The organism is Streptomyces sp. TSRI0281 (assembly GCF_001905125.1).
In the GTDB taxonomy this organism is placed as follows: Bacteria; Actinomycetota; Actinomycetes; order Streptomycetales; family Streptomycetaceae; genus Streptomyces.
In genome coordinates, this window is sequence record NZ_LWLE01000001.1 from 168,355 (window position 1) to 226,025 (window position 57,671).

Sequence of the window (57,671 nt, forward strand, 5' to 3'; positions counted from 1 at the left end):
TGGCGCAGCCAGTACTCGGCGCCGGGCTCGTCGCCGCGCTCGCGGAAGTGGCGGCCGAGCGCGTGCGCGGCGGCCGCGGAGCCGGCGACGGCGGCGATGCGCCACCATCCGGCGGCCTCGTCGGGGTAGCCGCGCTGGTGGAGGAGGACACCCAGATTGTTGGCGGCGGCCCGGTCGCCCTCGGCGGTGGCCGCACGCAGATAGGTCTCGGCGCTGTCCAGCTCTCCGCGGCGCAGCAGCAGTGCGCCCAGCACGCTCATCGACGCCGTCTCCCCGGCGTCGGCGGCACGGCGGTGACGCGCCTCGCTCTCGGCGCTGTCCGCCGCGTCCATCGCGTCCGTGGTGCCGGCGTTGTCCACGTCGTCGCCGACGGCTTCGAAGGTGCCCGCGGTACCGGCGGCGCTGCCGGTGTTCGTCCTGCTCACATGTGCGGCCGGACCGTTCACGGCGGCAGCAAATGCCGCATCTTCCGCTTTTTCGGTCTCATGGCCGCGACGCTGCACAAACCGCCCTGTCTCCAACAGAGTTGCCCTGTCCCCCATAAATACCATCGTCGCACCACCTACAACCCGCGTACACCTGGAATATCGCGGCCAGTTAGGTCACTTCAGCGTTTTGTCGACATGCCCACAGGGAGACAAGTCAAACACGTCCAAGTCCAACTCGTGCCCAGCGAACCGCACTTCACGCCCATCACACGAGAAAGTCCTGATGCGGGATCTGATGACATGACGAAGGCCCGGATCCCATGGATCCGGGCCTTCGTTTTTCAGTAGCGGGGACAGGATTTGAACCTGCGACCTCTGGGTTATGAGCCCAGCGAGCTACCGAGCTGCTCCACCCCGCGTCGTTGTGTTCAAACAGTACCACGACGCGGGGTGGGTCTTTCTCAGCTGCCCTGGTCGCTGACCTGGTCGCTGCCCTTCTCATCGGCCTTGTCGGCCTTGTCGCCCGCCTTGTCGGCGTCACTGCCCGGCTTGTCGGAACCGGCCGCGGGCTTGTCGGCCTGACTGCCGGCCTTGGGCTGGGCCGCCGCCGCCCGCTGGAGGGCTTCCTCCAGGGCCGCCTGAGCCTTGCCGTAGGCGGTCCAGTCCTGTTCCTTCAGGGCCGTCTCGCCCTCGGTGTACGCCTTCTGGGCATCCGCGATGGCCTGCTTCAGAGCGGCGCTCCCGGTGACCGGGGGCTTGGTGGTGTCACCCGGTGGCTCGGTGGGCTCGGTCGGCGGAGTCGTCGTATCGCCCTCGACCCCGAAGACCGCGTTGAGCGCCTCCCCGAGACTGTTCTCGAAGACGATCTTCGATCCGTACGAGGCGGCGACCTTGCGCAGCAGCGGGTAGTTCTGCGTGCCACCGCGCGTGTAGACCGGCTCGATGTAGAGGAAGCCCCCTTCGAGCGGCACGGTGAGCAGATTGCCGTACTCGATGTCGGAGTCGGTGCCCTTGAGGTTTCTCACGAACTCGGCGACGTCGTCGTTACCGTTGAGCTCACTCTGTACCTGACCCGGGCCCTTCACCGTGGTGGTGACCCGCAGCAGTCTGATGGTGCCGTAGTCCTTGCTGGCCGCGTCCGCGTCCACCGCCATGAACGCTCCCAGGTCGGGACGTCCCTTCGGAGTGAACGTGGTGGTCAGCGAGAACTTCTGCGAGTCCTGCCCCGGCATCTTCATGCTCAGGTAGTACGGCGGAACGGCTCCCGGCTCCTTGTTGGTCGGGTCGTCCGGCACCTGCCACGCGTCACTGCCGCTGTAGAACTGGGCGGGGTTCTCGACGTGGTAGCGGGTGAGCAGCTCGCGCTGGACCTTGAACAGGTCCTGCGGGTACCGCAGGTGGTCCATCAGTTGCTGGGGGATGTCCGCCCGGGACTTCACGGTCCCGGGGAACGCCTTGCGCCAGGTCTTGAGCACCGGGTCCTTGGTGTCCCACTCGTAGAGCTTGACCTTGCCGTCGTACGCGTCGACGGTCGCCTTCACCGAGTTGCGGATGTAGTTGACCTGGTTCTGCTGGGCGACGACCGCGCGCTGGTTGGTGGTCAGCGAGTCGGCCGTGGTGTCACCGAGCGTCGTACGCGAGGCGTAGGGGTAGCCGTTCGTCGTGGTGTACGCGTCGACGACCCACTGAATGCGTCCGTCGACGACCGCCGGATAGGCGTCACCGTCGATGGTCAGCCATGGGGCGACCGCCTCGACCCGCTCCTTGGGCGTGCGGTTGTACAGAATCCGCGAGCCCTCGCCGATCGCTCCCGAGTACAGGATCTGCGGCTCGCTGAAGGAGACCGCGTAGGCGGCGCGGTTGAACGCGCTGGAGAGACTGACCCCGCTGTTGCCCTTGTAGCTGGTGGTCTTCTCGCCGTCCTCCTCGTAGTCGAGCTCCTTCTGGGGCCCGCCGACGATGGAGTACTGCTCGGTTTTCTCGCCGTAGTAGATCCGCTGCTCGTACTTGCCCAGCTCGCCGGTGGCGGGCAGACCCGACTCGGTGAAGTCCGGGGAGCCCGCCGGGTTCGTACCCGTGGTGGTGCCCCGGGCCGCGATGGCGCCGTAGCCGTGGGTGTACGTGAAGTGGTCGTTGATCCAGTTCCGCTTGGGCAGGCCCTGGAGGTTGAGCTCGCGCAGGCCGATGACGGTGTCCTGCTCCTTGCCGTCCTTGCCCTTGTAGCGGTCGACGTCCAGGGTCTTGGGGAACTGGTAGTAGTTCCTCTTCTGCTGGAGCTGCTGGAAGGCCGGGGAGACGACGTTGGGGTCCATCACCCGGTAACTGGCCGCCGCGTCCGCGCCGGCACGCAGCTTGGTGTCATCGGTCGTGGTGGCCTTGCCCGCGTAATCGTCGACCTGGGCATCGTCGATGTCGTACGCGTCGCGGGTCGCCTCGATGTTCTTGCGGATGAACGGTGCTTCCTTGGCCTGCTCGTTCGGCTGGACCTGGAACTTCTGCACGATCGCCGGGTAGAGCCCGCCGATCAGGATCGCCGAGAGCACCATCAGGCCGAAGCCGATCACCGGCAGCTGCCAGGTGCGCCGCCACAGCGTCGCGAAGAACAGCACGGCGCAGATCGCGGCGATGCAGAACAGGATGGTCTTCGCCGGCAGGTAGGCGTTCGCGTCGACGTACCGCAGGCCCGTCCAGTTGTCCGTGGCCTTGAAGTCACTGGACTTCACTGCCAGGCCGTACCGGTCGAGCCAGTAGGCCACGGCCTTCAGGGAGACGAAGATACCGAGCAGCACCGAGAGATGACCGGTGGCCGCACCCGTCGCCCGCGCGCCGGGGCTGGTGATCCGCAGCCCGCCGTACAGGTAGTGGGTCAGGGCGGCGGCGATCAGCGAGAGCACCGTCGCCGCGAAGCCGAAGCCCAGCAGGAAGCGGTACCACGGCAGGTCGAAGGCGTAGAAGGACACGTCCAGCTTGAACTGGGGGTCCTTCTGCCCGAACGACACGCCGTTGACATACATCAGCCACGTACGCCACTGACCGGAAGCGGAGGCTCCGGCGATCAGTCCGACGAGCGCGGTGATCGCGAGCAGCACCCACTTCTTGTAGGGGGCGACGCTCATGCGATAGCGGTCCAGGCTCTGCTGCTCCAGCGACATCGCGCTCAGTGGCGGCCGGAGCCGGTGCGCGAGCCAGATGTTCACGCCGATGGCGAGGGCCATCAGCAGTCCGAACACGAGGAACAGCCCGATCTTGGTCCACAGGGTGGTGGTGAAGACGGATGAATACGCCACCGACCGGTACCAGAGCCAGTCCGTCCAGAACCCGGCGAACATGACGAACGCCATGGCGAGAACCGCCAGAACGCCCAGTGTCATGAGCAGGGTACGGACGCGCCGGGACGGGCGGCCCACTCTGATCCGTGGCCCGGTCGGGCCTCCGCCGCGGTCCGGCATCTGGAAAGCCAACGTGCGCACCTCGAAGTTATCGGTCGTGTGAAGCGGGCCCCGCGATCGTAGAGCCCACCTAAGCAACTTACTGAGGCTTTACCTAGTTCCCGTTCCCGGGGCGGAAGGAGGCAGGATATTCACCATGCCCAACGTTTCCCCCTCAGGCCCTCCGATGGCCGCGAGCCCCCTCACCGTCGCCGTCCTCGAAATCGACACCTATGCCTCCACCCTCGGCTGGGACCAGCCGGCCCGGCTGTTCGCCCTGGTCGACACCGCCCGGCTGCGGGTCCAGGAGCCCGGTCTCGCCGCCCAGCTCGGCCTTGACGACACCGGTTCGACGACCGCTTCCCTCACCCCCATCGAGCAGGAGGAGCTGCCCGCCGGCACGGCGCTGGACGACTTCCTCGGCACGATCGCCTGGCCCGACTCCGTGGTCGGGTGCGCCATGACGGTGGAGCGGCTGATGCTTCCGCCGTCCGCCGAGGCGTCCGTGCCGGAAGGACTCAGTGACAAGCAGTTGACCAAGTGGGTCGCCAAGCACCCGGACCGGCAGGAGGTGCGGATGACCGTGGCCGTACTGCGGGACGGGGCGCGGGAGTCGGCCGTACGGCTGCGCGAGAAGGACTCCCCCACCGAGGTCCTGACCGGCGCGGGGCTGGTCCCCGGGCTGGCCGAGGCGCTGGCGGCGACCTTCGAGTCCTGACCCCCGGATCCGGGGGCCACGGGTCCCTCCCTTCCGGTCCGGGGCCCACGGGTCCCGGACCGGCTCCGTTCCAGGGGTGGGGCGGCCGTCAGCCCGCCGAGCAGCTCGGCAGCGCGTCCGTCTTCCCCGCCCGGATCTTCTCCAGCGACTTCTTGGCGTCGTCGAGGGTCTTCACCCGGACCAGTGTGAGCCCGCTCGGGGTGTCGGACGCCGCGGCGGCGCAGTTGTCGTCCGGGGTCAGGAAGTAGCGCGCACCCGCGTCGCGCGCACCGACCAGCTTCATGTTGATGCCGCCGATCGGGCCGACCGTGCCCTTGTCGTCGATGGTTCCGGTACCGGCGATGAACTTGCCGCCCGTCAGCTTGTCCGGGGTCAGCTTGTCGATGATGCCCAGCGAGAACATGAGGCCGGCGCTCGGCCCGCCCACGTCGGCGAGCTTGATGTCGATCTCGAACGGGAACGTGTGGTCCGTTCCCGCCCTGATGCCGACGATCGCGCGGTTCTCCTTCGGAGCCTCCGGTGTGGGGGGCGCCTTCTCCGTCGTGACGGTGACCTTCTCGCTGCCCTCGGGGGCGCGGCCCGCCTTCTCGGCGGCGGCCGCCTCCTTGGCCGGGATGACGGTGAACGTGACGTCCTGGCCGGGCTTGTGCTTGGTGACGAGCTTGGCGACGTCGTCGGGCTCCTTGACCACGGTGCTGTCGACAGCCTTGATCACATCGCCCGCGTGCAGCCTGCCCTGGGCCGGGCTGCCCTTGACCACGGTGGAGACGACCACCCGCGAGGACACCGGAATGCCCAGCTCCTCCAGGGCCGCGACCTTCGCGCTCTCCTGGGACTGGCTGAACTCCTCGGCGTTCTCCTGGGTCGACTGCTCTTCGGTCTTGCCGTCGGGGTACAGGGTGTCGTGCGGCACGACCACACTGTCGTGGGCCAGCCAGCCGTAGACGGCCTCGACGATGTTCATGTTGTAGTCCGCGCCCGTGACCCGCACCGTCGTCATGTTGAGGTGGCCCGACGTCGGGTACGTCTTGCGGCCGGCGATGTGCAGTACGGGCTCGCCACGCGCGTCACCGAGCGTGTTCACGGTCGGCCCGGGGGACATCTCCGAGTACGGCACTTTGATCAGCACGCCTGCGCAGAGCAGCGCGATGAGGATGAGGGTGGAGGCGAGCATCGTCGCGGTGCGGCGTGGCATGGAACGACAGTACGGGAAGGGCTTGTCAGTGCACCGCGTGGGCCGGTCCGTACGGGGCCGGGGGCGCGGCGGCGGAAGGTGTCACGCGGCGAGCGGCCTCAGAGGACGTCGGAACCGGAGTGCGATTTCTCCATCGCGTCACGGAATTTGGCGTACCCGGCGAGTTCGGAGACGTCGCCGGTCGTACGGTTACGCGCGGCCCAGCTTCCCCATATCGCAGCGCCGACAGCAGCGAAAAGCGGAATCAGCAGCCAAGCGAGTGCCGCCATGACGACCTCCCTACCCCATGAGCGACCGCAAGTAACCGATCAGCAGATTAACGATCCGGAAGTCCAACGCTTACGGCAGGGGTGCGGTTACGCAAATCGGGGCTGATCCCACCCGGTCCGGTTTGCGCTCAGCAGGCGCCCACCCACTCCTCCGTACCGTCCGAGAACCGCTGGTGTTTCCAGATCGGAACCTCGTGCTTGAGGTCGTCGATCAGCTTGCGGCAGGCCTCGAAGGCTTCCGCGCGGTGCGGGCAGGAGACGGCGACGACCACCGCCAGATCGCCCACCACCAGTTCACCCACCCGGTGGACCGCGGCCAGCGCGCGCACCGGGAAGTCGGCGACGACCTTCTCCGCCACCCGGCGCAGCTCGTCCTGGGCCGATGGATGGCAGGAGTAGCCGAGCGCGCCGACGTCCTGACCGCTGTCGTGATTACGCACCGTGCCGACGAAGAGCGCGATGCCGCCCGCGGCGTCGTCCCCGACGGCGCGGAATACCTCGTCGACGGAGAGCGGGGTGTCCCGGATCGCCAGCAGCCGGATGGGGTCGTGGGCGGCCTGCTCGCCGGGGTGGTCGTGGGTGCGTGCCATGGCCCCATGGTGCCGCACGGCACCGACCTCGCGGAATTGCGTGTTCGACCGGTGGGCGGCCGGTCGCCTTGGAGCCTCCTACAGGCGCCGTGGATCGTCCCCGAAGGGGACGACGATCAGATGCGGCGGCGGGCCTTGCGTGCGCGGCGGACCAGGGCTGCCGTACCGAGCAGGGCGACCGTCGCACCGGCGGCACCCGCGGCGGTGGCGTCCTTGCGGCCCAGTCGGCGGCCGGCGAGCGTGTGGCGCCCTTCCACCTCTGCGAGGAGGGCTCCCAGGACCTCTTCGTTGGTCCACTTCGGGCGCCACCCGGCATCGTGCAGCCGGCTCACGCTGACCACCCAGGGGTGCATGGTGTACGCCAGGTCACCGGCCGGGGAGGGGGTGAGGCCGATCCTGTGCAGCCGGGCGGCGGCCCCGAGTGCGACGGCGGACGGCAGTTCCATCCGGCGTACGCCGCTGAGCTCCTCGACCTCCTCCTGCTCCAGCCATCCGTCGCAGCCGACCGCGAACTCGCCGTCGATCTTCTCCAGCGCGGCGTACTCCAGGGCGCTGACCAGGTCCTCGACATGACAGAACTGCCAGGTGGGACGCGATCCGGCGACGACCAGCAGCCGGGGTGACTCGAAGTAGCGGGTCAGCGCCGTGTCCGTGCCGCCGACCAGGACGGTGGGGCGCACGACGGTGACGTTGAGCCCGGGGTGGGCCCGGGGCGCACGGCGGCCGAGCCGTTCGATCTCCAGCAGGTCACCGACGCCGGTGGCCTCCGCCGTGGCGCGCAGCTCGGCGTCCTCGGCGAGCGGGATGTCGTTGTCGGGCAGTGCCCCGTAGACCATCGCCGAGGTGCACAGCACGACCCGGTGGACACCGACGGCCGCGGCGGCCGTCAGCACGGTCTGGGTGCCGCGCACGTTGTACGCCGTACGGGCGGCGGGGTCGGTCTCCAGGTCGAGATCGAGCGCCAGATGGACCACGACGTCCGCGCCGCGCAGTTTCTCGGCAATGGCGGGGTCCCGGACGTCCAGGATGTGCCAGGTCGCCCCGGAGACCTCCCCACGCCGTTCGTCGATGGCGATGACCTGCTTGATCTCGTCGGATGCGGCGAGGTGCGCGGTGAGCAGTTCACCGATACCGGTCGCGGCGCCGGTGACCGCGACGACGGGGCCCCGGCTCTTGGAACGATTTTTTCCGGGCTTGCTTTCGGGCGAGGGGTCGGTCAGGTTTCGCGCTCCGCGAACCTGTGGATCTGGGGAACTCACCGGGCGTCTCCAGCGGTTGTCTTCAGTACGTACACGAATGACGCGTACGTACCAGGTGGCGTCCATCCTGCCGCAGGCCGGGAGCAGGCGGAGCACTGAGGCCCCGAGCGGGCTTGGTGTCTACGCTGGATGGTGATGTCGGGCAGTCGCCGTCGGTTCGAGCCGGCGGCCCTACGAGCCGAGGAAACCCGTGAGTGACACCCCATTCGGATTCGGCCTTCCGCCGGAGGAGCCTGAGAACGGCGACGAGGGCAAGAAGAAGGACCCCACCGAAGGTGGGCAGGGCGCGGGCGGGCCAGGGAGCCCGTTCGGCTTCGGGCCGGGCGCGGGCGGGGACAACCCGTTCGCGGCGATGTTCGGCACGATGAACCCGAACGACCTGGGCGCCGCCTTCCAGCAGCTGGGCCAGATGCTGAGCTACGAGGGCGGTCCCGTCAACTGGGACATGGCCAAGCAGATCGCCCGCCAGACGGTCTCCCAGGGGACCCCGGACGGCACCAAGGACGCGAGCGTCGGGCCTTCGGAGCGCACCGCTGTCGACGAGGCCCTGCGGCTGGCCGACCTCTGGCTGGACGGCGTGACCTCGCTGCCCTCGGGTTCGGTCTCGACCGTGGCGTGGAGCCGCGCGGAGTGGGTCGAGGCGTCCCTCCCCGCGTGGAAGCAGCTGGTCGACCCGGTGGCCGAGCGTGTCGGCCTGGCCATGGGTGATGTGCTGCCCGAGGAGATGCAGGCCATGGCGGGCCCGCTGATCGGCATGATGCGGTCGATGGGCGGCGCCATGTTCGGCCAGCAGATCGGGCAGGCCGTGGGCGTTCTCGCAGGTGAGGTGGTCGGTTCCACGGACATCGGGCTGCCGCTCGGCCCGGCCGGCAAGGCCGCGCTCCTCCCGCTGAACGTGGAACAGTTCGGCAAGGACCTGAGCGTCCCGCAGGACGAGGTGCGGCTGTATCTGGCACTGCGCGAGGCCGCCCACCAGCGGCTCTTCGCCCATGTGCCGTGGCTGCGCTCGCACCTGTTCGGTGCGGTCGAGGCATACGCCCGGGGCATCAAGGTCGACACCAGCAAGCTGGAGGACGTCGTCGGCCAGTTCGACCCCTCGCAGCCGGAGCAGCTTCAGGACGCCCTTCAGCAGGGCATGTTCCAGCCGGAGGACACGCCCGAGCAGAAGGCGTCGCTGGCCCGCCTGGAAACGGCCCTGGCCCTGGTCGAGGGCTGGGTGGACGCCGTGGTCCACGAGGCCGCCAAGTCCCGGCTGACCTCGGCGGACGCGTTGCGCGAGACCCTGCGCAGGCGCCGCGCCTCCGGTGGCCCCGCCGAGCAGACCTTCGCCACCCTCATCGGCCTCCAGCTGCGTCCGCGCCGACTGCGGGACGCCTCGCGGCTGTGGGCCTCGCTCACGGACGCCCGGGGCCTGGAGGGCCGCGACGGCCTGTGGGAGCACCCCGACATGCTGCCGACCGCCCATGACCTGGACGACCCGGACGGCTTCGTGCACCACGAGCAGCTGGACTTCTCCGAGCTGGACAAGATGCTCGGCGAGGCCGCGAAGGGGTCGCACAGGCCGGCCGCCGATCCGGCGGACGCGCGGAAGAGCGAGGACACCGACGGCAAGAGCGAGCCGAAGGCGGACGGCGGCAAGGACGAGCCGAAGGCCGACGGCGGCAAGGACAGCAAGGACGACAGCGACCAGTGAGCCTGCACGACGACGCCGTTCTCGTACTGAAAAGCTTCGACGGGGACGAGGACGGGGGCCAGGCAGGGCTGCGTCAGACCTATCTGGACCATCTGGCGTGGCATCCGGACGGCATGTGGAAGGCGTGCGGTGCCGGTCATGTGACGGCCAGCGCCCTGGTGATCGATCCGGAGCGTGGCCGCGTCCTGCTGACGCTGCACAAGAAGCTGCGGATGTGGCTCCAGATGGGCGGCCACTGCGAACCGCAGGACGCCACGCTGAGCGCCGCGGCGCTCCGTGAGGCGACGGAGGAGTCCGGCATCACCGGGCTCACCCTGCTCCCGGGCGGGCCGGTGCGCCTGGACCGGCACCCGATCCCGTCGCCGTGCCACTGGCATCTCGATGTGCAGTACGCCGCGCTGGCTCCGGCCGGCGCGACGGAGCAGATCAGCGAGGAATCGCTGGACCTGCGCTGGTTCGCGTACGACGAGGTGGCGGCCGTGGCCGACGAGTCGGTCGTGCGGCTGCTGGAGCGGACACGCGTCGCGCTGGGACAGAACCGGTAGCTGTCCCGGCGTGCGCACCGGCCGCTGGGGCGAGCTGTCCGGCGGTACGCCCCGCCCGGACCGGCCGAGCCGTACGGCCGCCCGGAGTGGACACGCGTAAGGGGCGGCCCCCTTTTGAGAGGCCGCCCCTTACCGCTGCCCGGCTGTCGCGGACAGTGCCGGTCAGTTCCAGGCGTTGTTCTGGTTCTGGCTGTGGGCGCCCTGCTGACCCACACCGAACTGGGCGCGCGCGCCCTGGCCGATCTGGGCGTTCTGCGGGGGCATGACCTCACTCGGCTGGACCAGGGCGAACCCCTGGCCGAGGAAGCTGAGCTCCCAGCCCTCCCCCGTGTTGCCCCGCCGCCGGAAGACACCCGTGGAGTGCGTCTGGGCCTGCATCTGCACGCGCAGCGAGCTGGACCAGGCGACGATCGCATCGGCGTCGACGTTGACGTACTTCTCCGGGGTGACCTGCATCATCAGCGGCTGGCCGGAGGTCATGAGGGCGACCTTGCCGGAGCCGGAGATATTGAGCTGGTACTTGCCGGAGCCGGAGATTCCGTACTGGCTGTCCACCGCGATGACCTCGGTGTGCAGCGAGGAGTCGAGCGCGAGGACATAGGCGCTGTCCACGGTCATGCCCTCGCGGTCGACATCCACGACGTGGATGTACTGGGCGAGGTTGGCGAGGTAGACGGTGCCCTGGCCGGAGCAGCGCATCAGGTCGAGGCCCTCACCGGTGTTCGCGCGGGCGCGGCGCTGTCCCTGCGACTGGTACTCGCCGTCGAAATCCATCAGCCCCTGGTAGGCGACCATGGCGCCCTTGCGGGCGAGGACGTCGTCGTGGCCGGTCAGCGCGACCCGCAGGAGCTGCGGGTTCTGGATCGCGTACCGGTCCTGGGTCTGCTGCTCGGTGTGGCTGAAAAGCGGACTCTGCATGATGTGTTCTCCCTCCCGCTCAGTTCTGGATCCGCAGCCGGTCGGTACTGTCCTCGCTCGGCTGGACGACGACGATGCCCTGTCCCGAGAAGGCCATCTGGTACGCCTCTCCGCTGCCGCGCCCGATCAGCGAGCCGGCCTTGAAGCTGCGCTTGCCCTTCACCTTCAGGTTCGGGGACCAGGCGACGAGCGCGTCCGGGTCGACGTACGTCTCGTCCTCGCCGCGTCCGCAGTCGACGACGATCGGGGTGCCCCGAGAGGTGATGGCGACCCATCCGGTTCCCTGGATGACGACGTTCCACAGCCCCTGACCTGCGAATTTGGCGAGTCCCTTGACCTTCTCCACTCCCCAGGTGAGGTGGGCGTCGAAGGCAAGGAGGTTGGTGCCGTTGACCGAGAGGGAGTCGTTGTCGAGGTTGATGACGACCACATCGGCGCCGTAGTCGGCAAGGTAGAGCAGTCCGTCGCCGGAGCACTTCATGACGGGTGTGCCCTCGCCGGTGACCCACTGGGAGGCGGCCTGCCGGACGGCCGGCGGGTTGGGCTCGTACTGGATGAAGCCCTCGTAGGCCACCATCGAGCCGGTACGCGCGTAGAGGTCCTGCCCGGAGGCCATGGCGACCTTGAGCATGGTCTTGCCGTGGTTCTCCATGCGGGCCGTGACGGGGGTCGGGGCGTAGCCCGCGAGTTGCTGATTCATGACGGGCTCCCTCAGACCTCGTAGGGCTGGACGACGATGAAGTTGCCGGGGGCTCCCCGGAACTGGAGGTTCACGGTCTCTCCGCTGTGTCCCGGGTACGCGTTGCGGCGCAGCCGGACCTGACTGGAGATGATCACCTGGGACGCGGACGACCAGGCCACGACGGCGTTGCAGTCGGCGAAGGTGGTCGGGGTGACCGGCAGGACGACCGGTGTTCCGTGCGTCTTGACGATCACGGTGCCGGAGCCCTGGAACTGCATGGTGAACAGGGCGCCACCGGGAATGCCGTGGCCCTCGATCCGGCGGACCTCGTACTGCAGCGACTCGTCGAAGGCGAGGACGCTCTCCGCGGAGACGCAGATGCCGTCGCCCTGCAGCTCGATGGGGTGCAGGTGCGCACCCTCCTCGGCGAGGAAGACCTGGCCCTTGCCCGTACAGCGCATCAGCTGCATCTCCTGGCCCGTGGCGTTACCGACCACACGGCCCGCGAAACCCGCGCTCTTGTAGCCGAAGTCGACCTTGCCCTGGTACATCACCATGCTGCCCTGCCGGGCGAGCACACCGGCGCCGCCCATGGTCAGGTCGACCCGCATCAGCTGCTGGTTCTGCGGGGTCCAGCGCTGCCCGGTGGCCGTCTCCTTGTAGGGCTGGAGAGCCGCCTGCAGACCGGCACCACCCTGCGGGACTCCCTGCGGTACTCCGGGCGGCATTCCGCCGGGAGGCTGCTGCCCGAAGGGCGCCTGGCCCGGCTGCCCGAAGGGGGCGGGCACCTGCTGACCGTACGGTGCCTGAGCCGGCTGTCCGTACGGTGCGGGCGCCTGCTGTCCATAAGGAGCCGCGGGCGGTGCGCCCTGGCCCGGAACCTGCCCGAACTGCGGCGGCGGGGGCGGCTGCCCCGGCTGCCCGTACGGGGACGGCGCCTGTGGTGCCAGCGGCGCCGCCATGGTCGGCGCGGTGTGCATCGGCTGCTGCGGCGCGGGCGGGGCGCCGAAGGACGGTGCGGGCTGCGGTACCTGCGGGGCGGGCGGAGCTCCGAAGGCCGGTGGTGCGGTGGCCTGGGCGGGCGGGGCGAACGAGGGGGCCGCGGCCTGCGGTTGCGGAGCGGCCGGTTCCTCCTCGGCGACCTCGCCGCCGAAGTTCTTCAGCAGCGCGTCGAGACCGCCGTCGAAGCCCTGGCCGACGGCGGCGAACCGCCAGACGTCCTTGAGATAGAAGTCGCCCAGCATGACCGCGCGCTCGGTGGTGAACTCCGAGCCGGTGAAGGCGTATCTGACGACTTCCTCGCCGCCCGCGACGATCCGGATATATCCGGGGGCGACCTGCGACATCTGTCCGGCACCGTCGAGAGTCGCGGTGAAGGAGAGCTTGTGGATGTTCGCCGGAATGCGGTCGAGAGTGACGCGGAACGACTCGGTGTCACCGGCCTGGGCACCGAGCAGCTGAATGGACTCCTCGGGCGATTTCGGCTGATTGAAGAAGATGAAATACCGGTCGTCCGAGAGCTGTTCATTGGCGTCGAGGCCGAAGCAGCTGATGTCGAAGGTCAGTCCGGGGGCAGCGATCTGCACACCTACGTACAGATCCGTCCCTGGTGTGAGATCACTGATCTTGGCCTTGTGGCCGCGTTGGAATTCCCTGGCCATGCGTAACGACCGTCCCCCATCCCGAGGTGAATACGTCGCGTCAGGCTAACCGCAAACCACGACAATGAGCCAAGTCGGTACACACCCGGTACAGAATCACCGAACGTCACCTGTCACGTAACGTCGGCCGTCACTCTTCGCGCACGCCGACGTCCGCTCCCCGCGTACGCCGACCCTCACTTCTCGCCTACGGCGGGCGTCACTCCTCGCGTGCGGCGGGCAGGTGCGGCAGCTGATCGGCCGCCACCACTCCTTCGAGATAGCCACGGGCCCGTTCGGTACGCGGATACGTTTCCAGAAGGCGCCAGAACCGCGGGCCGTGCCCGGGAACCAGCAGGTGGGCCAGCTCGTGGACGAGTACGTAGTCGACCACGTACTCCGGCATCCCCTGCAGCCGGTGCGAGAGCCGGATACTGCCCTCGGCCGGGGTACAGGACCCCCACCGGGTGTTCTGGTTGGTCACCCAGCGCACCGACACGGGCCTGGCCCGACCGTCGAAATACTGGGCGGACAGCCGCTCGGCGCGCGCCGCCAGCTCGCTGTCCCCGAAGACGCGCTTGCTCTCCTGGGCCGCGAGCTTGTCGAGCATCAGGCCGACCCAGCGCTGCTCCTCCGCCTCCGACATCCGGGCGGGGATGAGCACGATCGTGCGGCCGCCCTCCCGGTACGCGGAGACCGTTCTTCTGCGCCGGGTGCTCCTGCGGACCTCGACCGCGCTCGTCGCCGAGGCGCGGGGCTGGGGGGCGGCCGCGCTGCGCTGAGGGGTTCCGGCGCTGCGCGCGGGGGTCTCCCCGGCAAAACCGGGTGACGGGTCGGCGGGCACGCCCCGACGTTACCCGCTGTCAGTGGGGGAAGTCCCGCCTCCGGGTCGGTTCGGCGCTGATCCGCTCCGTGGCATGCACCATTTGAACGACTAATACCCCATGCCTGTGGACAACTTTCCGCGCGCTTCGCCGTCGGCCTGCATTCTGAGAACGGATCCACGGAACCGCGGAACAACGGATCACCGCACCGTGGATCCGTGGATCCGTGCATCTGTTGATCTTGCGAGGCGGCCGGGCGCCGCCCGTGCGCGGAGTTCGTGAAACCGACCGGGGGAGAAGTCATGCATCCGATGTTGAAGCCCGCGCTGCGCCGGGCATGGCGTGGACGGAACACCGTGCAATTCGGTGTGACTCCCGCGCATGCGGTGACGCTGGGTCCGCTGGATATCGCCACCGCCAGTTTTCTGGAACTGCTCGACGGCACGCGCGGACTGCCGCTGCTTCGCGAAGAGGCTCGCGCGCTGGACCTGTCGGACCGTCACGTGGACACGCTGGTGAAGAGGTTGGCCGCGGCGGGGCTGCTCGACGATCCGCGGGCGGGTGGCCCGGGGGCGGACGCGCTGCGTCACCGTGCCGAAGCCATGGAGCGGCAGCGCCCGGACGTGGCCTCACTCTCCGTGGTCCATCCGGAGCCGGGCAGCGGCCTTCGGCGGCTTGCGGCCCGGCGGGCCATGCGGGTCCAGGTGAGGGGTGCCGGCCGGGTCGGTGCCGCCATCGCCGCGGTGCTGTCCGGCTCGGGGGTGGGCCGGGTCGACGTTCTGGACGGCGGGCACACCGAACCGTGGGACATCGCGCCCGGGGGGCTTCCGGCGGCGGCCGTCGGGGAGCGGCGGGACAGCGCCGCCCGCCAGCTGGTCCGCCGGTCGGCGGTCGGCGGGTCCCCTCGCGCGGCGGAGACGGACCGTCGCTCGGAGAGCGGCGAGCCCGGACTGTCCCTGATCGTCGTCGCCCCTCGGGACGGGCTCGCGGTGTACGCACCCGACCCGGCGGTGGCCGGGCCCTGGATCGCGTCGGGCACTCCTCATCTCTACGCGGGGGTGATCGAGGCCACCGGAGTGGTCGGCCCGCTCGTGCTGCCCGGGGGAACGGGATGCGCCGGTTGTCTGGCGCTGCGGCGCGCGGACCAGGACGAGCAGTGGCCGAGGATGCTGACGCAGTGGCGGTCCGGGCGTCGCGGCGCGGTACCTGCCTGTGACCTGGGGCTGGCCACGGCGGTGGCCGGTCTGGCGGCGGCGCACGCTCTGTCCTTCCTGGACGGTGAGCTGCCGGGGAGCACGGGTGCCCGGTGGGAGGCCGCGCTGCCGCTGTTGGACTGGCGCTCGGAACGGATCGGACCGCATCTCGACTGTTCCTGTGGTGCGGCTGGGCAGACTGAGGGGGAACTCACCTCCGAGGCCGGACCGGCTCACGACACAATGGCCGGGTGACCGCCGACGCAGCGATACCGGAGGCTCAAGCGGCACGGCACTCTGGGAACTGGAGGGGCACATGTCTGATCTACCCCGGAAGGCGGTCACCCGTACCGCCAAACTGGCCGCGCTCCCGCTCGGCTTCGCCGGCCGTGCCACCTGGGGCCTGGGCAAGCGGATCGGTGGCAAGTCCGCGGAGCTCGTCGCGCGCGAGGTGCAGCAGCGCACGGCGGACCAGCTGTTCAAGACCTTGGGTGAGTTGAAGGGCGGGGCCATGAAGCTCGGCCAGGCGCTCTCCGTCTTCGAGTCGGCCCTGCCCGAGGAGGTCGCGGGTCCCTACCGGGCGGCACTGACCAAACTGCAGGAAGCGGCGCCGCCCATGCCGACCCGCACCGTCCACGGGGTGCTCGCGGAACGGCTCGGTGAGGACTGGCGGGAGTTGTTCGACGAGTTCCAGGACAAGCCGTCGGCTGCCGCGTCGATCGGGCAGGTGCACCGGGCCGTGTGGCACGACGGCCGCGAGGTCGCCGTGAAGGTGCAGTATCCGGGCGCGGGCGAGGCGCTGCTCTCGGATCTCACGCAGCTCAGCCGCTTCGCCAGGCTGCTCGGCCCGCTGATCCCCGGGATGGACATCAAGCCCCTGATCAAGGAGCTGCGCGACCGGGTGTCCGAGGAGCTGGACTACGAACTGGAGGCGCGGGCCCAGCAGGAGCACGCCACGGAGTTCGAGGACGATCCCGATGTGGTGATCCCCGGGGTGGTGCACCAGTCCGATCAGGTGCTGGTGACCGAGTGGATCGACGGAATTCCGCTGTCCGAAGTGATCGCGGAGGGCACGACGGAGCAGCGGGACCGCGCGGGGCAGTTGCTGGCGCGCTTCCTCTTCTCGGGTCCGGCACGCACCGGCCTGCTGCACGCCGACCCCCATCCGGGCAACTTCCGGCTGCTGCCCGCGGTGGCCGAGGACGGTGACGACGGCGACGGCGGACAGTGGCGGCTCGGGGTGCTGGACTTCGGAACGGTGGACCGGCTGCCGGGCGGGCTGCCGCAGAACATCGGTGACTCGCTGCGGCTGACGCTGGAGGGCGACGCCGAGGCGGTGTACGGGCTGCTTAGGGAAGAGGGGTTCGTCAAGGACTCGATCGACCTCGTACCGGCCGCGGTGCTCGACTATCTGCTGCCGATCATCGAACCCGCGCAGGTGGAGGAGTTCACGTTCACCCGCGGCTGGCTGCGGACGCAGGCGGCCCGGATCGCGGATCCACGCTCCCCCGCCCATCAGCTGGGCAAGCAACTGAACCTTCCGCCGTCCTATCTGCTGATACACCGGGTGACACTGAGCACGATCGGGGTGCTGTGCCAGCTGGGGGCGACGGTCCGGCTGCGGGACGAACTCGAATCCTGGCTGCCGGGATTCCTCGCGGAGTACGACGAGGAGACCGGCGAGGTGGCCGACGAGCAGGGGACCGGAGCGGAGAGCGAGCAGGAGGACGCGGCCGTCGAGGTGTAGGTGCCAGTGCGGGCGGAGTGTCTGCGTGGGGCGGGATGAGCGGAGCGGCCGGAGGGCTGGGCCGGGCGGGGCGGGGCGGGGCTGGGCCAGCGGAGCCGCCCGAGGGGCGGCTCACCACCACGCGGAGTCGAGGCGGCTTTCGATGGACCTGATGTGGGTGCGGGCGCAGTCGTCGCAGAGGTAGTGGCGGCGTCCGTTCTCCACCGAGCAGATCCAGGTCGGCGGGGCCGTCTCACCGTCGGCGGCGGTGCCGCAGCGGGCGCACACCACACGTGCGGCGCCCGGCTGTTCAGGGGGGTGCGTTTCCTCGTCCATCCCGTGACGATAACTCCGGGGCACGAAGCGGGACAGCACAACGCACTGCGGGGCCGTCCCGTTCGGACGGCCCCGCGGTGGGGGTGGTGGCTGCTCACCGGGCAGAGCGGTTGCCCGAGCAGCCGGGTGGTTCCGGGCCGCGCCCCGTTCTCGCCGTGTACGGCGTTCTCGCCGTGTACGGCGTTCTCGCCTGTACCGCGTTCTCGCTGTACCGCGTGATCGCTGTACCGCGTTCTCGGCCGTACTGCGGCGGGGCGTGGCCCTCTTTGCCTGTTGGTACTAGTGCATGACCGCCATGGCCAGCGCACGGCGGGCGCGCATCGAGGCGCGCTCCGCACGGCGCTGCATCCGCCGAGCGGCCACCAGGCGCACAACCTGGCGGTCGGCCTCGGCTTCCCGCAGGCGGTCGTGCATATGCGCACGAGCCAGGGCTTCTGGGATGAGTTGCATCTCACGGGTCCTGTTCTGACGCGAGTCGTTCGCGCCGATGATGGTGACGTCCGGGGTGGCGGAGCCGACGGGCTCCTTCGTGGGGGTGATCATTGGTGCCTGATTCCGAGGGTCATGGGTCTGGGGACGGTCGATGGTTCCGAGGCGCTTCATTCGTGTGGGGGCCTTGACCCCCAGGCCGGCGGTCACGCTGCGACCGGGTTCTTGCGCGGACGGCCACGCGGCCGCTTGCGGGCAACGACGACGCCCTGCACGAAGAGTTCGCCACCCCAGACGCCCCACGGCTCGCGCCGCTCCTTGGCACCGGCGAGGCACGCCTCGACGAGCGGGCAGGTCCGGCAGAGGGACTTGGCGTACTCGACATCGGCCGGGGACTCGGCGAAGAAGACCTCCGGGTCGTACGAACGGCAGGGGACGGGCACGCCGAGGTTCTCGATGGCGTCGTCGAGCGCGGTGAGCGCGGTGAGCGGGATCAAGGTGGAGTCCTCCGTGAGGCCGGGCGGGGAGATCGTGTCGGAAAGCGGTACGGACGGGGCGTGCGCTTCGAGTTGCACGGTGGGTGGTGTCCTCGTCTGGTCGTGCCGGCCTGTTGGCCGGTTGGCGGCTGGTACCAGGTACTGCTTGTCCCGAGGCTCCTTCGTCACGTCTCGTCCGTTCGGACAAAACAAAAGGGCCGCGGATCCCGAGTGGGGTTCCGCGGCCCTGAAGGCGCCGGCCTGATTCTGGATCAGGCTGGATCGCTCCAGGGTTCAGGCCCACGGAAGGCCCACATCGTGTGGTGCTGCGTCGACTGCTTCTTGGCTCCTGCACCGGCTGCCGCAAAGGCATAGGCCCGAGCCTGTGTCGCCTTCACTACTGCTGCCGCCGGTGCCTGGATCGGTCGCTCATTGCGCTCCCGCGTCACGGGGAGGCCGGCCGGAGACAGCGGACCGGCGGCAGAGATGCCGGACAGACCGGTGCCACGAAGCACGGATTCCGAAGAGCAGGCGAGGCCGAGCGAGCAGGCGGAGACGACCGAGCGATCGGTCATTTTGACGGTCTTGATGATGCTGATCACAGAAATCGCCTCCTCTCGGCGTCTCGGGGGACCGGCCGGGACCGGTCCTGCGTATTCGGATAAGTACAGCACGGAATCAGGGCTTCAGAGAAGACGCTGTTCCCGTGGTTAAGAACCTATGGTGATGACTGGGGCAGGCGCAAACTATTTTCCCGACGAGTTTTTCTCACTCCTCGTCGGCACCCTCCGCGCGCTCCTCATCCAGGGCCTCACCTGCGCAGATGGCCAGTACATCGGCACCGAAGCGGGTCAACTTGCGGTTCCCGACCCCGGCGATGACGACCAGCTCGCCCTCGCTGCCCGGCACCGCCTCGGCGATCGCCATCAGCGTCTTGTCCGTGAACACGCAGTAGGCGGGCTGCCGCAGCCCCTCCGCCTGGCCCGCGCGCCAGTCGTGCAGCCGCTCGTACAGTGCCTCGTCCATGTCGGACGGGCAGTCCTCGCAGCGCATCAGCTTCATCTCACCGGCCTGGGTGAGGGTCTTGCCGCAGACCCGGCAGAGCACCGGCGCCCGGTGCTTCCGCTTGATCACCGGTGCCCGGTCCCCGCCGCCCGCCGTACCGGAGCCCCGGTCGATGCCGCCCGTGCCGCCGGTGCCGCCCCGGGCGCCGAGCGCCGCCGAGCCCGGCCGCAGCCCGTTCAGGAAGCGGGTCGGACGGCGGCTCGCACGGCCGCCGGGTGAGCGGGACACCGCCCAGGACAGCGAGAGGTGGAAGCGGGCCCGGGTGATCCCGACGTACAGCAGGCGCCGCTCCTCCTCGACCTGTTCATCGGTCTTGGCGTACGCGATCGGCATCATGCCCTCGGTGAGGCCGACCAGGAACACGGCGTCCCACTCCAGGCCCTTCGCCGAGTGGAGCGAGGCCAGGGTGACGCCCTGGACCGTGGGGGCGTGCTGGGCGGCGGCCCGTTCGTCCAGCTCCATGACCAGGTCGGAGAGGGTCGCCCCCGGCTTGGCCGTTTCGAAGTCCTCGGCGAGCCGCACCAGCGCTGCCAGGGACTCCCATTTGTCCCGCACCGCGCCGGAGCCGGCGGGCGGCCTGCTGGTCCAGCCCTTCGTGGAGAGCACCGCCCGCACCTGCGAGGGCAGGCCCTCCGCCTCGTCGAGCAGCGAGTCGTTGCCCCCGGCGCGGGCCGCACCGCGCAGCGCCACACCGGCTTCCCGTACCTCCGCGCGCTCGAAGAACCGCTCGGCGCCGCGCAGCTGGTACGGCACACCGGCGTCCGCCAGCGCCTGCTCATAGACCTCGGACTGGGAGTTGACCCGGTAGAGCACGGCGATCTCACCGGCCGGGACCCCCGCGGCGATCAGGTCGCGGATGCGGCGGGCGGTGCCTTCGGCCTCGGCGGGTTCGTCCGGGTACTCCGTGTAGGACGGTTCGGGGCCCTTGTCGCGCTGCGAGACCAGTTCGAGCCGGTGCTCGGCCGCCTTGCCGTGGGCCTGGCTCAGCAGTCCGTTGGCCAGGTGGACGACCTGGGGTGTGGAGCGGTAGTCCCGCACCAGCTTGACCACGGTCGCGTTCGGATGGCGGGTGCGGAAGTTCAGCAGGTGGTCGGGGGTGGCCCCGGTGAAGGAGTAGATGGTCTGGCTGGCGTCGCCGACGACGCACAGATTGTCCCGGTCGCCCACCCAGAGGTCGAGCAGCCGCTGCTGGAGCGGGCTGACGTCCTGGTACTCGTCGACGACGAAGTGCTGGTACTGGCCGCGCACGTGGTCGGCGATGTCGTGCCGGTCCTGGAGGATGCCGACGGTGAGAAGGAGCACGTCCTCGAAGTCGATCACCGAACGGTCGCGCTTCAGCTGCTCGTACATCGCGTAGATCTGGGAGAGCACCGCCGGATCGCGCGGCGCGTCCCGCTGGGTCTTGGCGACCGCGGCCGGATAGTCGGCGGGCACGGTCTGGGTGACCTTGGCCCACTCGATCTCGCTCGTGACGTCCCGCAGCTCATTGCGGTCGAGCCGGAGCTGGCAGCGGGCCGCCGCCTCGGCGACCAGCTGTACCTTGCGTTCCAGCAGGCGGGGCAGCTCGCCACCGACTGCTTTCGGCCAGAAGTACTGGAGCTGCCGCAGCGCCGCGGAGTGGAAGGTCCGGGCCTGCACCCCCGTGGCACCGAGCTGGCGGAGCCGGCCGCGCATCTCACCCGCGGCCCGGTTGGTGAACGTGACAGCGAGCACGGTCGTCGGCTGGATGATCCCCGCCCGCACCCCGTACGCGATGCGATGCGTGATCGCTCTCGTCTTGCCCGTACCGGCTCCGGCCAGCACGCACACAGGTCCGTGCAGCGCCAGGGCCACCTCGCGCTGCTCGGGGTCGAGCCCGTCGAGCACGGCATCCGGGGACTCGGGGACCTGTGGGAAGAGGGTGGAATGCGTTGCTGCTGTCACCCCGCCATGCTGCCAGGTCGCGAGGGGCTGGTGCGGAGGTTGTCCACAGGGGTGCCGCATCTGTCGTACAAACCGCGGACGGTGTCGTACACACCACAGCCACCCATCACGGCCGATGTCACGCCGGCCACGGACGATGCCGTCCCCACGACAGCCGATGCCGTCCCCACGACGGCCGATGTGGCGTCGGCCACGGACGGTGTCGTACGGCCACGGCCGGTCCCCGTCGCTCGCGCCGTGTATCCGCCCCGTTGCGGGAATGGTGGCCGGGTCCCGTACGTTCCTCTCCGTGCGGGAACGCGCATTTCAGCTTCCAGCTTTGCAGCGAGACGGACGAGACAGAGGAGCGCGAGCGACATGCCGGGCACTGTGACGATGTACAGCACCACGTGGTGCGGCTACTGCCGCCGGCTCAAGGGCCAGATGGACCGCGAAGGCATCCCGTACACCGAGGTCAACATCGAGCACGACCCGGATTCGGCGGCGTTCGTCGAGAAGGCGAATGGCGGAAACCAGACGGTGCCGACGCTTCTCGTCGTCGCGCCCTCCGGCACCGAGTCGGTCATGACGAATCCCTCGCTGGCCCAGGTGAAGCAGGCGCTGGCCGCCTGACGCACCGCTCCGCCCGCATCGACTGCCCCCTTCCGGCACTGGCCGGAAGGGGGCAGTCGTGTGCGTGGCGCCGCCGCGGTGCGCGGTCAGTTCGTCCGGGTCGCGCTGCCGGGCTTCGGCAGCGGCTTCCCGTACCAGAGCTCGATCAGACGGGCCGCGATCGAGATGCCGAACGGGGGCAGGATCTCACCCGATTCGAAGGCGGCCGTGAGGTCCTCGCGGGAGAACCAGCGGGCCTCCTCGATCTCCTCGCCGTCCACCTCGATCTCCGACGTGGTCGCCCGCGCCATGAAGCCGAGCATCAGGCTCGACGGGAACGGCCAGGGCTGGCTGGCGATGTACTCGACCTCGCCGACCGTGATGCCCGCCTCCTCGTACACCTCGCGCGCCACGGACTGTTCGATCGACTCCCCCGGCTCCACAAAACCGGCGAGCGTCGAGAAGCGGCCCTCCGGCCAGTGCACCTGGCGGCCCAGCAGGGCGCGGTCCTGGTCGTCCGTGACCAGCATGATCACGGCCGGGTCGGTACGCGGGTAGTGCTCGGCGCCGCACGCCTGGCAGCGGCGGATGTGTCCGGCCGCCGCGATGACGGTGCGCTCACCGCAGCGGGAGCAGAAGCGGTGCAGGCGCTGCCAGTTCTCCAGGGCCACCGCGTGCACCATCAGGCCCGCGTCGCGGGCGCCGAGGAGCAGTCCGGCCTCGCGCAGACCCGCCGGACGCGCCGACTGGTCCATGCGGCCGGGCAGGGAGTCCTTCTGGAGCGCGAAGTAGCTGACGCCGTTCTCATCGGTGCCGAGGAAGTAGCGGTGGGTCTCGGTGACCGGCGCCTCGAAGGCCGGGGTCATGACGATCTCGGAGCCGCCGTCGGCCGTGTCGTCGATCAGCACCTGCCCGCCCGAGACGACGAAGACCCTGGTCGTCGGGTGGCTCCAGGCGACGGACAGCCACGCCTCGTCGAGGCGGTGATGTGCGGCGCGGTCGATGCCGCTGGGCGCGGTGAGACCGATCGGGCGGTCTGCGGTGGCCTTGTCGAAGGTGCTCACAGGTGCTTCCTACTCCCCCGGGATGGATCGGGTGTTCAGAGGATTCAGCGGAGTGCCGCGGGCAGCGAGACCCTCAGCTCGTCCCACAGGTGGGCGGTTGTCTCCGCTCCCTTGAGCAGAAGGTCCAGTTCGACCTTCTCGTTGGGGGCGTGCCAGCCGTCGGACGGTACGGAGATGCCCAGGAAGAGAACGGGGGCGCCGAGGACGTCCTGAAGGTCCGCGGCGGGGCCCGAGCCCCCTTCGCGGGTGAAGAGGATCTTTTTGCCGAAGGCCCTGCCCATCGCGCGGGCCACCGCCTGGAGGGCGGGGTGGTCCAGCGGGGTCAGGCACGGGCGGGTGGCGGGCGAGAAGGTGATCCGGTGGCGGACACCGGCCGGGATCTGTGTCTCGGCCCAGGCCAGCACGGCCTGCTGGACGCGTTCGGGTTCCTGGCCGGCGACCAGCCGGAAGCTGATCTTCACCATGGCCGAGGCGGGGATGATCGTCTTGCTGCCCGCGCCCTGGTAGCCGCCGCCGATGCCGTTGACCTCGGCGGTGGGGCGGGCCCAGACACGCTCCAGGGTGGAGTACCCCGCCTCGCCGGACGCGGCGTGCGATCCGGCGGTACGCAGCCAGGTGGCCTCGTCGAAGGGCAGCTCGGCGAAGAGCGCGCGCTCGGTGTCGGTGAGCTCTGCCACACCGTCGTAGAAACCGGGGACCGCGATCCGGCCCCGGTCGTCGTGGAGGGCCGCGACGAGGCGGGCGACGGCGGTCGCGGGGTTGGGCACCGCACCGCCGAACGATCCGGAGTGAATGTCCTGCTCGGGGCCGTACAGCTCGATCTCGCACTCGGCCAGGCCACGCATTCCGGTGCAGACGGTCGGCGTCGTCTCGTCCCACATGCCGGTGTCGGAGACGATCACCGCATCGGCGGCGAGGCGGGCCGCCCGCTGTTCGGCCAGGGCGCGGAAGTGCGGGGAGCCCGACTCCTCCTCGCCCTCGATCAGCAGCTTGAGGTGCACGGCGGGGGTGGTGCGGCCGGTGACGGCGAGGTGCGCCCGGACGCCGAGCGTGTGGAAGAACACCTGGCCCTTGTCGTCGGCCGCGCCGCGCCCGTACATCCGGCCGTCGCGGATCACCGGCTCGAACGGGTCGGTGTCCCAGCCGTCCTCGCGGGCCGCGGGCTGCACGTCGTGGTGGCCGTAGACGAGGACGGTCGGTGCGTCCGGGTCGTCGGAGGGCCATTCGGCGAACACCGCCGGGGCACCGGGGGTCTCCCAGATCTCGGCGACCGGGAAGCCGGTCTCCTTGAGCTTCGCGGTCAGCCACTCGGCACTGCGCCGTACGTCCCCTTCGTGCTCCGGCTGCGCGGATACGGACGGGATGCGCAGCCACTCGGCGAGGTCGTCGAGGAAGGCTGTGCGGTGCTGTTCGGTGTACGTACGGACGGCGCTGTCCGGGGTGTCGCTCATGCTGTTGAGCCTATCGGCCCGGCGGAGGTGGCTCGTCCAGCAGGAGCCGCTCCAGCTCGGCCCGGCCCGGCAGCCCGGCGGGGTGAACGGTCTCCCCGCTGCGTACATAGAGGAACGTAGCGGTGACCGAGTCGAGCGGCAGGTCGTGCAGCTCGGCCCAGGCCAGCCGGTAGACGGCGAGCTGGAGGGGATCGGCCGAGCGGTGGCGGCCGGTCTTCCAGTCCACGATCTCGTACGTGTCACCCGTGCGGTACACCGCGTCGATCCGGCCCCGGATCACCCGGCCCGCCAGCGTGATCTGGAACGGCGTCTCGACGCGGTACGGGGTGCGGCGGGCGTACTCCGTGCGCTCGAAAGCCTCTTTGAGCGCGGCGAGGTCGCGCTCGTCGGCGATCTCCGCGTCGCTCTCGTCGCCGCCGGGCAGTTCGTCGGGGCCGAGCATGGGCAGCGGCACCTCCTCGAACCGGGACTCCACCCAGGCGTGGAAGCGGGTGCCCCGGCGGGCGGCGGGCTGGGGCGGACGCGGCATGGGCCGGGCCAGCTCCCGGGCGAACGCGTCGGGGTCCTCGGCCAGACGCAGCAACTGGGTGGCGGAGAGCGAGGCGGGTACGAGGACGTCGCGCACGGTGGCGCGGGAGCGACGCAGCTCCCCGGCGAGGGCGTCCAGATCGCGGTCCCAGGAGGCGAGGGTGCGCGCTTCCTCCGGGGTGAGCGAGGGGGGACGGGCGAGGTCCTCGTGGCCTGTGTGGTCTGCGGAGCCCTCGTGGTCCGCGAGGACCCCGTGGTCCGCGAGGACCCCGTGGCCTGCGAGGTCCCCGCTGCCCCCACCGTCCCCTTCGCCCCAGCTGCCCCCGTCGTCCCCTCGGCGCGCTGCGGGTACGTGCGGGGCTTCCCCGGGGCGTTCGGTCGGCAGATCGTCCCAGTCCAGCTCCTCCCCCGCGAACAGGTCGTCGAACGGCTCGTCGAACGGGTCGCCGAGGGAGTCGCCGAAGGAGTCGCCGAACGGCTCGTCGTGGGGGGGGCCGGGGCGGCCGTCGGCGTCCGCCGGGACGGGACCGGCGGCGGCCAGGGACTCCAGGTGGGCCAGCACCGTGTCCCGGGCGGCGCGGCGGCGGGCCAGCGCGGTGTCGTCCAGTGGGAGCGGCCAGGCCTGATCGGTGTCCCGCTCCGCCAGCGCCGGGTTCTCCTCGTCCTCGGCCGGTTCGTCGGCCCAGGACTCGATCTCGCCGTATCCGGCGGCGCAGTGCTCGTACAGCGCGTGGAGGAAGGCGGACGGACCGCGCGTCCTCTTCTGGGACGGTCCCCACCAGTGGCCGGAGCCGAGGAGCAGCGAGCGGGGGCGGGTGAAGGTGACATAGCCGAGGCGGAGCTCCTCGGTGTGCTGGTGCTCCTTCATCTCCTCCTTGAACGCCTTGAGCCCCTTGGCGTCGAAGGAGTCGATGACCGGGAGGGTGGCCGCGTCGCCGCGCAGGGTGTGCGGCAGGACCTTGGACTGCGAGGTCCAGGCGTCCCGTGACTGGGTGCTGGGGAACTGTCCGGTGACCAGTCCGGGCACGGCGACGACGTCCCACTCCAGGCCCTTGGACTTGTGCGCGGTGAGGACCTTGACGGTGTTCTCGCCGCCGGGCAGGGCGTTGTCCAGGCCCTTCTCGTACTGCGCGGCGGTGCGCAGGAAGCCGAGGAAGGCCAGCAGGGTGGCCTCGCCGTCGAGGGCCGCGAAGCCCGCCGCCGTATCGAGGAAGTTGGCGAGGGTCTCACGGCGGCGTGCGGCGAGGGCGTGCGGGGAGGCGGAGAGCTCGACTTCGAGACCGGTGGTGGCGAGGACCCGGTGCAGCACGTCCATGAGGGGGTCGGCCAGCGAGCGTCGCAGATCCCGCAGTTCACCGGCGAGACGGGCGAAGCGGACCCGGGCCTCCGCGGAGAACGGCAGCCCGTCGTCCTGGGCGTCGCCCGCGACCAGGAAGGTGTCCAGGGCGTCGGCGAGGGAGATCACCTCGGCCGGGTCGATGCCTTCGACGGCTTCCGCGAGGCGGCGGTCGGGGTCGACGTCCTCGTCGTCCGCATGCGAGGCGTGGTGGACGAGGAGGCGGGCGCGGCGGCCGAGCAGAGCGAGGTCACGGGGGCCGATCCGCCAGCGCGGTCCGGTGAGCAGCCGGACCAGGGAGGCGTTGGCCCCCGGGTCCTGGAGGACTTCGCAGACGGCGACGAGGTCGGCGACCTCCGGCAGGTGCAGCAGTCCGGACAGGCCGACGACCTCGACCGGGATGTCGCGGGCGACGAGCGCCGCCTGGATCTGCGGGAAGTCCCCGGCGGTGCGGCACAGCACGGCGATCTCACCGGGCGGGGTGCCTGTCGTGACGAGGTGGGCGAGCGAGTCGGCGAGCCAGTCGATCTCTTCGGTGTGCGTACGGAGCAGGGCGCAGCGAACGGTCCCGTCGCGCTCGGCGCCGGGCGCGGGGCGCAGGGCCTCGACGCCTTCGTGCATGGCGCGCAGCGGGTCGGCGAGGCCGTTGGCGAGGTGCAGGAGGCGGCCGCCGCTGCGCCGGTTCTCGCTGAGGCTGTAGCGGGTGGCGGGGGTGCCGTCGGGGTGCGGGAAGTGGAGCGGGAAGTCGTCGAGGTTGGCGACGGAGGCGCCGCGCCATCCGTAGATCGCCTGGCAGGGGTCGCCCACGGCGGTCACCGCGTGGCCGGTCGCCCCCTCGGGGCCGTTGCCGAAGAGGGCGGAGAGCAGCAGGCGCTGGGCGACGGAGGTGTCCTGGTACTCGTCGAGCAGGACGACCCGGAACTCCTCGCGGAGGATGGTGCCGGTCTCGGGCCTGGTGAGGGCCAGCTCGGCGGAGAGGGCGATCTGGTCGCCGAAGTCGAGGAGGTCCCGGCCGCGCTTGGCGGCGCGGTACCGCTCGGTCAGACCGAGGAGTTCGCGTCGGGCCCCGGCGGTCTCGGGGATCTTGCGCAGCTCCGCGTTGGTGAGCCTGGCCGTCTCCAGCGCATGGAGCAGGTCGGTGTCGTGGCGCGCGAGCTGTTCGGGGCGTACGAGGTGTTCGGCGAGCTCGGCGTCGAGCGCCAGCAGATCGCTGACCAGCGTGGGGAACGACCTGGTCAGGGCCGGATAGGGGCCGGGCGCCTCGCGCAGCACGCGGGCGGCGAGCTGGTAGCGGGTGGCGTCGGCGAGGAGCCGGGTGGTGGGTTCGAGCCCTATGCGCAGGCCGTGATCGGTGAGGAGCCGGCCGGCGAAGGCGTGATACGTGGAGATGCTGGGCTCGCCCGGCGGGTTGTCCGGGTCGATGGTGTCCGGGTCGGTGACCCCGGCGGCGACCAGCGCCCTGCGGACCCGCTCGGCCAGTTCCCCCGCCGCCTTGTTGGTGAAGGTCAGGCCGAGGACCTGCTCGGGGGCGACCTGCCCGGTCCCGACCAGCCAGACCACGCGGGCGGCCATCACCGTGGTCTTCCCCGACCCGGCTCCGGCCACGATCACCTGCGGGGCGGGCGGCGCGGTGATGCAGGCCGTCTGCTCCGGGGTGAAGGGGATCCCGAGGAGCTCCTTGAGCTGCTCGGGATCGGTGAGACGTGAGGACACCCAAGAACCGTAACCGGACGCACCGACAACCTGCCGCGTCCCGTGGCGCTCGTCGGCTACTCCACGACCTGGCGGCCCTCCGGCTGCGCGCTGCACGAGGCCCGGAAGGTGCAGTGGGTGCAGTGCTGACCGGTCGTGGGCGTGAACCGTTCGTCCAGGACCCGCCCCGCGGCCGTCGCCAGCAGGTCGGAGACCCACGCGCCGGACAGCGGTTCCTGGGCCTGGACCTTGGGATGGGCGTCGCCGCCCTCCTTCTTCGGGGCGGGCTGCCGCAACTGGACCAGTTCGGCGCCGCCGGAGTCCGGCCGCTGCCCGTCGAACACCTCGTCGAGGGCGCCTTCGCGGACGGCCAGCTGGTACACGGCGAGCTGGGGGTGGGCGGCCACCTCGTCCTTCGTGGGCGACTGTTTGCCGGTCTTGAAGTCGACGACGTACGCCCGGCCCTCGGCGTCCTGCTCGACCCGGTCCATCGACCCGCGGATGCGGACCGCGTACTCGCCCGCTTCGAGCGTCACGTCGAAGTCGTGCTCGCTGGCGGCGGGCGTGCGGCCGGCCCGGTCCATGACGTGCCAGCGCAGGAAGCGTTCGAGGGCGGCGCGGGCGTGGTCCTTCTCCTGCTCGGACTTCCAGGGCGCGTCGAAGACCAGGCCGTTCCAGACGGAGTCGAGGCGCTCCATGAGGACGGCCAGGTCGGCGGGGGTGCGGCCGGAGGCCACTTCGTCGGCCAGTACGTGGACGACGTTGCCGAATCCCTGCGCGGCCGTCGCCGGGGCGTCGGCCTTCACCTCGCGGCCCAGGAACCACTGGAGGGCGCAGGTGTTGGCGAGCTGGTCGAGCGCGCTGCCGGAGAGCGCGACGGGCTGGTCCCGGTCGCGCAGCGGCACGGCGGAGCGGGTCGGCTCGTACAGGCCCCACCAGCGGTACGGATGAGCCGCGGGGACGAGCGGCTGGCCCTCGTCGTCGGTGAGCGCGGCGAGCCGGGCGAGCCGCTGGGCGGCGGCGTCGCGCAGGACGTTGGAGGCGGCGGGGTCGACCGTCGTGGCGCGGAGTTCGGCGACGAGCGCGGCGACGGCGAGGGGGCGGCGGGGCCGGCCGGTGATGTCGCGGGGCTCGACGCCCAGTTCGGTGAGGAAGCGGGACGGCTGGTCGCCGTCGTCGGCGGGGGCCTTGACCGCGGTGACGACGAGGCGTTCGCGGGCGCGCGTCGCGGCGACGTAGAACAGGCGGCGCTCCTCGGCGAGGAGGGCGCCGGGGGTGAGGGGTTCGGCGAGGCCGTCGCGGCCGATCCGGTCCGCCTCCAGGAGGGAGCCGCGGCGGCGCAGGTCGGGCCAGAGCCCCTCCTGCACCCCGGCGACGACGACCAGGCGCCACTCCAGGCCCTTGGAGCGGTGGGCGGTCATCAGGCGTACGGCCTCGGGGCGCACGGTCCGCCCGGAGAGGGTGTCCGCGGCGATGTCCTGCGCGTCGACCTCCTCCAGGAAGTTGAGCGCCCCGCGTCCGCCGGTGCGCTCCTCGGCGCGCGCGGCGGTCTCGAAGAGGCCGCAGACGGCGTCGAGGTCACGGTCGGCGTTACGGCCTCCGGCGCCGCCGCGCAGCGCGGCCCGCTCCAGCCTGGTCGGCCACGGGGTGCCGTTCCACAGGGTCCACAGGGCCTCCTCCGCGGTGCCGCCGCCTTCGAGGAGTTCCCTGGCCTTGCGCAGGAGGATCCCGAGGCGCTGGGCTCCGCGGGCGTACGCCGGATCGTGCGTCACGAGGCGCTCGGGTTCGGCGAGTGCGCGGGCCAGCAGCTCGCCGGAGGGCGCGGGAACGCGGTTCCCGGCGGCCCGCTCCTCGTCGCGCAGGGCCCGGCCGAGACGGCGCAGATCGGCGGCGTCCATGGAGCCGAGGGGGGAGGTGAGGAGGGCGAGGGCGGTCTCGGTGTCCAGCCAGGACGCCGGCCCGGGGACGGTGCCGGGCGCTGTGGCGGGTGCTGTGACGGGTGCTGTAACGGGCTCGGCGTCGGCCTCGTCGTCAACCTCCGCGTCGACCTCCGCGTGGGGGCCGGGCTCGGCGTCGCCGTCTTCTTCGGCATCGGCGGCTTCGGCTTCGGCTTCGGCATCCGCGACAGCCTCGGCATCCGCGACAGCTTCGGCATCGTCGGGCGCCGCGGCTGCGGTGGCTTCCTCCGACTCGTTCTCCGTACGCGGCTCCGGGGCCGGGCGCTGGAGGGCGGCCGTGGCCACCGTGCGCAGCGCGGTCAGGAGCGGGGCGATGGCCGGTTCGTGGCGCAGCGCGAGATCGTCGCCGTCCACCTCCAGGGGCACTCCGGCCGAGGTGAGAGCGCGGCGGACCGCGGGGATCGAGCGGCCGCCGGCCCGTACCAGCACGGCCATCTCATGCCACGGAACCCCGTCCTCCAGGTGTGCGCGACGCAGCAGGTCCGCGATGTTGTCGAGCTCCGTGGACGCGGTCGGATAGGTGTACGTCTCGACGCGGCCGCCCTCGCGGACGGCGGTGAGCTCGCGGTGGGCGCGCACCTTGGCCGCCGGGAGGCGGGTCAGCGGCATCCGGCGGGTGAGCAGCCGGGTCGCGGCGAGCAGCCCGGCACCCGAGCGGCGCGACGTGGTGAGGACACCGACGGGAGCGGCCTCCCCGTCCGCGCGCCGGAAGGTGTCCGGGAAGTCGAGGATGCCGTTCACGTCGGCGCCCCGGAAGGTGTAGATCGACTGGTCCGGGTCGCCGAAGGCGACCAGCGTCCGGCCGCCGCCCATGCCGGGACCGCGCCCGCGGTTCCCGGCCAGCGCGTGCAGCAGCCGTACCTGCGCCGGGTCCGTGTCCTGGTACTCGTCGACGAACACCGCGTCGTACCGCCCGGCCAGCAGCTCGGACACCTCGGGGCGCTCGGCGAGCAGCACGGCGCGGTGCACCAGCTCCGCGTAGTCCAGAACCCCTTGCGCGTCGAGCACGTCCAGGTACTCCGCGAGGAACTGGGCCGCCGCGCTCCAGTCCGGGCGGCCCGTACGGCGGGCGAAGGCGGCCAGCGCGTCCGGGCCGAGGCCCAGCTCGCGGCTGCGCGCCAGCACCGCACGTACCTCGTCGGCGAACCCGCGCGTGGTCAGGCAGGCCCGCAGTTCGTCCGGCCAGCGGACGTGGGCGAGGCCGGCCTTCTCCAGGTCGAGCTGCCCGGCCAGCAGCTCGCGGACGGTGACGTCCTGTTCCGGGCCGGACAACAGACGCAGCGGATCGGCGAACAGATCGGCGTCCTGATGGGCGCGGACCAGGGCGTAGCAGTAGGAGTGGAACGTGGTGGCCTGCGGGCCCCGGGCGGCGCCGAGCCGGGCCGCCATCCGGTCGCGCAGCTCGACCGCGGCCTTGCGGCTGAAGGTGAGGACCAGGATGCGGGCCGGGTCGGCGCCTGCGGTCACCCGGGCCGCGACGGCCTCGACGAGCGTGGTGGTCTTGCCCGTACCGGGTCCGGCGAGGACGAGCAGCGGACCGCCCCGGTGATCAACCACCGCGCGTTGACTCGCGTCCAGGAGGGGGGGAACCACGGAACCCGGCGGGGTACGCACCAGTCGGTACGCGCCCGGGGTCCGCTGCCGTGTCTCACGGTGCGGACTGTGCCGGGTGAAAGAGGAGGAGCTCACGTGGGTCGCCGGTCCTGGTGGGTGTACTGGTGAGGAGAGGGGCGGAGCGTGCCGCGCGTTGACGACGCTACGCCAGCGGTGGCGCGGGAGGCAGCGAGTCCGTTGCGTCCCTCGTCACGTATCCGGTCTGCCGGGGTCGTACGGTCGGCCGGAACGATCAGGTCTGCCGGGACGGTCGGGTTCGGCGGAACGATCGGGTCCGACGGCCGGAGGGGGTCGTGCGGACCGGTCGGGGGCGACAGGCCGGTCCGGGGCGCCTCGGGCGGTCGACCGGACCGGTCCGGGACCCCGACGCGTTTCCCGTACGCGCCCGGCGGCGCCTCTGGGAGGGCCGGATGGCCGAAGCTGTCAGATGTGAGCTTCCTTGCCCCCGTCCGGACCACGGGTCCCGCCGCCCCCACCGATGGCACCGGTCCCGCCCGCCCCGCCGGTCACCCCGTCCCACCGCGCCTGTCCCATGTCGAGGCGCGGCACATGTCCGGCGGCGGCGCGGGACGCCTCGCGCAGCGGGGTGCCTTCCTCGCGGTAATGGTCCAGCGCCCGCAGTTCATGGCCGGGGAGCAACGCCCCGTCGGCCCGCACCACGCGCCACCACGGCACCGCGGAGCCGTACAGCGCCATGACCCTGCCGACCTGCCGGGGGCCGCCGTCGCCCAGCCATTCGGCGACATCGCCGTATGTCATGACGCGACCGGGCGGGATCAGGTCGGCGACATCCAGGACCCGCTCCGCGTACTCCGGCAGCTCGGCGCCGGGCGGTGCCGATTCGCCACCGCCCCCGCTCGCCCGGTCCTGGGTCTCCCGGTCTTCGCTCATCCGGTCCATCCTGCCGTACGCCACCGACAGTTCCGCCGAATCCGTGTCCGGCCGCGCACAGAGCGTGCGTGTGGGCACAAAGGAGCGTATCTTGCGCATCTCGCACCTGTGCGACGCACCCTGATGCCCCCCTCTGTCTGCGGCCCGTGCCACCATCATGCGGGCGGTGACCGGTGATACGAGACCATGAAGACGATTCAGAGGCGACGAAGGAGCAGGGCGTGCAGCCACCGAAAGGGGCGGACGCCCCCGATGCCGAACCGCGCCCGCACGCGTCGGACACCACCGGGAACGCCGCGGGGGACACCGCCGGTTCCGCATCGGAACAAGCGGCCCGACCTGCCGCACCGGCCGCCGCACCCGACGGACCGGACGCACCTCACGGACCTGGCGGACCGGCCGCACCCGGCGCACCGGACGGACCTGCGCGCGAGCGGGATCACCTCTCCGGCTCGACCCTCGCGACCGTCGAGAACGAGCTGACCGACCGGGTCTCCGGCGACGAGCCGCTCCTTCCCGCGCGGGTCCACCGCCCTTCCGACCTCCTGCGGCTCCTCATCGGCATCCTCGCGATCGTCGTCCTGTTCACCATCGCCGTCTTCGCCCAGAACACCACCACCGGCCTTGAGGACGACATCTCCAAGGGCACGGCGCAGGCTCCCGACCTGCTGATCAAGATCGCCGGACTGGTGTCCAGCATCGCCGTGCTGCTCGTCCCCGTCGCCTTCGCCATCGAGCGCCTGGTCAAACGGGACGGGCTGCGCATCGCGGACGGCGTGCTCGCCGCCGTGCTCGCCCACGGCGTCACGCTCGCCACCGACCTCTGGGTCTCCGGCTCGGCCCCCGCCACCATCCAGGACGCACTGACCCAGCCGCAGCCCGGAGCCGGGCTCACCGATCCCGTGCACGGCTACCTCGCCCCCGTCATCGCCTATATGACGGCGGTCGGCATGGCGAGACGGCCGCGCTGGCGGGTCGTGCTGTGGGTGGTCCTGCTCCTCGACGCGTTCGCGATGCTGGTCGGCGGCTACACCACCCCGTTCTCGATCATCCTCACCGTGCTGATCGGCTGGACCGTCGCGTACGGCACCCTGTACGCGGTCGGCTCGCCCAACGTCCGGCCGACCGGCCAGCACCTGATGGCAGGTCTGCGCCACGTCGGGTTCCACCCGGTCGCCGCGATGCGCGCCGAGGACGCCCCCGACAACGCCGACCAGAACGACCGCGGGCGGCGCTATCTGGTCACATTGGAGGACGGGCCCCCGCTCGATGTGACGGTCGTCGACCGTGAACAGCAGGCCCAGGGCTTCTTCTACCGGGTGTGGCGCAGGCTCACGCTGCGCGGCATCACCCAGCGCCGGTCCATCCAGTCGCTGCGCCAGGCCCTGGAACAGGAGGCGCTGCTCGCGTACGCGGCGATCGCCGCCGGGGCCAACGCGCCCAAGCTGATCGCCACGTCCGAGCTGGGGCCCGACGCGGTGATGCTCGTGTACGAGCACATCGGCGGCCGTTCCCTGGACGCGATGGAGGACGAGGAGATCACCGACGACCTGGTGCGCAGCGCCTGGCGTCAGGTGAAGGCGCTCCAGTCCCGGCGCATCGCGCACCGCAGGCTCACCGGTGACGCGATCCTGGTGGATCGTTCCGGCAAGGCGTTCGTCACGGATCTGCGGGGCGGGGAGATCGCGGCCGGGGATCTGGTCCTGCGGATGGATGTCGCCCAGCTCCTCACCACCCTCGGGCTGCGGGTGGGAGCCGAGCGGTCCGTCGCCGGGGCGCTCGCCGTGCTCGGGCCCGACGCCGTCGCCGACTCCCTGCCGCTGCTCCAGCCGATCGCGCTGAGCCGCTCCACCCGGGCGGCGCTGCGCAGGATCGCCCGCGAGCGTGCGCAGCGCGAGCGCGAGGCGGTGCTGGAGGCGTCCCAGGCGGCCAAGCATCTGCGTACGGACGGCTCCGGGACCACCGGGGCGGGCGAAGCGGCGGGCGGGTCAGGTGACCGCAAGGCGGGCCGGAAGTCCCTGCGCACCGAGAAGCAGGCCGAGAAGCGGGCCATCGACGATGCGCTGGACGAGGCCCGCGAGGAGGATCTGCTCACCCAGATCCGCCGCGAGGTGCTGCTGATCCGGCCGCAGGCACCGGTCGAGCCGGTCCGCCTCGAACGCATCAAGCCGCGCACCCTCCTCAGCTTCATCGCCGGTTCCATCGCCGCGTACTTCCTGATCTCCCAGATCACCCAGGCCGACTTCGGCACGGTCGTCGAGGAGGCGGAGTGGGGCTGGGTGGCGGCGGCGCTGGGCTTCTCGGCCCTGAGCTACGTCGCGGCGGCGATGAGCCTGCTGGGCTTCGTGCCGGAACGGGTGCCCTTCGGCAAGACCGTGCTGGCGCAGGTGGCCGGCTCGTTCGTGAAGATCGTCGCTCCGGCGGCGGTCGGCGGCGTGGCGCTGAACACCCGCTTCCTGCAGCGGTCCGGGGTGCGCCCCGGACTGGCCGTCGCGAGTGTCGGCGCCTCCCAGCTGTTCGGGCTCGGCTGCCACATCCTGCTGCTGGCGCTGTTCGGCTATCTGACCGGTACCGAGAGGACCCCGGACTCGCTCACCCCGTCCCGCACGGTCATCGCGGGGCTGCTCACGGTCGCGGTGCTGATGCTGGTGGTGACCGCGATTCCGTTCCTCCGGAAGTTCGTGGTCACGCGGGTGCGGTCGCTGTTCGCCGGAGTCGTCCCGCGCATGCTCGATGTCGTGCAGCGCCCGCAGAAGCTGCTCACCGGCATCGGCGGCATGCTGCTGCTGACCGGCCTGTTCGTCCTCTGCCTGGACGCGTCGATCCGGGCGTTCAGCGGCCCCGACGTCCCCCAGCTCAGCTACGCGAGCATCGCGGTGGTCTTCCTCGCCGGGAACGCGCTGGGGTCGGCGGCGCCCACCCCGGGCGGCGTGGGCGCGGTCGAGGGCGCGCTGACGCTGGGCCTGATCGCGGTCGGCCTGCCGAAGGAGGTCGCGGCGCCCGCGGTGGTGCTGTACCGCGTGATGACGCTGTGGCTGCCGGTGCTGCCCGGCTGGATCTGCTTCAGCCAGATGACCCGCAAGGGCGAGCTCTAGCCCCGCGCCGACCGGCGTACGGGAAAAAAGCGCACCCGCCGTACCAGGGCCGCACGGCAGCCCATCGCCACCCCGCCGCACCGGGCCGGGCCCCGCGCCACCCGCATGGACCGCGCCCCGCGCGCTCCCCCGTGCCCCGCCGCACGATGGGCTCATGAGGACTTCCCCCGCCCTGCGTGCCGCTGCCCTCGCTGCCACCGCCACCGTGCTGCTGCCCCTGGCCGCCTGCTCGGACAGCGACGACAGCGGTGGTGCGGACCGGTCCACGCCCTCCGAGGCATCGACCGCCTCACCGTCCTCGACGGCGCGGAAACTGTCGTCCCAGAAACTTGACTGGCAGCCCTGCCCGGCTCCGAACGAGGCCCAGGGCGGCGGCGCATCGCCCTCCCCGCTGCCCGGCGGCACCGTCTGGGAGTGCTCCTTCATGGACGCCCCGCTCGATTACGGGAAGCCGGACGGCAGGACGATCGAGCTGGCGCTGGTCCGGGGAAGGGCCAGGAACCAGGACCGGCGGATCGGCTCCCTCCTGTTCAATTTCGGTGGCCCCGGCGCCTCCGGCGTCGCCACGCTGCCCGCCTTCGGCACGGAGTACGAGAAGCTCCGTACCCGCTACGACCTGGTGAGCTTCGACCCGCGCGGGGTCGGCCGCAGCGAGGGCGTCGAGTGCGCGGACAACGCGTCGATGGACGCCCGCAACCAGGAGGACTCCACCCCCGACGACGCCGCCGAGGAGAAGGCGCTCGTCGCGGACCAGAAGTCGTACATCGCGGACTGCGAGAAGAACTCGGGTGCCGAACTGCCGTTCGTGGGAACGACGAACGCCGCCCGTGACCTGGATCTGATGCGGCAGGTACTCGGCGACGACAAGCTCTCCTACTTCGGCATCTCGTACGGCACCGAACTGGGCGGCGTCTACGCCCATCTGTTCCCCGAGCGCGTCGGCCGGGCGGTCCTGGACGCGGTGGTCGACCCCACCCAGAACGCGGGGCAGTCCTCCCTCGGCCAGGCCAAGGGCTTCCAGCTCGCCTTCGACAGCTTCACTGCCGACTGCGCGGGGCGCGACGACTGCAAGCTCCCCGGGTCCACCGGCAAGGAGGTCGAGCAGTGGATCGCCGATCTCCTCGACCAGTTGGAGAAGCAGCCGGTCGACGGCCTCGGCGACCGGCAGCTGACCCAGTCCCAGGCGACCACGGCCATCGCCTCCGCCCTCTACTCCCAGGAGAGCTGGACCCTGCTCGAACAGGGCCTCGACGAGGCGGACGGCGGCGACGGCGCGCTGCTCCTGGCCCTCGCCGACTCGTACAACGGCCGTTCCAAGGAAGGCCATTACGACAACTCCACGGCCGCCAACATCGCCATCAGCTGCGCGGACTCCAAGCAGCGGTTCACCCTGGAGCAGACGAGGGCCGCGCTCCCCGAGTACCGCAAGGCGTCACCGGTCTTCGGCGACTATCTGGGCTGGGGGCTGCTGAGCTGCACCGGCTGGCCGGTCGCGGGCGCCTGGGACACCCCGGACGTCAGCGCCCCGGGAGCGAACCCCGTCCTGGTCATCGGCAACACCGGTGACCCGGCGACCCCGTACAAGGGAGCACGGGCGATGGCCGAGGAGCTGGGCAATGGCGTCGGGATCGAGCTGACATACAAGGGCGAGGGACACGGCGCGTACAACAGCGGCGACGCCTGCGTACAGAAGGCGGTCGACGGCTACTTGCTGAACGGCAGGGTCCCGGCGGCCGGCACGGTCTGCGGCTGAATCCGGACCGGCGTACCGACGACGGCAGCGCGCATCACGGCAACCCCCGCCCGGATCACCGCAACGCCCGTGCGGACCACCGCAACGCCCGCCCGGATCACCGCGACCGCCGTGCGGACCACCGCAACGCCCGCCCGGATCACCGCGACCGCCGTGCGGATCACCGTATGAGCTTCGGCGGCCGGGGATCGCCGGACACCCCTTAGCATGGCCGCACATCTGTACGGCCCGGCGCGTCGCGCGACTTCGGGCATCGGGAGGGATTCCAGCACATGCGTGTACATGGACGGACCCGTCGGGCGGTGGCCCTGACCGGGGCGGCCCTGCTGGCTGCCGGAGCCCTCGCGGGCTGCAGCTCGGAGCCGGAGCCGACCGGGGCGGAACCGGCGGCCGGGCGGTCCGCCGCACCGAGCACCCCCACCCCCACCGCGTCCCCCGCGGACGACCCCAAGTCCCCCGTGCTGCCCGCGTCGCTCACCTCCCAGCGGCCGGACTGGAAGCGCTGCAAGGCCCCCGCGGGCGGAACCGCCCCCGGCTCCGGCTGGCGCTGCGCGACCGTCGACGTACCGCTGGACTACGCGAAGCCGTCCGGCGAGACGATCGAAATCGCGCTGATCCGCAAGCAGGCCCGGGACAGGGGCGGCCGGCTCGGCTCGATGCTCTTCAACTTCGGCGGGCCCGGCGGTTCGGGCGTCGACATACTGCCGCGCGCCGCCGGTTCGTACGGGAAGCTCAACTCCCGCTACGACCTGGTGAGTTTCGATCCGCGCGGGGTCGCGGCCAGCGCCGGGGTGAACTGCCGCACCGACGAGGAGCAGGAGCAGTCCTACCGGAGCATCGACATGACCCCGGACACGGCGGCGGAGGAGGAGGCGTTCGTCAAGGACGGCGCGGACTTCGGCGCGGGCTGCGAGCGCCGCTCGGGCGAGGTCCTGCCGCACGTGGGGACGACGAACGCCGCCCGTGACCTGGACCTGATCCGGCAGGTGCTCGGCGACAAGAAGCTCTCCTACTTCGGCATGTCCTACGGTACGGAGCTCGGCGGCACGTACGCGCACCTCTTCCCCACGAACGTGGGGCGCACCGTGCTGGACGCGGTCGTCGACCCGACGGCCGACGGGGTCGGACATGCCCGCAATCAGGCGACCGGCTTCCAACGGGCGCTGGAGAACTACCTGAAGGACCGGGACCAGGACCCGAAGGCGGGCACCCAGCGGATCGCGCGGCTGCTGGAGCGGATCGACAAGAACCCGCTGCCGACCAGCACCGGGCGCAAGCTCAGCGAGTCGCTGGCCATCACCGGCATCGTGACCCCGCTCTATTCCAAGAGCAGCTGGCCGACTCTGACCGAGGCGCTCGACGAGGCCGAGAACAGCGGGACGGGCAATGGGCTGCTCCAGCTGGCCGACTCCTACAACGGCCGGGACGAGAACGGGCACTACGACACCCAGAACCACTCGCAGCGGGCCATCTCGTGCGCCGACTCCAAGGCCCGCCCCACGGCGGACGAGGCCAGGGCGCTGCTGCCCGAGTTCAGGCAGCTGTCCCCGGTCTTCGGCCCGTTCCTCGCCTGGGACACCGCGGGCTGGTGCGCCCAGTGGCCGGTCGCAGGTGAGCACGACACCCCGGAGGCGAGCGCTCCCGGCGCCGGTCCGGTCCTGGTGATCGGCACGACCGGTGACCCGGCGACCCCGTACGAGGGCGCGCGGAAGATGGCCGACGAGCTGGGCAAGGGCGTCGGGATCATGGTCACCAACAAGGGCGAGGGCCACGGCGCGTACGGCGAGAGCGGGTGCGTGACCTCGATCGTCGACGGCTACTTCCTGGACGGGAAGGTTCCGGCGGACGGGAAGACCTGCTCGTAACGTTCCTGCCGTCCCGCTCGCGCCCCGTGCGCGAAGGGGCCGGTCCGCACCGCCCCGCCCGCACAACCCGAAGGGCACCGCCCGCACACGCGAAGGGGCCGGTCCGCATTCCGCGGACCGGCCCCTTGTTCGGTTCAGGCTCTAGTAGACCGGCTTCTCGGGCTCGATCTGGTGCACCCAGCCGATCACGCCGCCGCCCACGTGCACCGCGTCGGCGAAGCCCGCCGACTTGAGGACCGCGAGGACCTCGGCGCTGCGGACACCGGTCTTGCAGTGCAGGACGATGCGCTTGTCCTGCGGCAGGTCCGTGAGTGCGTTGCCCATCAGGAACTCGTTCTTCGGGATCAGCTTGGCGCCCGGGATCGAGACGATCTCGTACTCGTTCGGCTCGCGGACGTCGATGATCTCGATCTTCTCGTCGGCGTCGATCCACTCCTTGAGCTGCTGGGGAGTGATCGTGGAGCCGAGGGCCGCCTCCTGTGCCTCCTCGGACACGACGCCGCAGAAGGCCTCGTAGTCGATGAGCTCGGTGACGGTCGGGTTCTCGCCGCAGACCGCGCAGTCGGGGTCCTTGCGGACCTTGACCTGGCGGTACTGCATCTCCAGGGCGTCGTAGATCATCAGACGGCCGACCAGCGGGTCACCGATGCCGGCGAGCAGCTTGATGGCCTCGTTGACCTGGATAGAGCCGATGGACGCGCAGAGCACGCCCAGCACGCCGCCCTCGGCGCAGGAGGGGACCATGCCGGGGGGCGGGGGCTCCGGGTAGAGGCAGCGGTAGCAGGGGCCGTGCTCGGACCAGAACACGGATGCCTGGCCGTCGAAGCGGTAGATCGAGCCCCACACGTACGGCTTGTTCAGCAGGACCGCGGCGTCGTTGACGAGATAGCGGGTGGCGAAGTTGTCCGTGCCGTCCACGATCAGGTCGTACTGCGCGAAGATCTCCATCACGTTCTCGGCTTCGAGCCGCTCTTCGTGGAGGACGACGTTCACGTACGGGTTGATGCCCAGCACGGAGTCCTTGGCGGACTGCGCCTTGGAGCGGCCGATGTCGGCCTGGCTGTGGATGATCTGGCGCTGCAGGTTCGACTCGTCGACCTCGTCGAACTCCACGATGCCGAGCGTCCCGACGCCCGCCGCGGCCAGGTACATCAGGGCCGGAGAGCCGAGCCCGCCGGCGCCCACACAGAGCACCTTCGCGTTCTTCAGGCGCTTCTGTCCGTCCATCCCGACATCCGGGATGATCAGGTGACGGGAGTACCTGCGGACCTCGTCGACGGTGAGCTCAGCAGCTGGCTCGACCAGGGGTGGCAGCGACACAGGAACCTCAACAATGCAGGTGGTCGGATTCTACGTACTTCATCTACGTACGGTTGTTCTTGCCGTAACACTGCCACGCCCCCTCTCATTCCGAGATACCAGGTCCGATCCGCGAGACGATTTCGTCCCAGTAACTGGGCAGCGCCGCGAATGGATCGTTTTGTCCGTGATGGTCGTCCCGGTCGGTGAAGAAGATCGTCCCCGCTCCCTGCCAGCGGGCGATGCGCATGGCCTCTTCGAGATGGGTGCGCGGAACGCCGTGGACGAAGTGCGCGAAGCGCTCCGGCGGGTAGTCGGCCGTCCACTGGGCCACCTGTGACCAGCGGTAGTCGGTCCACGGGCCGCGGAAGGTGACCAGTTGGTCGGCGGTCTCGGCGTATCCCGGATACGGGTGGGTGCCGTGCCCCAGCACGAGGCGCCCGCCCTCGTCGCCGCTGTCGCTCCCCTCCAGCAGGGTGTGCAGGGTGCTGGTGAGCCGCCGGACCGCCGGGAGGTCGGCGCGCTCGGCCGGGCAGCGGCCGAGATAGAAGCCGCCGACCCGGTACCAGTCGAGGAAGGACCGCGCGTCGGCGATCAGCTCGCCGAAGGGGCGGTCACCGAAGGCCAGGTCCAGGTGGCCCAGCAGCCTGCCGCCCGCGGCCCGGACGGAGTCGTCCGGGGCCTCGCCGTGCAGGGCCCGCTCCCGGGCGTTGCGGAGCCGGCCCGCGGCCTCCAGACAGTGCGGGTCCGGCCGGGCGCCGGGCCCGTCGGCGATGTTGAGGACCGCCCAGTGCAGCGGGGTGCCCGGCCGCACCAGCTCGGCCCACTCGGTGGGCGCGAGCAGCGGATGGGCGTATCCGGGGACGCCGAAGCCGAGTTGTTCGCCGCCACAGGTCCGCCGCGCGGCACCGGTGGTGGTCAGATACGGCACGCCGCCTCCATCCAGATATCGGCGAGGGACTCCTCCAGATTGATCCGGGGCCGCCAGCCCAGCCGGTCCCGGGCGGTGCGGACGTCGGCCTGCTGCCAGCCACCGCAGCCGTCCGGGTACGGGGACGGGGTGGCCGAGAGGTGCTCGACGACGGATTCGGTGGAGGCGCGGGGGGCGCCGATCGGAATCCGGGCGGGGGGCGTGTCCAGCTCGTGGAGTGCGCCCGCGTACCCGGCGACCCTGGCGAGGACGGCGGCCGCGTCGCGCAGCCGTACGGCCCGGCCGGTGCCGATGTTGACGACGCCCTGGGCGGCGGAGAGCGAGGCGGCGTGCACGGCGCGCGCCACGTCCCGTACGTCGACGAAGTCACGCTGCACCCCGAGACCGCTGAGCTTGAGCTCGCCGTCGCCGGACTGCATGGCCCGGCGCATGGCCTCGGCGAGCCTGCCGAGCGGCGAGCCCGCCGGGGTGCCGGGGCCGACCGGTGAGAACACTCTGAGCACGACGGCGTCCAGGTCCGAGCCGAGGACGAGTTCGGTGGCGGCGAGCTTGCTGACCCCGTACGGGCCGCCGGGGCGCGGGATGGCGTCCTCGGCGGTCGAGGAGCCGGGCTGCGAGGGCCCGTACTCGGAGGCGCAGCCGACCTGGACGAGCCTGGCCCCGCAGCCGCTGCGGCGCAGGGCCTCGCAGACGGTGGCGACGGCGACGGTGTTGTGCCTGGTCAGGTCCCGGGCGCCGCCGCGGGTGGCGCCCGCGCAGTTGACGACGACTCCGGGGTGGACGGCGTCCAGGAAGCGGGTGAGCGCTCCGGGGCTGCCGCCCGCGAGGTCGAACCGTACGTCGGCGTCGTCGCCGCGGCCGAGTGCCGTGAGGTGCACGGCGGGATCGGCGAGCAGGCGGTCGGCGACGAAGCGGCCGAGGAATCCGTTGGCTCCGAGCAGCAGCACCCTCATCGTGCACCCCTTCGGTGCCGACGGCGGCTTGCCGGTGCGGGGGATTGGGGCGTCATGTCCGGTGTCTCCTTGGGGCAGTTACGTGCGAGGCGGGCCCACGGCGTCGGCTCCGCGGGGTGGGGCGGTGGTACGGGGTGGGGCGGATGGGCGGTGGTGCGGGGCGGGCAGCAGCGCGTCGGTGCGGTGGTGCCTCGATGAGGGGTCAGGCCCTGGCGTGGGCGGATGCCCGGGAGAGGGCGACGGCGGCGTGGATGAGCAGCCCGAGGGCGGCCGCTCCACAGGCGAGGGCGGGTACGGCTCCGGTGCCGCCCCAGGTGACGAGGGCGTTCACCGGCCGGGCGAGGAGGTCGAGGCCGGGCAGCCTCCCGGCGAGGATCAGGGCGGGGGCCGCCGCTTCGACGGCGCAGGCGGCGGCGAGCCCGGTGGTGGCGGCCTCCGGGAAGCCGTGCGCGCAGAGCAGTCGGGCCAGGAGGAACAGGACACCGAGGGCCGTGACGGCGACGGGCGTGCCGCCTCCTCCGTGTCCCAGGTCGGCGAGGAGCACCAACGGCACGAGCGCGCACAGGAAGAGCGCGACGGCACCGAGGAGCAGGGGGCGCACAGCGGCGCCGAACTCCTCCAGTGCGCGGCAGCCGGTGAGTTTGCGGTGGGCGTGTACGGAGAAGAGGTGCACGCACCACGCGGCGGGGGCCACGGCGAGCGCGAGCCCGAGCAGCGGGGCGGGCGTACCGGTCCAGGGCCCGTCGGGTCCGCCGCTGATGACCTGGGCCAGCAACTCCTCGCCGTACACCGCGTAGGCGAGGAGCCAGCAGCCGTACAGCGCGCTCCGGCCGGTGCCTTCGGGGGCGTGCAGCGGTCCGCGCCGTAGGCACGACCGCAGGGCCAGAAGCACAAGGAGTGCCCCGAGCGCGGTCACGGCGCATCGCGCTCCCCCACCGAGGACGCCTTCCGTGGCGCGCAGCACGCCCGCGGTCGCGAGGCAGGCGGCGCCCGGCAGCAGCGCGAGCAGCGTCCAGCCGGCCCGTGCCCCGGTGTCGGGCACCGGTCCGGGAGCCCGGCGGATTCCGGGCTCCCCCGCGCTGCCCGGAACCCGGGCGTACAGCTCCTCGGCGAGCGAGAAGACGTCCCGGTGGCGGTAGCGGGCGGCGGTGCGGTCGGTGAGTCCGTGGGCCTCAAGACCGGCGGCGATCTCCAGGGCGTCCACGGCGCGTTCGCAGAGTTCGCGATGGCTGTGCATGAGCGATTTCACGGGGTCGGCGGGGCCGCGGCGGGCGATGCGGGGCCCGGGGCCCTTGGACACGGCACCTGCGGACACGGGGCCTTCGAAAACGGGGCCTTCGGACACGGGATCCTCCGCCGCGCGGCCCTTCACCACCGGGCCCTCTACGGGGGCACCGCTCTGCCGGTCGGCGCTGGACGGGAGGCCCCACGGGGGCTCGGAGATCTCCGCGAACGCGATGACCGGGGTGGCCGAGGTCGCTGAAGTCGCCGAGGTGGCCGGGGTCGCTGAAGTCGCCGGGGTCGCCGAGACCAGCGCTTCGGAGCGTGGGTCCCGGGCGCCGCCGGCGCGCGGGGCGGCCGGGGTGTCATGGGCGCCGGAGACTTCGCGCCCTTCGGTCGGTCGGCGCATCGGGAATCCTCCCTGGTCGTGGCCCGTCAGGTGGTCACGCATCGCCGCCCCCGGTTCCCGCGCCGCCCGCGGAGCCTGCCGCGCCCGCGCACACGCCCGCGGGTTCGGCGGCCCGTCCGGGCAACCGGGCGGCGGGCCGCGTCCAGTGGCCGGACACCCGGGCCTCCGGCGGGGTGGCGAACGGACGGGGATCGCCGTCGGCGTCCACCGCGTCGGCCTCCCGGCACACCGGGGAGCGCGAGATCAGCTCCAGGTAAATGCCGCGAAATGCCGCAAGGTTCTGTTCGACGGTGAACAGTTCGAGCGCCCGCGCCCGCGCCGCCGCGCCCAGGCGTGCACGGCGTTCGGGGTCGCGCAGCAGCGTGACGCAGGCGTCGGCGAGCGCCCGCGGATTGCGCGGGGGCACGACGAGCCCCGTACCGCCGATCACCTCGACGACCGCCCCCACGTCCGTGGAGACGGTGGCCCGGCCGCAGAACATCGCCTCGACCAGACCGGTCGGGAAGCCCTCGACCACGCTGGAGAGCACGACGACACCGGCCGCCGCGTACGCCTCGGCGAGGTCGGGGACCTCGGGGCCGCCGATCTCCTCGAAGGAGACCGGGTTGCCGCCCTTGGTGTGGGCTCCGGTGGCCTCGTCGGGGAAGAGCCGGTCGGCCAGCGCCCGGCAGTGCGTGAGGTACGTGGTGTCCTCGGCCCCCCCGGCCGGGGCGGCGAGGATCCGCAGCCGGGCGGCCGGTTCGGCGCGGCGGACCTCGGTGAACGCGTGGAGCAGGGAGATCAGGTCCTTGGCGGGCTCGATCCGGCCGACCCGGACCAGTGTGTCCGGGCCGCCGCTGTCGTCGCCCTCCCCCACGCCCGTGAAGCGGTCCGCCGCCACGCCGGGGTGGACCGTGCGCAGCTTGGCGCGGTCGGCGCCGCTCCGCTCCTGCCAGCGGCGTACCTGGGTGTTGCCGGGGGTGATGAGCTCGGCCTGGCGGTAGACCTCGGCGGCCAGCAGTCCGTGGAAGTTCGCGAGCAGGGCGTGTACCGGCGCGCTGAACGGCGCGTCGGGCGCGGCCAGATAGTGCGCCCGCAGGGGCACACCGTGCTCCGTGACCAGCAGCGGCACCCCGAAGAAGCGTTTGGCCAGCAGCCCCGGCAGCGCGGCGGCGCCACCCGATGCCGCGTGGCAGAGGTCGACCGCCCCGAGGCTCTCCCTGCCGTACCAGTCGAGGGAGAGCGGGCGCAGGATGCGCTCCAGTTCGGCGGCGAAGGCGAGGTGGTCGGGCACGGTGGCGCTCTGGACGGTCCGGCCGGTGCCGCGGGCACGGCAGGCCGATTCCAGGATGCGCACGGTGGTCTCGGAGCGCAGGGCGGTGTGCAGACCGCCGCGCTCCGCGGCCAGCTCGGCCAGCCCGTAGAGGCCCTGGGCGAAGAGCACACCGGGCGTACCGGGCGTACCTGCCGCCGCCGCACCACCGCACTCACCGGAGCCGGACCCCGTCGCACGGCGCGCATCACACCCGGACCCCGCCTCGTGACACGTACCGGCACCGGGCCCCGTGTCCGTACCGGTGCCGCCCGTCGCGCAGACCGCGGTGGCGAGCGCCGTCATGTGCGCCCTGAAGCGCCGTCGTTCGCGCCTCCCGTACGAGCCCCGGCCCCCCGTCACGAGCCGGGCCAGGAGCCCGCGCCCGCCGCTGCCGCGCAGGGTGCCGTCCTCAGGGGTCCACAGCGGCGCGGTGCGCACCCGGCTCACGTGGTGCGGGAGCCGGACCCAGCCCTGGTCCTCCTGGTGGGCGGAGCGGCTCAGCGCGAAGAGGTCGAACTCGTGCTGGGGAAGACCGCGCACCAGTCGGCCGCACCAGAGCCCGGACTCACCGGCCGCATACGGGTAGCCACCGTCGGTGAGCAGTCCGATGCGCACGAGTACACCCCCGATCTCCCTTGTCAGCGGCCGCCGTTGGAACGGCGACTCGCAGCGGGACGACCGTAAGCGGATACGCCGGTGGCGCGACGGACGGTTGTCCGTCGCGCCACCGAAAGGGGTGAACCGTCGTAACTTTCCCACCCCGGCGGCGTTCCATCGCGGTATGGGGTCGTGGGGTTACGCAGGGTCAGGCAGCGGCCAGCTCCTTGCGGGCCGCGCGGCGCACCGCAGCGAGCCCCGGGTCGAGGGCGGGCACGGCTGCCAGCAGCTGCTTCGTGTACGGGTCCTGGGGCGACCCGTACACGTCGTCGGCATCGCCCTGCTCGACGACGACCCCGTTGCGCATCACCGCGACCCGGTCGCTGACCTGCCGGACGACGGCGAGGTCGTGCGCGATGAAGACCAGCCCGATGCCCAGCTCGCGCTGGAGTTCGGCGAGGAGACCGATGACCTGCGCCTGGGTGGTGACGTCCAGCGCGGAGACCGGCTCGTCGCAGACGATCAGCCTGGGTTCGGCGGCCAGCGCGCGGGCGATCCCGACGCGCTGACGCTGTCCGCCGCTGAACTCGTGCGGATAGCGTTCGTACCGGCCGGGGTCCAGGCCCACCCGTTCCAGCAGCTCGCCCACCCGGTCGCGGATACGGCTCTCGTCCCTCTCCCCCGCCGCCCGGAGCGGGTCGGCGACGGATTCTCCGATCGACCGGCGCGGGTTGAGCGAGGCGACGGGGTCCTGGAAGACCATCTGGAGCTCGCGCCGGACCGGCCGCAGCCCCCTCTCGGAGAGTGAGCCGATCTCCGTACCCCCGTAACGGAGCCGGCCCGACGTCGGATCGAGCAGCCGCACCAGCATCCGCCCGAGCGTCGTCTTGCCGCTGCCGCTCTCGCCGACGATGCCGAGCGTCCGGCCGGCGTGCACGCTGAGCGAGACCCCGTCCACGGCGGCGACCCGGCCGCGCCCGCGGCCGAACTCGCGCCGCAGATCCACCGCTTCGAGCAGCGGCGGCGCGTCGGCCCCGGCGGCGACGACAGAGGCACGCGGCGCGGCGACGGCAGAGGCGTGCGGCGCGGCAGAGCGGCGCGGCGCGGCGGAGGTGTCGTCGGGTCCCGGGGCGCGGGGCACCGCGACGGCCGGCGCGCGAGGCACCGGAACGGACACCGCGTCCGGCACCACCCGCTTCACGTCCACCCTCGGCACCGCGGAGAGCAGTTCCCTGGTGTACGCCTCGCGGGGCCGGCCCAGCACCTCGGCGACCGGTCCGCGTTCGACCTCGCGGCCCGCCCGCATGACGAGCACCTCATCCACGCTCTCCGCCGCCACCCCCACGTCATGGGTGACCAGCAGCAGCCCCATGCCGCTCTCGCGCCGCAGCCCGTGCAGCAGGTCCAGGATCTGGGCCTGCACCGTGACGTCCAGGGCGGTGGTCGGCTCGTCGGCGATCAGCAGCCGCGGTTCACAGGCCAGGGCCATCGCGATGAGCGCCCGCTGCCGCATGCCACCGGAGAACTCGTGCGGCCGGGAGCCGGCCCGGCGCGCCGCGTCCGGGATGCCGACCCGGTCCAGCACCTCGACGGCACGGGCGCGGGCGGCCCGCCGGGACACGGAGTTGTGCACCCGGTACACCTCGGCGATCTGGTCGCCGACCGTGTAGTACGGGTCGAGCGAGGACAGCGGGTCCTGGAAGACCATGGCGGCCTTCGCGCCGCGCAGCGCCCGCAGCGCGGCGTCGTCCGCGGCGCCCACGTCCGTACCTGCGACCCGGATCGAACCGGTGACCCGGGCGCCCGTACCGCGGTGCAGTCCGAGCAGGGCGTACGCGGACGCGCTCTTGCCGGAGCCGGATTCACCGACGACGCCGAGCGCGCCGCCCGCCTCCAGGGTGAACGAGAGCCCGTCCACGGCCCGGACGGAGCCGAAGTCGATGGTGAGGTCCTTGACCTCGACCAACGGGGAGGGAGTTGTCATGACAGGACCACCCGTCGGTCGGCCAGCGCGTACAGGACGTCCGCGACGGTATTGGCGAGCACCACGAAGAAACCGGTCACCAGCACCATGCCGACGACGACGGGCAGGTCGACGACCTTCACGGCGTGCACCAGTTCGCGGCCGATGCCGGGGATGCCGAAGAGTGATTCGGTCAGGACCGCGCCGCCGAACATCGAGCCGAAGTCCAGCGCGCTGAGCGCGATCACGGGCGCGACGGCACCGCGCAGGGCGTGCCGCCCGATGATGGCGCGCTCGCTGACTCCGTAGGCGCGAAAGGTGCGCACATGGTCCTCGGCGAGCGTCTCCAGCATGGAACTCCTGGTCAGCCGGGCGTATTTGGCGGACTCGATGAGGGCCAGCGACACCCAGGGCAGGAGCAGCCCCCAGGCCCACTGTTCGGGGTTCTCCGTGAACGGTACGTACGTCGGGGACGGCAGCCACTGGAGTGTGGAGCAGAAGACGATGATGAGCAGCAGCCCGATGACGAAGACGGGCGTGGCGGTTCCGGCCAGGGTCAGCCAGGTCAGCACCCGCTCGGTGATCCGGCCCCGCCGCCAGGCGGACAGCACTCCCGTGCCGACGCCGAGCAGGACCCAGCCCACGAAGGCGCCGATCACGAGCGAGGCGGTGACCGGCAGCTTGGCCAGGATCAGCTGGGTGACCTGCTGATCGCTCTGGTACGAGACCCCGAGGCAGGGTGCGGAGCAGTGCTCGACCCCGGTACCGGTGGAGAAGTCGCGTCCGGCGACGATGCCCTGGAGGAAGTGCCAGTACTGCACGTACACCGGGTCGTCCAGCCGTAGCTGCTGGGTGACCTGGGCGACCTGGGCGGGTGAGCAGCGCGGGCCGCAGGCGATCTGGGCGACGTCGCCGGGGGCGACGTAGAAGATCGCGTACAGGATCACGGTCAGCGCGAGCAGGACGAAGACGGCGCCCCCGAGCCGTCGCAGCAGAAACCCGGTCATGCCCGGTCCTCCTCGGACTTCTTGGCCGCCTTGACCGCACCGGACTTCTTGGCTTCCTTGTCCGCACCGGAGCTCTTGGCTTCCTTGTCCGCACCGGAGCTCTTGGCTTCCTTGCTTCCGGTGCCGATCCGCAGCCGGGACGCGGCGCGCGGGTCGAGTGCCGTGCGGATGCCCTCGCCGAGGACGGTCAGCGCGAGCACGGTGACGAAGAGCAGTCCGGCGGGGAGCAGCAGATAGGTGGGGGCCGCCTGGTACCAGGTGTCGGCCTCGGTGAGCATCTGTCCCCAGGACGGGGTGGGCGGTTTGATGCCGACGCCGAGGAAGGACAGGGCCGCCTCGACGACGATGTTGGTGGGAAACATCAGCGCGGCGTAGGTGATGACGGGTGCGGCGAGCGCGGGCAGGAGTTCGCGCCGGGCGATGCTCCACTTGCCGCGGCCACTGAGCCGGGCCGCCGAGACGAAGTCGAGGGATTTCAGGGTGAGGGCCTGGGCCCGCACGATCTTCGACGTACCGGCCCAGTTGATCCCGCCGATGACCAGGGCGATCAGCACGGGCCGGGGGAAGGTGTCCGGGACGATCGCCAGGAGCGCCAGGGCGATGACCATGATCGGCAGGGCGACGTTGATGTCGGTGATGCGGCTGAGGACCTGGTCGACCCAGCGGCTGCCGAGGGCGGCGGCGAGACCGATGGCCAGCCCGATCGCGATCTGGAGGACCGTGGCGACGACGGCGACGCCGAGCGAGACCCGGGCACCGTGGACGATACGGGCGAACAGGTCGCGGCCGGTCTGCGGTTCGACACCGAGCCAGTGATCCGCGCTGATGCCGCCGAACGAGCCGATGGGCACACCGCCGGCCGCCGAGTCGACGAGGTCGGGGTGGTAGGTGTTGGGGTCCTGGCCCGCCAGTGCGCTGAGCAGCGGCGCGGCGAGTGCGACCAGGACGAGCAGGAGGACCACGACCGCCGCGGCGGTGGCCGCGCGCTGGGCGCGCAGCCGCCGCCGGAACAGCCGGGCCCCCGAGGCGGGGGCGGCGGTGTTCGCCGCTCCCGCCTCCTGGACCAGAAGTGCTTCCGACATGGTTACTTGACCGAGACCTGGGAGATGTCGAGTACACCGGTCCAGTCGCTGATGACGACGTTCTTGATGTCCTGGCCGACGAGCCGCTTGTAGACCGGGTGGAAGAGCGGCACGGTCAGTGCCTGCTCACCGATCTTCTTGTCGAGCGCGCCCCAGCGGGTGGCGGCGGCGCTCAGATCGGTGAGCTTGTTGATCTCGTCGATCTCCTTGTTGACCGCCGGGTCGTTCAGGAAGCCGGAGTTGAAGTTGGCGCCGTCCTTGACGATCTGCCGGCCGTCGAAGATCGGGGCGAGGAACGGGCCGCCGGAGGGCCAGTCGGCACCCCAGTGGGCGAGGAAGAAGCCGGGCTCCTTGGTGGCGCTCTGGGTGGTGTCGGAGTAGTCGTTGCTCTCCAGGCCCTGGAGCTTGACCGTGATCCCGGCCTTCTTGAGCGCGGCCTGGAGGGCGGTGGCGATCTCCGGGCTGGTCTCGAAGTCCTTGTCGTTGGAGTGGGTCAGGGTGACGGTCAGGCCCTTGGCGTGACCGGCCTCCTTCAGCAGCTTCCTGGCCTCCTCGGCGTTGCCCGTCTTCCCGGCCGGGAAGAGGTCGTAGGGCGTGTAGCCGAAGGACTTCTGGTTCGGCAGATAGGTGGTGGCGGCCTCGGCGAGCGAGGAGCCGCCGGCCGCGTTGATCACGGAGGAGCGGTCCACGGCGTACGAGATCGCCTGGCGCACCTTCGGGTCGTCGAACGGCTTCACCTTCGGGTTGAAGGCGATGTAGTTGGTGTAGCCGAAGTGGCCGGTGCCGACGCGGGTGGCGAGCTTCTTGTCGCCGGTGACCTTGGCGAGTTCGGCCGGGCCGAGGTTGGTGTCGGTGGTGACGGCCGCGGCGTCGGCGCCCTGGGAGGCGGAGAGCCGCTGGTTGATGACGGCGGAGTCGAGCCCGGAGCGTACGTCGATCCGGTCCGGGTACGCCTTGCGCTCCTCGTCGGTGGTGGCCGACCAGTGCGGGTTGCGCTCCAGGACGAGCCGCTCGCCGTCGTTCTCGTTGATGACGACCTTGTACGGCCCGGAGGAGACGGGGTGCTCCTCGTACTTGGTGCCGGTGTCCTTGGCCCGGGGCACCGGGGTCGTCTGGGTCTGCGTGGCGAGGTAGGGGAATTCGCCCTCGGGCTTGTTGAGGTGGAAGACGATCGTCTTCGCGTCGGGCACCTCGATGGAGGCGAGGCCCTTCTTGTCCTTGTACGGGCCCTGGTAGTCGGCCCCGCCGATGAGCCAGTCGCGCAGGTACGGAGCGCCGCCGGAGAGTTCGGCGGCGAAGGAGCGCTCGATGCCGTACTTGATGTCCGCGGAGGTGATCGCGGTGCCGTCCTCGTACTTCAGGCCGTCCTTGAGGGTGTACGTCCAGACGGTGGCGTCCTTGCTGGGCGTGCCCAGGTCGGTGGCCAGGTCGGGGACGACCTTCGCGCCCGCCGCGCCGTCCTCGCGGTTGCGGGTGGTGAGCGTACGGAAGACGAGCGAGGGGACGTTGCCGCCGCCGGAGGTGTAGAGCCGCGCGGGGTCGAAGTCCTCCTGCGGGTTGCTGTTGAGGACGGTGAGGGTGCCGCCCTTCTGCGGCTTGCCCTCGGCGCCGGAGCTGGCGTCGCTGCCCTTGCTGTCCTCGGGCCCGCAGGCCGCGGCACCTGCGGCCAGTACGAGACCCACGGCTGCCGCTGCCACGCGGCGCGATATGACGGACGGTTGACGCATCGGAAGATGACCTCTCGGAGTGCTGCAAACAGGAGGAATGCAGGGAAAGCAGAAGAAAAAGACCCGTGCAGGCGACAGCGGAAGGAGGCATCGGAGCACCGAAGTGGCGATAAACACCGAAAAGCCGCGCCTACGGACGGAATACGCCGGGCGCGGCAGTCATGGGTGACCCACGGAGCCCCCGAAAAGGGCTCACTGAGCCCTGAACGGGCTCATGGAGAAGGAGGGCCGACGCGCGCTCGGGCGGGCGTCAGCAACAGAGAACGTCGGCTACGCAATGTCCGGCCACGCCGATGAGCGCCAGCTCGATGGCGGCGCGCTCAGGGGTGACCGGGATGCGTGACATGCCGAGAAATATGGACGACCGCCTCGGCGATGTCAACGCGGAATGAGACGGTCATCTCGGAATGTGGACTACGGCGATCAACTACCGGGATGGACCCACGGGTTGGCCTTGCACTTGATCCCCTTGAGGTTCAGCGACTTCGTCTGCTGCTGCATCACCGGAGCCAGTGCGCCGGGTGTGTCACAGCTCGCGTGGTCGTGCCCGAGACGATGGCCGACCTCGTGGTTGATCAGCATCTGGCGGTAGATCAACAACTTGTCCGGGCCGTAGGTGGACGAGCCCTGCGCCCAGCGATAGGCATTGATCATGACCCGGTCGGTCGCGGCGGAATCGCAGGAGACATTGTCGATGGTCGTATCCAGACCGGATTTCCGGCACCAGTCACCGGTGGTTCCCGGACTGGCCAGCGTAATCACGAAATCCGGTTCACCCGAGGAAATACGCTCGAATGTCATCGCCCCGCCGTGCGCCCAACTCCGGTCGTCATTCAGCGTTTTCTGTACGGCCTCGGCGAAAAGACCGGCATCGAGAGCGAGGCCCTTTTCGACATCGATGCGATAGCGGTACTTCTGCCCCTTGCCCGGCGCCTTCGCCAGACCCGGAACGGCGTCGAATTTCCCGCTCGCCTTCAGTTCCGGATCGAGCGGATAGGGCTTGGCCATTTTGTCCGCGTACGAAAGGGGCTTGACCTCGGGCGCCTTCGCGGGGGAGGGACGGGCATCGGAGCGCGAGGTGTCGGAACTGCCGTCCCGTTCCACGCCCGCGGGCCGCGGCGCGCCGTCCCGGTCCTCGGCGTCCTGCGCCACCTGTCCGGCCACGATCACCGCGAGCACGGTGGTCACCGCGGCGGCGGCGATACCGGTGAACGTCCGGCCCCTGCCGCCCCTGCCGCCGCCCCTGCCGTCCTCGGCACCCGGCCCGCCCCCGTCACCGGCCGGGCCCGCGGGGCCGTCGTCCCCGTCGGCGACCGGGGCCTGCGGGCCGGCGGGAAACACGGACGACGGAGGCGTCGTCACCGGCGCCGCGACGGACCGCACCGCGGCGAACTGCGCTGTGGTGGACGGTGAAGCGTCGGACGGTGAAGCGGCGGACTGCGGTGCGGCGTCGAAGGCGTCGACGAACTCTCTGCGCGGGCCCGGTATCAACGGACCTCCGCCGGGTGCGGGCCGCGCCGCCACGCGCCCGTCGGCGGCGCGCTGCGCCGCCTGCTGTGCCGAGACCTGACGCGCCACGGCTTCCTGGCGGGGCGAGGCCCCGGGAGCCGGGGCGTACCCGCCCTGCTGTCCGGCCTGCCCCGGAACGACCGGCCCGCCCGGTGCCGTTGACGGTCCGGGCACCCCCGGACGACCCGGCGACCGCCCATCCCCGTACCCCTGCGGCCCGCTCCCCCAGCCGCCACCCGGTTCGCGCTGTTCGGGATGGCCGCCGCGGACCTGCGGGGCGTCATGGAACGGAGTGTTCCGCTCGCCGGACGAGGTGTTCGCCTCGCCGCCCGGCGGTCCGGGGGCGGCCCTGCGGCGTCGCCCGTTGCCCGGCGCGGACCGGGGTGCTCCGCGCTCACCGCCCGGCTCCGGCGCGGCCGGGGCCTGAGGGCTTTTGGCCTCGGGGCCCTTTCGACTGTGTCGTCCCACGCCCCGGATCAGCTCCCGCCACATTCGTCGAGCAGATCCCGGAACGCCTGGGCGACCGCCTCCGGGTACTCCATCATCGCCACGTGCCCCGCGTCGGGCAGTGACAGCAGTCGCGAATCGCGGAAGGCCGCGGACGCTCTGCGCGCCATCCGGTACGAGACCAGCCGGTCCCGTCCGCCGTACACCAGTTGGGTCGGTGCGAGCACCCGCTCGGCCTGGCGCCACAGCCCGTGCTGTCCGCCCAGCGTGTAGGCATCGACGATGCCACGGGCGGAGCGCGTCATGGCGTCCCAGAAGTACGGCAGTTCCAGTCGTCTCTCCATTTCGGCCACCGCATGGCGGAAGCCTTCTTCGGAGATACGCGCCGGATCGCCGTAACAGAGTGCCATGACCCCGCGCGTGCGCTGCTCCGCCGTCCACTCCTTCGTGAGCCGGGAGAACAGGGATGCGACTCCGGGGACCGCCAGCAGCCCGGTCGGAACGGCGGGCCGCTGCACCCGGATCTCGGGCAGCGCGGGCGAGACGAGGGTGAGGGTGCGCACCAGGTCGGGGCGGACGGCGGCGACCCGGGTGGCGACCGCGCCGCCCAGGGAGTTGCCGAACAGATGGACGGGCCCGCGCTCCCCCGCGTCCAGCAGCCGGATCACCGCGCGCGCGTGCCCGGTGACCGAGTAATTGCCGTCGTCCGGCGGCGGCGAGTCCCCGAATCCGGGCAGATCGACGGCCTCGCCGTCGACCACGTCCGCCAGCAGCGGCATCATCGCCGACCAGTTCTGGGAGGAACCGCCCAGCCCGTGCACATAGAGCGCGGGGGGCAGCCCGGTCCGGTCCCCCGGCCGGGCGCGGACGGTCAGGCTGAGTCCCGGCAGCGAGACGGAGCGCAACCGCTCACCCTCCGCGACTCTGACGGCACTGACCGTGGGGGCCATCGCGGCGGCGGCGGCACGGGTACCCGGCAGCTCGGTCGAAGACATGCGGCAATGTTACGAGACGATCACATGCCGATTCATGTGTTCGCCGTCACAGGCCGCATCGCGGCGCGGAAGGGTTGCTCCTACGCTTCAAGGGAAGGAAGGGAGCCACCATGACGGTCGACCCGAGCGACCCGGAGACCTTCGAGGACGTCGAGCCGGACGAGCTGGACCCGGAGACCCCCGAAGCCGACGCCGCCGAACAAAAGCTCGACCTCCAGCAGCGGACCGACGAACCGCTGACGGACATCGACCGGGACACCGCCAATGAGGCGGACGCCGCGGAACAGAGCCGGGTTGTCGCACAGGATGAAGACGATTACCGGTAATACGCCCCGCTTTGTTCCCTGACTCGTTGAATCTGTGGCTACCGCAGTCGTCCGGTCCGTGAAATTCTGCGTCCGCGCCGCGCGCACCCGGGTTACTCAAAAGTACGATGGCTGTACGGCGCAGCGTGTAAACGAACGGCTGTGCTTGATCACAATTTTGGGAGGCGGCGTGACAGCCATCGAGCAGACAGAGGCAGCGCGCCCGCGGGGCACTCGCCTGCCCCGCCGCGCCCGACGCAATCAGCTGCTGGGGGCCGCGCAGGAGGTCTTTGTCGCGCAGGGCTACCACTCCGCGGCCATGGATGACATCGCCGAGCGCGCCGGGGTCAGCAAGCCGGTGCTCTACCAGCACTTCCCGGGGAAGCTGGAGCTCTATCTGGCCCTGCTCGACCAGCACTGCGAGGCGCTCCTGGCGGCCGTGCGCACGGCGCTGGCCTCCACGACGGACAACAAGCTGCGCGTCGAGGCCACGATGGACGCCTACTTCGCGTACGTCGAGGACGAGGGCGGCGCCTTCCGGCTGGTCTTCGAGTCCGACCTGACCAACGAGCCCGCGGTACGCGAACGGGTCGACCGGGTCTCGCTCCAGTGCGCGGAGGCCATCTCCGACGTCATCGCCGGTGACACGGGGCTGTCCAAGGACGAGTCCATGCTGCTCGCCGTCGGTCTGGGCGGGGTGTCCCAGGTGGTGGCCCGATACTGGCTCTCCAGCGGCTCCAGCATTCCGCGCGACACCGCGGTCCAGCTCCTGACCTCGCTGGCCTGGCGGGGCATCGCGGGGTTCCCGCTGCACGGCATCGACCAGCACTGACCGACGGGCCGTCGGCCGTGTTCGCTGCGGGCGTTGCCGGCCGGGCCATGACCTCGGGTTCCACCCGGCTAGTGTGGCTGCGTACGGCGCGGTTCACCGCGCAGGGACTGACCGTCGGAGGGACATAGCCGTGGAGGTCAAGATCGGGGTGCAGCACACGCCCCGGGAGATCGTTCTGGAGAGCGGGCTTTCCGCCGAGGACGTCGAGAGCGCGGTCGCCGAAGCGCTCAACGGCAAGGCGCAGCTGCTCAGCCTCACGGACGACAAGGGCCGCAAGGTCCTGGTGCCGGCCGACCGGATCGCGTACGTGGAGATCGGCGAGCCCAGCACCCGGCGTGTGGGGTTCGGCGCGCTGTAACTCACGCGACGCAGTGAACGAGGAAGCAGTCCGGCAGGGAATCCCCCGCCGGACCGCTTCTTCGTACCCGGTCCCTCACCGCACCCGGACCGCCGCTCGGGGGGCGGGCCACGCCTCCCCCGGACCGGTTCCGCCGATCATGTGCCCCGTCGGCCCGGACGGGCCCTCGTGTCCGGGTGTGCTCGAACGGTTTCCGCAGCTCGCGGGAGGGTTGCGTGCGGTGACCCGCGGGTAGTAGCGCCTACGACCGATTTGACCGCCCCGCACACCCCCGCGAGGTGATCCTCTGTGATCTGGGAAACCTTCGGCTCCGCGATGCTCGGACTCGCCCTTTCCTGGGCGGCGCTCCGTTCACTGCCCGGCCGTCTGCCGTCCGGCCGTCCCGTGTTCCTCACCGGCACCCTGGGCGCCCTGTTCGGCGCGTATCTGACGCATTCGGCCCTCGGCACCGGCCATGTCCTGGCGACGCTGACCGGCGCGGTGCTCGTCGGGTCGGTGACGCTGTCGCTGCTGATCCGCCCACGCGGCCGCCGCCTCGGCCGATCGGCGGCGGCCCAGTAGTCCGGGCGGCCCGCCGGGGCGGCCGACGGCGGCCGGACCGGCTACGCGGCCAGGCCCAGCGCGGCCATCCGCTTGGTGTGCGCCTCGGTGATCCGGGAGAACATCCGTCCCACCTCGGCCAGGTCGAAGCCGTCCGCCACACCGCCCACGAGCATCGTCGACAGGGCGTCCCGGTCGGCGACCACCCGCTGGGCCTGGGAGAGCGCCTCTCCCATCAGCCGGCGGGCCCACAGCGCGAGCCGGCCGCCGACCCTCGGTTCGGCCTCGATCGCGGCGCGCACCTTCTCGACCGCGAAGTTCCCGTGGCCGGTGTCGTCCAGCACGGCGAGGACGAGCGAGCGGGTGTCCGTGTCGAGCCGGGCCGCGACCTCGCGGTAGAAGTCGCTGGCGATCGAGTCACCGACGTACGCCTTGACCAGCCCCTCCAGCCAGTCCGACGGCGCGGTCTGCCGGTGGAAGTCGTCGAGCGCCTTGGCGAACGGCTCCATCGCGGCGGTCGGGTCCGTCTCGATCGCGGTGAGCCGGTCCGTCAGCTGCTCGAAATGATGGAATTCGGCGGAGGCCATCTTCGCCAGTTCCGCCTTGTCGCCGAGTGTCGGCGCGAGTTTGGCGTCCTCCGCCAGTCGCTCGAAGGCCGCCAGCTCGCCATAGGCGAGCGCACCCAGCAGATCCACGACCGCTGCGCGGTACTGCGGCTCGGCGGATGCGGTGGCCCAGTCCTGGGCGGCGATTCCGGTGGGTGCGGGGGTTTCGGGAGCTTCGTTGGCGGGTTCAGCGGCGTTGTCAGGCGTCTCCATGGAGCGCACAATAGCCCGCTCGCCGAACCGTCGAAGGGCCCGCCCAGCCACAGACATCACACCGTTCCGATGAATTCGCCCAACACACATGCGCGAATCCGGGGTACAGTGGTATTGCGTCTACTGAGCATTTTCCAGTGCCAGGGGCGCGACCTTGAATGAGGATGCCCGGTCGGTGGCCCGATCGGCTCCGACCCGACAGCCCTCCA

47 protein-coding genes and 1 tRNA gene (1 of these 48 running past the window's edge) are annotated in these 57,671 nt (G+C 71.2%); 13 read left to right on the plus strand and 35 right to left on the minus strand.

The genetic code is table 11. The features are described 5' to 3' along the window. From A6A29_RS00770 to A6A29_RS00780, 3 genes are all read right to left on the minus strand, one after another. Positions 1–551, minus strand: partial view of a tetratricopeptide repeat protein gene (locus tag A6A29_RS00770; RefSeq protein ID WP_073717947.1) — the start only. It extends 1,534 nt beyond the left edge of the window; the window shows 551 of its 2,085 coding nt (coding positions 1–551); the start codon lies at positions 549–551; the stop codon falls past the left edge of the window. A gap of 222 nt (positions 552–773) precedes the next feature. After that, positions 774–847: transfer RNA gene (locus A6A29_RS00775), tRNA-Met, on the minus strand. A 42-nt stretch (positions 848–889) separates the two neighbouring features. After that, on the minus strand, positions 890–3,877 hold the full coding sequence (locus A6A29_RS00780; protein ID WP_073717948.1) for a UPF0182 family membrane protein: 2,988 nt from the start codon (positions 3,875–3,877) through the stop codon (positions 890–892). A gap of 136 nt (positions 3,878–4,013) precedes the next feature. Between A6A29_RS00780 and A6A29_RS00785 the strand changes: the two genes are divergently transcribed. Beyond that, positions 4,014–4,574, plus strand: coding sequence for a PPA1309 family protein (locus A6A29_RS00785; RefSeq protein WP_241838280.1), 561 nt, complete (start codon positions 4,014–4,016; stop codon positions 4,572–4,574). Positions 4,575–4,662: 88 nt separating this feature from the next. Here the strand turns inward: A6A29_RS00785 and A6A29_RS00790 are convergent, their stop codons facing one another. The 4 genes from A6A29_RS00790 to A6A29_RS00800 form a co-directional block, all read right to left on the minus strand. Then, positions 4,663–5,769, minus strand: coding sequence for a YlbL family protein (locus tag A6A29_RS00790; protein ID WP_073717950.1), 1,107 nt, complete (start codon positions 5,767–5,769; stop codon positions 4,663–4,665). Positions 5,770–5,867: 98 nt separating this feature from the next. Then, the gene (locus tag A6A29_RS45670; protein WP_198952964.1) at positions 5,868–6,038 is read right to left on the minus strand and encodes a hypothetical protein; all 171 of its coding nucleotides are present in this window, start codon (positions 6,036–6,038) and stop codon (positions 5,868–5,870) included. A gap of 128 nt (positions 6,039–6,166) precedes the next feature. Further along, a complete protein-coding gene (locus A6A29_RS00795; RefSeq protein ID WP_073717951.1) occupies positions 6,167–6,628 on the minus strand; it encodes a molybdenum cofactor biosynthesis protein MoaE in 462 nt (153 codons plus the stop codon). 116 nt (positions 6,629–6,744) lie between these two features. Continuing rightward, positions 6,745–7,887 carry an SDR family oxidoreductase gene (locus A6A29_RS00800; protein ID WP_073717952.1) on the minus strand — a complete coding sequence of 381 codons (1,143 nt, stop codon included), beginning with the start codon at positions 7,885–7,887 and terminating at the stop codon, positions 6,745–6,747. A 190-nt stretch (positions 7,888–8,077) separates the two neighbouring features. On the opposite strand from A6A29_RS00800, the gene A6A29_RS00805 reads away from it, so the two are divergent. Beyond that, the gene (locus A6A29_RS00805; RefSeq protein WP_073717953.1) at positions 8,078–9,580 is read left to right on the plus strand and encodes a zinc-dependent metalloprotease; all 1,503 of its coding nucleotides are present in this window, start codon (positions 8,078–8,080) and stop codon (positions 9,578–9,580) included. Continuing rightward, positions 9,577–10,125 (plus strand): NUDIX hydrolase, encoded by a 549-nt coding sequence (locus A6A29_RS00810; RefSeq protein ID WP_073717954.1) that lies wholly within the window; start codon positions 9,577–9,579, stop codon positions 10,123–10,125. The genes A6A29_RS00805 and A6A29_RS00810 overlap by 4 nt, the downstream gene beginning before the upstream one ends. A 162-nt stretch (positions 10,126–10,287) precedes the next feature. Here the strand turns inward: A6A29_RS00810 and A6A29_RS00815 are convergent, their stop codons facing one another. The 4 genes from A6A29_RS00815 to A6A29_RS00830 all read right to left on the minus strand — a co-directional run bounded on the left by A6A29_RS00815 (position 10,288) and on the right by A6A29_RS00830 (position 14,209). Next, positions 10,288–11,043, minus strand: a complete 756-nt coding sequence (locus A6A29_RS00815) for an AIM24 family protein (RefSeq protein WP_073717955.1) — start codon at positions 11,041–11,043, stop codon at positions 10,288–10,290. Positions 11,044–11,062: 19 nt separating this feature from the next. Then, positions 11,063–11,743 (minus strand): AIM24 family protein, encoded by a 681-nt coding sequence (locus A6A29_RS00820; RefSeq protein ID WP_073717956.1) that lies wholly within the window; start codon positions 11,741–11,743, stop codon positions 11,063–11,065. 11 nt (positions 11,744–11,754) lie between these two features. Continuing rightward, positions 11,755–13,386, minus strand: coding sequence for a TerD family protein (locus A6A29_RS00825; RefSeq protein WP_073717957.1), 1,632 nt, complete (start codon positions 13,384–13,386; stop codon positions 11,755–11,757). Positions 13,387–13,585: 199 nt separating this feature from the next. Further along, complete coding sequence (locus tag A6A29_RS00830) at positions 13,586–14,209, minus strand: M48 metallopeptidase family protein (protein ID WP_073717958.1); 624 nt, start codon at positions 14,207–14,209, stop codon at positions 13,586–13,588. 282 nt (positions 14,210–14,491) lie between these two features. On the opposite strand from A6A29_RS00830, the gene A6A29_RS00835 reads away from it, so the two are divergent. Together A6A29_RS00835 and A6A29_RS00840 are read left to right on the plus strand one after the other, a co-directional pair. Then, positions 14,492–15,637 carry a ThiF family adenylyltransferase gene (locus A6A29_RS00835; protein ID WP_073717959.1) on the plus strand — a complete coding sequence of 382 codons (1,146 nt, stop codon included), beginning with the start codon at positions 14,492–14,494 and terminating at the stop codon, positions 15,635–15,637. 61 nt (positions 15,638–15,698) lie between these two features. Next, positions 15,699–17,129, plus strand: coding sequence for an ABC1 kinase family protein (locus A6A29_RS00840; RefSeq protein WP_073717960.1), 1,431 nt, complete (start codon positions 15,699–15,701; stop codon positions 17,127–17,129). Positions 17,130–17,240: 111 nt separating this feature from the next. On the opposite strand, the gene A6A29_RS00845 is transcribed toward A6A29_RS00840, so the two are convergent. The 5 genes from A6A29_RS00845 to A6A29_RS00865 all read right to left on the minus strand — a co-directional run bounded on the left by A6A29_RS00845 (position 17,241) and on the right by A6A29_RS00865 (position 21,337). Then, on the minus strand, positions 17,241–17,444 hold the full coding sequence (locus A6A29_RS00845) for a hypothetical protein (RefSeq protein ID WP_073717961.1): 204 nt from the start codon (positions 17,442–17,444) through the stop codon (positions 17,241–17,243). 279 nt (positions 17,445–17,723) lie between these two features. Continuing rightward, positions 17,724–18,047: a hypothetical protein gene (locus A6A29_RS00850; RefSeq protein WP_079182599.1), complete on the minus strand. Its 324-nt coding sequence runs from the start codon at positions 18,045–18,047 to the stop codon at positions 17,724–17,726. A gap of 32 nt (positions 18,048–18,079) precedes the next feature. Then, entirely contained in the window at positions 18,080–18,448 is a 369-nt protein-coding gene (locus A6A29_RS00855; RefSeq protein WP_073717963.1) for a WhiB family transcriptional regulator, read from the minus strand. Between the two features lie 173 nt (positions 18,449–18,621). Continuing rightward, a complete protein-coding gene (locus A6A29_RS00860; protein ID WP_073717964.1) occupies positions 18,622–18,951 on the minus strand; it encodes a hypothetical protein in 330 nt (109 codons plus the stop codon). A gap of 166 nt (positions 18,952–19,117) precedes the next feature. Next, entirely contained in the window at positions 19,118–21,337 is a 2,220-nt protein-coding gene (locus A6A29_RS00865; protein ID WP_073717965.1) for an ATP-dependent DNA helicase UvrD2, read from the minus strand. Positions 21,338–21,694: 357 nt separating this feature from the next. Between A6A29_RS00865 and A6A29_RS00870 the strand changes: the two genes are divergently transcribed. Continuing rightward, positions 21,695–21,949 carry a glutaredoxin domain-containing protein gene (locus A6A29_RS00870; RefSeq protein ID WP_073717966.1) on the plus strand — a complete coding sequence of 85 codons (255 nt, stop codon included), beginning with the start codon at positions 21,695–21,697 and terminating at the stop codon, positions 21,947–21,949. An 86-nt stretch (positions 21,950–22,035) separates the two neighbouring features. Here A6A29_RS00870 and nudC read toward each other — a convergent pair whose 3' ends face one another. From nudC to A6A29_RS00895, 5 genes are all read right to left on the minus strand, one after another. Then, positions 22,036–22,992, minus strand: coding sequence for an NAD(+) diphosphatase (gene nudC, locus A6A29_RS00875; RefSeq protein WP_073717967.1), 957 nt, complete (start codon positions 22,990–22,992; stop codon positions 22,036–22,038). A 44-nt stretch (positions 22,993–23,036) separates the two neighbouring features. Continuing rightward, a complete protein-coding gene (locus A6A29_RS00880) occupies positions 23,037–24,443 on the minus strand; it encodes a dipeptidase (RefSeq protein ID WP_073717968.1) in 1,407 nt (468 codons plus the stop codon). A gap of 10 nt (positions 24,444–24,453) precedes the next feature. Next, positions 24,454–28,020 (minus strand): ATP-dependent helicase, encoded by a 3,567-nt coding sequence (locus A6A29_RS00885; protein ID WP_073717969.1) that lies wholly within the window; start codon positions 28,018–28,020, stop codon positions 24,454–24,456. A 56-nt stretch (positions 28,021–28,076) separates the two neighbouring features. After that, positions 28,077–31,646 carry an ATP-dependent helicase gene (locus A6A29_RS00890; RefSeq protein ID WP_073717970.1) on the minus strand — a complete coding sequence of 1,190 codons (3,570 nt, stop codon included), beginning with the start codon at positions 31,644–31,646 and terminating at the stop codon, positions 28,077–28,079. 348 nt (positions 31,647–31,994) lie between these two features. Further along, positions 31,995–32,462, minus strand: coding sequence for an MGMT family protein (locus tag A6A29_RS00895; protein WP_241838281.1), 468 nt, complete (start codon positions 32,460–32,462; stop codon positions 31,995–31,997). A 221-nt stretch (positions 32,463–32,683) separates the two neighbouring features. On the opposite strand from A6A29_RS00895, the gene A6A29_RS00900 reads away from it, so the two are divergent. Both A6A29_RS00900 and A6A29_RS00905 read left to right on the plus strand, forming a co-directional pair. Further along, entirely contained in the window at positions 32,684–35,557 is a 2,874-nt protein-coding gene (locus A6A29_RS00900) for a lysylphosphatidylglycerol synthase transmembrane domain-containing protein (protein ID WP_073717972.1), read from the plus strand. Positions 35,558–35,711: 154 nt separating this feature from the next. Next, positions 35,712–37,310: an alpha/beta hydrolase gene (locus A6A29_RS00905; protein ID WP_073717973.1), complete on the plus strand. Its 1,599-nt coding sequence runs from the start codon at positions 35,712–35,714 to the stop codon at positions 37,308–37,310. On the opposite strand, the gene A6A29_RS46100 is transcribed toward A6A29_RS00905, so the two are convergent. Then, positions 37,262–37,474: a hypothetical protein gene (locus A6A29_RS46100; RefSeq protein ID WP_206745365.1), complete on the minus strand. Its 213-nt coding sequence runs from the start codon at positions 37,472–37,474 to the stop codon at positions 37,262–37,264. The genes A6A29_RS00905 and A6A29_RS46100 overlap by 49 nt on opposite strands. A 108-nt stretch (positions 37,475–37,582) precedes the next feature. Between A6A29_RS46100 and A6A29_RS00910 the strand changes: the two genes are divergently transcribed. Then, entirely contained in the window at positions 37,583–39,175 is a 1,593-nt protein-coding gene (locus A6A29_RS00910; protein WP_073717974.1) for an alpha/beta hydrolase, read from the plus strand. A 141-nt stretch (positions 39,176–39,316) separates the two neighbouring features. Here A6A29_RS00910 and moeZ read toward each other — a convergent pair whose 3' ends face one another. The 12 genes from moeZ to A6A29_RS00965 all read right to left on the minus strand — a co-directional run bounded on the left by moeZ (position 39,317) and on the right by A6A29_RS00965 (position 54,609). Beyond that, complete coding sequence (gene moeZ / locus A6A29_RS00915; protein ID WP_073717975.1) at positions 39,317–40,495, minus strand: adenylyltransferase/sulfurtransferase MoeZ; 1,179 nt, start codon at positions 40,493–40,495, stop codon at positions 39,317–39,319. An 85-nt stretch (positions 40,496–40,580) separates the two neighbouring features. Beyond that, entirely contained in the window at positions 40,581–41,405 is an 825-nt protein-coding gene (locus tag A6A29_RS00920; protein ID WP_073717976.1) for a spherulation-specific family 4 protein, read from the minus strand. Next, positions 41,393–42,358, minus strand: coding sequence for an NAD-dependent epimerase/dehydratase family protein (locus A6A29_RS00925; protein ID WP_073717977.1), 966 nt, complete (start codon positions 42,356–42,358; stop codon positions 41,393–41,395). Before A6A29_RS00925 ends, A6A29_RS00920 begins: the two co-directional genes overlap by 13 nt. A gap of 202 nt (positions 42,359–42,560) precedes the next feature. After that, positions 42,561–43,988: a hypothetical protein gene (locus A6A29_RS00930; protein WP_241838282.1), complete on the minus strand. Its 1,428-nt coding sequence runs from the start codon at positions 43,986–43,988 to the stop codon at positions 42,561–42,563. Positions 43,989–44,022: 34 nt separating this feature from the next. Continuing rightward, positions 44,023–45,897 (minus strand): DUF3492 domain-containing protein, encoded by a 1,875-nt coding sequence (locus tag A6A29_RS00935; RefSeq protein WP_073717978.1) that lies wholly within the window; start codon positions 45,895–45,897, stop codon positions 44,023–44,025. A 190-nt stretch (positions 45,898–46,087) separates the two neighbouring features. Continuing rightward, positions 46,088–47,863: a dipeptide ABC transporter ATP-binding protein gene (locus A6A29_RS00940; protein ID WP_073717979.1), complete on the minus strand. Its 1,776-nt coding sequence runs from the start codon at positions 47,861–47,863 to the stop codon at positions 46,088–46,090. Further along, positions 47,860–48,849, minus strand: coding sequence for an ABC transporter permease (locus A6A29_RS00945; protein WP_073717980.1), 990 nt, complete (start codon positions 48,847–48,849; stop codon positions 47,860–47,862). Before A6A29_RS00945 ends, A6A29_RS00940 begins: the two co-directional genes overlap by 4 nt. Beyond that, positions 48,846–49,931: an ABC transporter permease gene (locus A6A29_RS00950; RefSeq protein WP_073717981.1), complete on the minus strand. Its 1,086-nt coding sequence runs from the start codon at positions 49,929–49,931 to the stop codon at positions 48,846–48,848. The genes A6A29_RS00945 and A6A29_RS00950 overlap by 4 nt, the downstream gene beginning before the upstream one ends. A gap of 2 nt (positions 49,932–49,933) precedes the next feature. Next, positions 49,934–51,658 (minus strand): ABC transporter substrate-binding protein, encoded by a 1,725-nt coding sequence (locus A6A29_RS00955; RefSeq protein ID WP_073717982.1) that lies wholly within the window; start codon positions 51,656–51,658, stop codon positions 49,934–49,936. 250 nt (positions 51,659–51,908) lie between these two features. After that, complete coding sequence (locus tag A6A29_RS47725; protein WP_338012848.1) at positions 51,909–52,004, minus strand: Ms4533A family Cys-rich leader peptide; 96 nt, start codon at positions 52,002–52,004, stop codon at positions 51,909–51,911. A gap of 77 nt (positions 52,005–52,081) precedes the next feature. Then, positions 52,082–53,659, minus strand: a complete 1,578-nt coding sequence (locus A6A29_RS00960; RefSeq protein ID WP_079182522.1) for a DUF3152 domain-containing protein — start codon at positions 53,657–53,659, stop codon at positions 52,082–52,084. Then, on the minus strand, positions 53,644–54,609 hold the full coding sequence (locus A6A29_RS00965; protein WP_073717983.1) for an alpha/beta fold hydrolase: 966 nt from the start codon (positions 54,607–54,609) through the stop codon (positions 53,644–53,646). The genes A6A29_RS00960 and A6A29_RS00965 overlap by 16 nt, the downstream gene beginning before the upstream one ends. A 110-nt stretch (positions 54,610–54,719) precedes the next feature. Here A6A29_RS00965 and A6A29_RS00970 point away from each other — a divergent pair, with 110 nt between their 5' ends. From A6A29_RS00970 to A6A29_RS00985, 4 genes are all read left to right on the plus strand, one after another. Then, positions 54,720–54,935 carry a hypothetical protein gene (locus A6A29_RS00970; protein WP_073717984.1) on the plus strand — a complete coding sequence of 72 codons (216 nt, stop codon included), beginning with the start codon at positions 54,720–54,722 and terminating at the stop codon, positions 54,933–54,935. Between the two features lie 169 nt (positions 54,936–55,104). Then, positions 55,105–55,746 carry a TetR/AcrR family transcriptional regulator gene (locus tag A6A29_RS00975; protein WP_073717985.1) on the plus strand — a complete coding sequence of 214 codons (642 nt, stop codon included), beginning with the start codon at positions 55,105–55,107 and terminating at the stop codon, positions 55,744–55,746. A 130-nt stretch (positions 55,747–55,876) separates the two neighbouring features. After that, positions 55,877–56,104 carry a DUF3107 domain-containing protein gene (locus A6A29_RS00980; protein WP_073717986.1) on the plus strand — a complete coding sequence of 76 codons (228 nt, stop codon included), beginning with the start codon at positions 55,877–55,879 and terminating at the stop codon, positions 56,102–56,104. A gap of 288 nt (positions 56,105–56,392) precedes the next feature. Next, positions 56,393–56,665 carry a hypothetical protein gene (locus A6A29_RS00985; protein ID WP_073717987.1) on the plus strand — a complete coding sequence of 91 codons (273 nt, stop codon included), beginning with the start codon at positions 56,393–56,395 and terminating at the stop codon, positions 56,663–56,665. A 41-nt stretch (positions 56,666–56,706) separates the two neighbouring features. On the opposite strand, the gene A6A29_RS00990 is transcribed toward A6A29_RS00985, so the two are convergent. Then, positions 56,707–57,462, minus strand: coding sequence for a ferritin-like fold-containing protein (locus A6A29_RS00990; RefSeq protein ID WP_073717988.1), 756 nt, complete (start codon positions 57,460–57,462; stop codon positions 56,707–56,709). Positions 57,463–57,671: the final 209 nt, after the last annotated feature.

Bases quoted from the DNA above. Each gene is read 5' to 3' on its own strand.
- A6A29_RS00840 (WP_073717960.1), top strand. From the start codon at position 15,699: ATGTCTGATCTACCCCGGAAGGCGGTCACCCGTACCGCCAAACTGGCC.
- A6A29_RS00845 (WP_073717961.1), bottom strand. From the start codon at position 17,444: ATGGACGAGGAAACGCACCCCCCTGAACAGCCGGGCGCCGCACGTGTG.
- A6A29_RS00895 (WP_241838281.1), bottom strand. From the start codon at position 32,462: ATGAGCGAAGACCGGGAGACCCAGGACCGGGCGAGCGGGGGCGGTGGC.
- A6A29_RS47725 (WP_338012848.1), bottom strand. From the start codon at position 52,004: ATGTCACGCATCCCGGTCACCCCTGAGCGCGCCGCCATCGAGCTGGCG.
- A6A29_RS00950 (WP_073717981.1), bottom strand. From the start codon at position 49,931: ATGTCGGAAGCACTTCTGGTCCAGGAGGCGGGAGCGGCGAACACCGCC.
- A6A29_RS00815 (WP_073717955.1), bottom strand. From the start codon at position 11,043: ATGCAGAGTCCGCTTTTCAGCCACACCGAGCAGCAGACCCAGGACCGG.
- A6A29_RS00965 (WP_073717983.1), bottom strand. From the start codon at position 54,609: ATGTCTTCGACCGAGCTGCCGGGTACCCGTGCCGCCGCCGCCGCGATG.
- A6A29_RS00785 (WP_241838280.1), top strand. From the start codon at position 4,014: ATGCCCAACGTTTCCCCCTCAGGCCCTCCGATGGCCGCGAGCCCCCTC.
- A6A29_RS45670 (WP_198952964.1), bottom strand. From the start codon at position 6,038: ATGGCGGCACTCGCTTGGCTGCTGATTCCGCTTTTCGCTGCTGTCGGC.
- A6A29_RS00930 (WP_241838282.1), bottom strand. From the start codon at position 43,988: ATGCGCCGACCGACCGAAGGGCGCGAAGTCTCCGGCGCCCATGACACC.
- A6A29_RS00820 (WP_073717956.1), bottom strand. From the start codon at position 11,743: ATGAATCAGCAACTCGCGGGCTACGCCCCGACCCCCGTCACGGCCCGC.
- A6A29_RS00790 (WP_073717950.1), bottom strand. From the start codon at position 5,769: ATGCCACGCCGCACCGCGACGATGCTCGCCTCCACCCTCATCCTCATC.
- A6A29_RS00945 (WP_073717980.1), bottom strand. From the start codon at position 48,849: ATGACCGGGTTTCTGCTGCGACGGCTCGGGGGCGCCGTCTTCGTCCTG.
- A6A29_RS00850 (WP_079182599.1), bottom strand. From the start codon at position 18,047: ATGAAGCGCCTCGGAACCATCGACCGTCCCCAGACCCATGACCCTCGG.
- A6A29_RS00990 (WP_073717988.1), bottom strand. From the start codon at position 57,462: ATGGAGACGCCTGACAACGCCGCTGAACCCGCCAACGAAGCTCCCGAA.
- A6A29_RS00795 (WP_073717951.1), bottom strand. From the start codon at position 6,628: ATGGCACGCACCCACGACCACCCCGGCGAGCAGGCCGCCCACGACCCC.
- A6A29_RS00870 (WP_073717966.1), top strand. From the start codon at position 21,695: ATGCCGGGCACTGTGACGATGTACAGCACCACGTGGTGCGGCTACTGC.
- A6A29_RS00780 (WP_073717948.1), bottom strand. From the start codon at position 3,877: ATGCCGGACCGCGGCGGAGGCCCGACCGGGCCACGGATCAGAGTGGGC.
- A6A29_RS00970 (WP_073717984.1), top strand. From the start codon at position 54,720: ATGACGGTCGACCCGAGCGACCCGGAGACCTTCGAGGACGTCGAGCCG.
- A6A29_RS00940 (WP_073717979.1), bottom strand. From the start codon at position 47,863: ATGACAACTCCCTCCCCGTTGGTCGAGGTCAAGGACCTCACCATCGAC.
- A6A29_RS00960 (WP_079182522.1), bottom strand. From the start codon at position 53,659: ATGTGGCGGGAGCTGATCCGGGGCGTGGGACGACACAGTCGAAAGGGC.
- A6A29_RS00925 (WP_073717977.1), bottom strand. From the start codon at position 42,358: ATGAGGGTGCTGCTGCTCGGAGCCAACGGATTCCTCGGCCGCTTCGTC.
- A6A29_RS00905 (WP_073717973.1), top strand. From the start codon at position 35,712: ATGAGGACTTCCCCCGCCCTGCGTGCCGCTGCCCTCGCTGCCACCGCC.
- A6A29_RS00955 (WP_073717982.1), bottom strand. From the start codon at position 51,658: ATGCGTCAACCGTCCGTCATATCGCGCCGCGTGGCAGCGGCAGCCGTG.
- A6A29_RS00910 (WP_073717974.1), top strand. From the start codon at position 37,583: ATGCGTGTACATGGACGGACCCGTCGGGCGGTGGCCCTGACCGGGGCG.
- A6A29_RS00880 (WP_073717968.1), bottom strand. From the start codon at position 24,443: ATGAGCGACACCCCGGACAGCGCCGTCCGTACGTACACCGAACAGCAC.
- A6A29_RS00825 (WP_073717957.1), bottom strand. From the start codon at position 13,386: ATGGCCAGGGAATTCCAACGCGGCCACAAGGCCAAGATCAGTGATCTC.
- A6A29_RS00835 (WP_073717959.1), top strand. From the start codon at position 14,492: ATGCATCCGATGTTGAAGCCCGCGCTGCGCCGGGCATGGCGTGGACGG.